The sequence below is a fragment of the Pseudomonas xantholysinigenes genome (assembly GCF_014268885.2).
In the GTDB taxonomy this organism is placed as follows: Bacteria; Pseudomonadota; Gammaproteobacteria; order Pseudomonadales; family Pseudomonadaceae; genus Aquipseudomonas; species Aquipseudomonas xantholysinigenes.
Genome location: NZ_CP077095.1, coordinates 2,049,567 through 2,106,458 on the forward strand (window position 1 = coordinate 2,049,567; position 56,892 = coordinate 2,106,458).

Genomic DNA, 56,892 nt, shown 5'->3' on the forward strand with positions numbered 1-56,892 from the left:
AGAGCATGAACAGGCGTACCACCACGGCGAACACCGCGACCTTGCTGGCGGTGGCCAGGAACGCGGCGACCGGCGCCGGGGCGCCTTCGTACACGTCTGGGGTCCACAGGTGGAACGGCACCAGCGACAGCTTGAAGGCCAGGCCCACCAGCATCATGCCCAGGCCCAGCTGTGCCAGCAGGCTCGGCATGCTGGTGGCAGCCAGGGCCTTGCCCAGTTGGTCGAAGGTCAGGGCACCGGCGTCGGCGTACAGCAGCGCCATGCCGAACAGCAGGAAGGCGGAACCGGCGGCCGACAGCACCATGTACTTGATGCCGGCTTCCAGCGAGCGCTTGTTGAAGAAGGCGTACGCCACCAGGCCGTAGACCGGCACCGACAGCAGCTCCAGGCCGATGAACAGGCCCGCCAGGTGGTTGGCGCTGACCAGCACCAGGCCACCCAGTGCCGACATCAGCAGCAGCAGGTACAGCTCTTCACGGTTGCCCGGGAAACCCTTGGAGCCTTCGCCGAGATAGGCGTGGGCGAGGGTGACGCAGGCCAGGGTGGCCACCAGGATGATCGCCATGTACAGGCAGGCGAACTTGTCGATGGTCACCAACGAGGTCACTGCCAGCGGCGCGACCTTGAGCGCCGGCAGGATCGACAGCAGGGCCAGGTTCAGGCCCACGGTGGACAGCAGGAAGGTCTGCGAGTGGTTGCGCTTCCAGGCGATCGCCAGCATCACCACCACCGTGGTGATGGTGGTGATCAGCATCGGCGCCAATGCGATGAAGTGTTGAGTGGTGAATTCCATAGCGCTCTTACCGGGCCGAAGCGAGTTGAGTGAAAGCGGAACCGAGCCACTGCTGCACACCGCTCATGGTGGCGGCAGAGGTGTCGAGGAACGGCTGCGGATACACGCCCAGCAGGATCAGCAGGCCAGCCAGGCCCAGCACCATGATCAGCTCGCGGCTGTCCATGCCGGCCAGCACGGTGTCGGCCTTGGCCGGACCGAAGTAGGCGCGGTGGATCATGATCAGCGAGTACACCGAACCGAACACCAGGCCGGTGGTGGCGATCACGGTGATCCACGGTACATGGGCGAAGCTGCCGATCAGGATCAGGAACTCGCCGACGAAGTTGCCGGTGCCCGGCAGGCCCAGCGAGGCGGCAGCGAAGAACAGGCTGATGGCGGGTAGGTAAGCGATGCGGTGCCACAGGCCACCCATCTGACGCATGTCACGGGTGTGCAGGCGCTCGTACAACTGGCCGGACAGGATGAACAGCGCGGCGGCCGACAGGCCGTGGGCCAGCATCTGGATCACCGCGCCCTGCAGGGCCTGCTGGCTGCCGGAGTAGATACCGATCAGCACGAAGCCCATGTGCGAAACGCTGGAGAAGGCGATCAGGCGCTTGATGTCGGTCTGCGCGAAGGCCAGGAAGGCACCGTAGAAGATACCGATCAGGCCCAGGGTCATGGCGATCGGCGCGAACTCGGCCGAGGCGTTCGGGAACAGCGGCAGGGCGAAGCGCAGCAGGCCGTAGGCCGCGGTCTTCAGCAGGATACCGGCCAGGTCCACGGAACCTGCGGTCGGTGCCTGGGCGTGGGCGTCAGGCAGCCAGGAGTGGAACGGCACCACCGGCAGCTTCACCGCGAAGGCGATGAAGAAGCCCAGCATCAGGATGTACTCGACGCCGGCCGGCAGCTCGGCCTTGAGCAGGTCGCTGTAGTTGAAGGTGATCACCCCGGTGCTGTTGTAGTTGACCAGCACCAGGCCGAGGATCGCCACCAGCATGATCAGGCCGCTGGCCTGGGTGAAGATGAAGAACTTGGTTGCCGCGTAGATCCGGGTCTTCTTGCCATCGGCCGAGCTGTGACCCCAGAGCGCGATGAGGAAGTACATCGGCACCAGCATCATTTCCCAGAAGAAGAAGAACAGGAACAGGTCCAGGGCCAGGAACACACCGACCACGCCGCCGAGGATCCACATCAGGTTGAGGTGGAAGAAGCCGACGTGGCGCTGGATCTCTTTCCACGAGCACAGCACCGACAGCACGCCGAGCAGGCCGGTGAGCAGGATCATCAGCAGCGACAGGCCATCGAGGGCCAGGTGGATGCTGATGCCGAAGCGCTTGATCCACTCGACCTTGTATTCGAGGGCCCAGGCAGGTTCGGCGCCCGGGGTCGGGGCCAGCGTGTAGTTACCGGTCGCCCACAGCCACAGGCCGATGCCAAGCAGCAGGGACATGGTCAGCAGCGCGATCCAGCGCGGCAGGGTGGCGCCGAAGCGCTCACCCAGCCAGCACAGGAAGCCGCCGATGAAGGGGATCAGGATCAGCCAAGGCAAAATCATGACGGGTTGGTTTCCTTTGGCAAAGTCGCAAGATTCATAGTCATACCGCAGCCACTACCACAGCGCCGAGCACCAGCACGGCACCGACGGCGATAGAGGCGGTGTACCAGCGCAGTTGGCCCGTCTCGGTCTTGCTCATGGCGACATGGCCGCCACGCGCCATCCGAGGAATCAGGCCGATGCCGCGGTCAACCGGGTCCTTGCGCAGGAGGTGGCTGATCAGCAGGTACGGTTTGACGAAAAGCTTGTCGTAGATCCAGTCGAAGCCCCAGGCGGCGAACCACCAGGCCGACAGGACGCGACCGATACCGCTGTTCGCGACCGCAGTGACGAAGCGACGCTTGCCCAGGAACAGCAGGGCCGACAGCAGGATACCGGCGATGGCGATGGCGCCCGAGGCGATTTCCAGCGAGTGCTTGGCTTCGCCACCGGCGTGGCCGGCGCTTTCAGGCAGCACGCCTGCCAGCGGTGGGTGGATCCAGGCGCCGACGAAGGTCGACAGCACGATCAGCACGCCCAGCGGCAGCCAGTGGCTGATGCCGTGGCCGGCGTGGGCTTCGGTCTTGGCTTCGCCGTGGAAGGCGATGAAGATCAGGCGGAAGGTGTACAGCGAGGTCATGAACGCGCCGACCAGGCCGGCGTACAGCAGGCCGCTGTTGCCGCTGGCGAAGGCTTCCCAAAGAATTTCGTCCTTGGAGTAGAAGCCCACGGTCAGGATCGGCAGGGCAGCCAGGGCGGCGCCACCGACCACGAAGCTGGCGTAGGCCAGCGGCAGTTTCTTCCACAGGCCGCCCATCTTGAAGATGTTCTGCTCGTGGTGGCAGGCAACGATCACCGCACCGGAGGCAAGGAACAGCAGGGCCTTGAAGAAGGCGTGGGTCATCAGGTGGAAGATCGCCGCGTCCCAGGCGCCAACACCCAGGGCCAGGAACATGTAGCCGATCTGGCTCATGGTCGAGTAGGCGAGGATACGCTTGATGTCGGTCTGCACCAGGGCGGCGAAGCCGGCCAGGACCAGGGTCACGCCACCGACCACGCCAACCAGGTGGAGGATGTCCGGGGCCAGCAGGAACAGGCCGTTGGTACGGGCGATCAGGTAGACGCCGGCGGTCACCATGGTCGCCGCGTGGATCAGCGCCGAAACCGGAGTCGGGCCGGCCATCGCGTCGGCCAGCCAGGTCTGCAGCGGCAGCTGGGCCGATTTACCGACCGCGCCACCCAGCAGCATCAGGGTCGCCAGGACCATCCAGGTGTCACCCGCCTGGAACTTCTGCGGAGCCAGCACCAGCAGTTCCTGCACGTTCAGCGTGCCCAGCTGGGCAAACAGGATGAACAGGCCGATGGCCATGAACACGTCGCCGATACGGGTGACGATGAAGGCCTTGAGCGCCGCGTTACCGTTGTTGCGGTTGCTGTAGTAGAAACCGATCAACAGGTACGAGCACAGGCCCACGCCTTCCCAACCGAAGTAGATGAACAGCAGGTTATCGCCGAGGATCAGGAACAGCATGCTGGCGATGAACAGGTTGGTGTACGAGAAGAAGCGCGAGTAGCCGGCTTCGCCACGCATGTACCAGGAGGCGAACAGGTGGATCAGGAAGCCGACACCGGTGACCACGCCGAGCATGGTCACCGACAGGCCGTCCAGGTACAGGGTGAAGTTCGGCGCGAAGCCGTCCACCGACATCCACTGCCACAGCAGCTGGCTGTACGCGCCGCCTTCAGGCGGGGCGACATTGAACTGCCAGATCACGTAGGCGGCGGTGGCGGCCGAGAGGCCCACCGAGCCGACGCCGATCAGCGCCGACAGGTTCTCCGAGAACCGTCCGCGGGAGAACGACAGCAGCAGGAAGCCGATCAGGGGGAAGACGAAAGTCAGGAAGAGAAGGTTCATCCGCGCATCTCACTGGCAGCATCGATGTCGAGAGTGTGGAAGCGGCGATACAGCTGCAGCAGGATCGCCAGGCCAATGCTGGCCTCGGCGGCTGCCAGGCTGATCACCAGAATGAACATCACCTGACCGTCGGGCTGGACCCAACGGGCACCGGCGACGATGAACGCCAGGGCGGAGGCGTTCATCATGACTTCCAGGCTCATGAGCACGAAGAGGATGTTGCGGCGGACCATCAGCCCGACCAGACCTAAGCAGAACAGGATGCCGGCGACCGCCAGACCATGTTCGAGAGGGATAGCACCCATGATTTACTCCTTCGCCTCGTTGCGGCCCAGGTGGAAGGCGGTGACGGCGGCCGCGAGCAGCAGCATCGAGGCCAGCTCGACCACCAGCAGGTACGGCCCGAACAGGCTGATGCCGACTTCCTTCGGGGTGATGGTGGTACCGCTGATGGCCGCGCCACTCGGGGTGACGAACAGCACGTACAGCAGCTCCAGCAGCAGCAGGGCGGCGAGGATCACCGGTCCCGCCCAGATGCCTGGCTTGAGCCAGCCACGTTCCTGGGCGACCGAGGCCGGCCCGAGGTTGAGCATCATCACCACGAAGACGAACAGCACCATGATGGCGCCGGCGTAGGCGATCACTTCCAGGGCGCCGGCGAACGGCGCACCGAGGGAGAAGAAGATCATCGCCACGGAAATCAGCGAAATGATCAGGTAGAGCAGGGCGTGCACCGGGTTGGTGCCGGTCACCACGCGCAGCGTGGAGACGACGGCGACACCGGATGCGAAGTAGAAAGCGAATTCCATCTTTCTGTCCTTATGGGAGCAAGCTCTTCACGTTGATCGGCTCGGCTTCGTTCTGCGCGGAGCCTTTCGGCTTGCCAGCGATCGCCATGCCCGCAACACGGTAGAAGTTGTAGTCAGGGTTCTTGCCGGGGCCGGAGATCAGCAGATCTTCTTTCTCGTACACCAGGTCCTGACGCTTGAACTCGGCCATTTCGAAATCCGGAGTGAGCTGGATCGCGGTGGTCGGGCACGCCTCTTCGCACAGGCCGCAGAAAATGCAGCGCGAGAAGTTGATGCGGAAGAACTCGGGGTACCAACGGCCGTCCTCGGTCTCGGCCTTCTGCAGCGAGATGCAGCCGACCGGGCAGGCCACCGCGCAGAGGTTGCACGCCACGCAGCGCTCCTCGCCGTCGGGGTCGCGGGTGAGGACGATGCGGCCGCGGTAGCGCGGCGGCAGGTACACGGGTTCTTCGGGGTACTGCAGGGTGTCGCGCTTGCGGAACCCGTGGGAGAACACCATGGCCAGGCTGCGCAGCTGTGTGCCGGTGCCCTTAACGATGTCGCCGATATACTTGAACATGGGTCAAATCCTCACTGGGCCGCGACGGCTGGCGTGTTGTAGAGCACGATCGCAGCGGTCACCAGCAAATTGATCAGGGTCAGCGGCAGGCAGAACTTCCAGCTGAAGTCCATCACCTGGTCATAGCGTGGGCGCGGGATCGAGGCGCGCAGCAGGATGAACAGCATGATGAAGAAGCCGGTCTTCAGGGCGAACCACAGGAACGACAGTTGCGGCAGGATGCCGAACGGGCCGTGCCAGCCACCGAAGAACAGGGTTACCAGCAGCGCCGAGATGAGGATGATGCCGATGTACTCACCGACGAAGAACATGCCCCACTTCATGCCGGCATATTCGATGTGGTAGCCGTCGGCCAGTTCCTGTTCCGCTTCCGGCTGGTCGAACGGGTGACGGTGAGTCACGGCGACGCCAGCGATGAAGAAGGTGCAGAAGCCGAAGAACTGCGGAATGATGAACCACAGGTTCTGGGCCTGGTACTCAACGATGTCGCGCATGTTGAACGAGCCCACCTGCACCACCACGCCCATCAGCGCCAGACCCAGGAACACTTCGTACGACACGGTCTGCGCCGAGGCCCGCAGGCTGCCGAGCAGGGCGTACTTGTTGTTCGACGACCAGCCGGCGAACAGCACCGCGTAGACCGACAGGCCGGCCATGGCGAAGAAGAACAGCAGGCCGATGTTCAGGTCGGCGACGCCCCACAGCGGGGTGATCGGGATGACCACGAAGGCGATCAGCAGGGCGCTCATGGCCACCACCGGCGCCAGGGTGAAGATCATGCGATCGACGAAGGGCGGGTTCCAGTCTTCCTTGAAGAACATCTTCAGCATGTCGGCGGCGATCTGGAACATGCCGTACGGGCCGACGCGGTTCGGGCCGTAGCGGTCCTGCCACCAGCCCAGCAGGCGACGTTCGACGAAGCTGAGCAGCGCGCCGCAGACCACCACCGCCAGCAGGACCACGATGGCGCGGACCACGGTGAGGATCACATCGATCACTTCGGGGGTGAACCAGCTCATTGTGCTGCCTCCTGCAGACCTTCGACGGATGCACCGAAGATGGCGGGCGGAATGCCGGCCAGGCCTTTGGGCAACGCAACCAGGCCAGCGCCCAGTTCTTCATTGATACGCAGCGGCAGGCGCAGCGAAACACCGCCGACGCTCAGGCTCAGCAGCGCGCCGTCGTTGACGCCCAGGCGGTCGGCCTCGGACTTGGCCAGGCCGACGTAGGCGGCTGGAATGCGCTCTTGCACCGGGGCGGCGCGCGAGGAACTTTCTTCGCTGCCGAACAGGTGGAAGAACGGTACCGCGGTCCAGGTGCCACGGGCCGGGTTGAACGCGCCAGGAATCGCGGTGAACCAGCTCAGGCGGTCACCTTGGGATTCGATCAGGCGCACGCCCGGGTCACCGGCGCGCAGGTGGCCGCCGACTTCGTCCTGGAACTTGTTCCAGGCTTGCGGCGAGTTCCAGCCCGGCGACCAGGCGAACGGCACTTGCTGACGCGGCTCGGCCGAGCCCGAGTAGCCTTCCATGGAGAAGGCGAACGCGGTGTCCTTGTCCTGCGGGGTACGCGGCTCGTGCACGCTGATGTTGGCGCGCATGGCGGTACGGCCGGAGTAGCGCAGCGGCTCACGGGCCAGCTTCATGCCCTTGATGCGGAACGCGGCGCTTGGCGCTGCGTTGACGATGCCGGCCAGTTGCGGGGCGGCTTCGGCGCAGGCGCTGGTGACGTGGTCGAGTTGGGTCCAGTCCACCGGCTTGTTGAGCAGGGTGGCACGCAGGGCGTGCATCCAGCGCCAGCCTTCGTGGATCTGGATGCTGCTGTCCAGGTACTGCGGGTCGAACACCTGGAAGAAGCGCTGGGCACGGCCTTCCTGGCTGACCAGGGTGCCGTCGCCTTCGGCGAAGGAGGCCGCAGGCAGCACCAGGTGGGCACGGTCGACGGTCGGGGTTTTCGAGTGGTCGGCGACGATCACCACTTTGGCCGCGGCCAGGGCAGCGTCGACCTTGGCGGCCGGTACGCGGGCGTACAGGTCGTTTTCCAGGACCACGATGGCATCGGCCTTGCCGCTGATCACCGCGTCCAGCGCGGCGTCGACGGACTCGCCGCCCATCATCGCCATGCCGAGGCTGTTGGCTTCAGGCACGACCAGGCTCAGCGAACCGTTCTTCTCGCGCAGCTTGAGGGCCTTGGCGATGTTGGCGGCGGCTTCGATCAGCGCAGGCTCGGCCAGCGAAGCACCAGCGACGACCAGTGGGCGGTTGGCCGCGACCAGGGCATCGGCGATGCGCTGGGCCAGGGCCTTGGCTTCGCTGTCCAGGCCGTCGACGGCCGGGGCGCTCGGGTCGATGGCGTGGGCCACGGCGAAACCGATGCGGGCGAGGTCCGCCGGAGCGGCGTGCACGCACTCTTCGGCGACGTCGTCGAGCTTGGTTTCAGCCAAGGAGGCGATGAACAGCGGGTACAGCGCGTGCTGGCCGATGTTCTTCACCGCGGCGTCGAGCCACGGCTGCACGCGCATCGCGTCGGCCATGGCCTCGGCCTTGCCCTTGGTGGCCTGGCGCACGGCCAGGGCAACGCGGGCGGCGGTCTGGGTGAGGTCTTCGCCGAGCACGAACACCGCGTCGTGGTCTTCGATGTCGCGCAGGGTCGGTACCGGCAGGGGGCTGTTGTTCAGCACGTTCAGCGCCAGGCGCACGCGGGCCAGCTCGCCTGCTTCCATGCCGGAGTAGAAGTACTCGGCGCCGACCAGCTCACGCAGGCCGTAGTTGCTTTCGAGGCTGGCGCGCGGCGAACCGATGCCGACGATGGTGCGACCGCGCAGCAGGTCGGCGGCCTTGTCCAGGGCAGCGTCCAGCGACAGCTTGGTGCCATCGGCCAGCAGCGGCTGGCGTGGGCGATCCTTGCGGTTGACGTAGCCATAGCCGAAGCGACCACGGTCGCACAGGAAATACTGGTTCACCGAGCCGTTGAAGCGGTTCTCGATGCGGCGCAGTTCGCCGTAGCGCTCGCCCGGGCTGATGTTGCAGCCGCTGGAGCAGCCATGGCAAATGCTCGGGGCGAACTGCATGTCCCACTTGCGGTTGTAGCGCTCGGAGTGGGTCTTGTCGGTGAACACACCGGTCGGGCAGACCTCGGTGAGGTTGCCGGAGAACTCGCTTTCCAGCACGCCGTCTTCAACGCGACCGAAGTACACGTTGTCGTGGGCGCCGTACACGCCCAGGTCGGTGCCGCCGGCGTAGTCCTTGTAGTAGCGCACGCAGCGGTAGCAGGCGATGCAGCGGTTCATCTCGTGGGCGATGAACGGGCCGAGGTCCTGGTTCTGGTGGGTACGCTTGGTGAAACGGTAGCGGCGCTCGTTGTGGCCGGTCATTACCGTCATGTCCTGCAGGTGGCAGTGACCGCCTTCCTCGCACACCGGGCAGTCGTGCGGGTGGTTGGTCATCAGCCATTCGACGACGCTGGCGCGGAACGCCTTGGACTCGTCATCGTCGATGGAGATCCAGGTGCCGTCGGAGGCAGGGGTCATGCAGGACATGACGATACGACCACGGGTGTCGTTCTCGTCGGTGTACTGCTTGACCGCGCACTGCCGGCAGGCGCCGACGCTACCGAGCGCCGGGTGCCAGCAGAAATAGGGGATGTCGAGGCCGAGCGACAGACAGGCCTGTAACAGGTTGTCCGCACCGTTGACTTCGAGCGCTTTGCCGTCTACGTGGATAGTGGCCATTGTTCAAAGTTCTTCGTTGGCCCGCGTGGGCGGGCGTGGCTAATGGAAATCGGTGAGCCTGCGGCCGGCCTCGAATCGTTCGGGCCGGCCTGCGGGCTGGCGGATGGCACGGACCATCCGCTGCTTCATCTTGTTATGCGCCGACCACGATCGGCTTGGCCAGGTTCGGGCGCAGGGTGTCGGCCGCGCTAGCGGGAGCGACACCGGCCTCGAACTCGGACCGGAAGTATTTGATGGCACTGCCCAATGGCTCGACGGCACCCGGTGCGTGAGCACAGAAGGTACGGCCTGGGCCGAGGAAGTTGACCAGACCCAGCAGAGTCTCGATGTCTTCGGCGCGGCCCTGGCCTTTCTCCAGGGCGCGCAGCATCTTCACGCTCCACGGCAGGCCGTCGCGGCACGGGGTGCACCAGCCGCAGGATTCGCGGGCGAAGAACTCTTCCATGTTGCGCAGCAGCGAGACCATGTTGATGCTGTCGTCGACCGCCATGGCCAGGCCAGTACCCATACGGGTGCCGACCTTGGCGATGCCGCCGGCGTACATCTGTGCGTCCAGGTGTTCGGGCAGCAGGAAGCCGGTACCGGCGCCGCCTGGCTGCCAGCACTTGAGCTTGAAGCCGTCGCGCATGCCACCGGCGTAGTCTTCGAACAGCTCGCGGGCAGTGACGCCGAACGGCAGTTCCCACAGGCCAGGGTTTTTCACCTTGCCAGAGAAGCCCATCAGCTTGGTGCCGTGGTCCTCGCTGCCTTCACGGGCCAGCGACTTGTACCAGTCGTTGCCGTTGGCGACGATGGCTGGCACGTTGCACAGGGTCTCGACGTTGTTCACGCAAGTCGGCTTGCCCCATACGCCAACGGCGGCAGGGAAGGGCGGCTTGGAGCGCGGGTTGGCGCGGCGGCCTTCCAGCGAGTTGATCAGCGCGGTTTCTTCACCGCAGATATAGCGGCCGGCACCGGTGTGCACGAACAGCTCGAAGTCGAAACCGGAACCGAGGATGTTCTTGCCCAGCAGGCCTGCGGCCTTGGCTTCGTCGATGGCGCGGTTGAGGTTCTTCGCCGCGGTGGTGTATTCGCCACGCAGGAAGATGTAGCCACGGTAGGCCTTGAGGGCGCGGGCGCTGATCAGCATGCCCTCGACCAGCAGATGGGGCTGTTGCTCCATCAGCATGCGGTCCTTCCAGGTGTTGGGCTCCATTTCATCCGCGTTGCACAGCAGGTAGCGGATGTTCATGGATTCGTCTTTGGGCATCAGGCCCCACTTCACGCCAGTGGGGAAGCCCGCGCCGCCACGGCCCTTGAGGCCAGAGTCCTTGACGCTCTGCACGATGTCGTCGGCGGACATCTCGGCCAGTGCCTTGCGGGCAGCGGCATAGCCGTTCTTCGACTCGTACTCGGTCAGCCAGACCGGCTCGCCGTCGTCGCGCAGGCGCCAGGTCAGCGGGTGGGTTTCGGCGCTCCGCGCGATGCGGTTGGCCGGGCCGAAGGAAGTGATGGTCATACGTAACCCTCCAGCAGCTTGGAGACGCCGGCAGGTTGCACGTCGCCAAAGGTGTCGTCGTCGATCATCAGCGCCGGGGCCTTGTCGCAGTTGCCCAGGCAGCACACCGGCAGCAGGGTGAAACGCCCGTCCGCGGTGGTCTGGCCGAGGCCGATGCCCAGCTCGCTCTGGATCTGGCTGACCACCGATTCGTGGCCGCCGATGTAGCAGACCATGCTGTCGCAAACGCGGATGATGTGGCGGCCGACCGGCTGGCGGAAGATCTGGCTGTAGAAGGTGGCCACGCCCTCGACGTCGCTGGCGGGGATGCCCAGCACTTCGCCGATGGCGTAGATGGCGCCGTCCGGCACCCAGCCACGTTCCTTCTGGACGATCTTCAGGGCTTCGATGGAGGCCGCGCGCGGGTCCTCGTAGTGGTGCATCTCGTGCTCGATGGCCGAGCGCTCGGTTTCGCTCAGGGCGAAACGGTCGGTTTGGATAAGCGTGCTGTTCATGCTTAGCGGTCCACGTCAGCCATAACGAAGTCGATACTGCCCAGGTACGCGATCAGGTCCGCGACCATGCTGCCCTTGATCACCGAAGGGATCTGCTGCAGGTGCGGGTAGCTCGGGGTACGGATCCGGGTGCGGTAGCTCATGGTGCCGCCATCGCTCGTCAGGTAGTAACTGTTGATGCCCTTGGTCGCCTCGATCATCTGGAATGACTCGTTGGCCGGCATGACCGGGCCCCACGAGACTTGCAGGAAGTGGGTGATCAGGGTCTCGATGTGCTGCAGGGTGCGCTCTTTCGGTGGCGGCGTGGTCAGCGGGTGGTCCGCCTTGTACGGGCCTTCCGGCATGTTGCGCAGGCACTGGTCGATGATGCGGATACTCTGACGCATCTCCTCGACACGGACCATGCAGCGATCGTAGGCATCGCCGTTGTGGGCCAGCGGCACTTCGAACTCGAAGTTCTCGTAGCCGGAGTAGGGGCGTGCTTTACGCAGGTCGAAGTCGCAACCGGTGGAACGCAGGCCGGCACCGGTGGTGCCCCATTCCAGCGCCTCTTTGGTGTTGTACGCGGCGACGCCGATGGTACGACCCTTGAGGATGCTGTTCTGCAGGGCGGCCTTGGTGTACTCGTCGAGGCGCTTGGGCAGCCATTCGACGAAGTCCTTGACCAGCTTGTCCCAGCCGCGCGGCAGGTCGTGGGCGACGCCACCGATACGGTACCAGGCCGGGTGCAGGCGGAAACCGGTGATCGCTTCGATCACGGTGTAGGCGCGCTGGCGGTCGGTGAAGGTGAAGAACACCGGGGTCATGGCGCCGACGTCCTGGATGTAGGTACCCAGGAACAGCAGGTGGCTGGTGATGCGGAAGAACTCGGCGAGCATGATGCGAATCACGTCGACTTTCTGCGGCACCTGGATGCCGGCCAGCTTCTCCACTGCCAGTACGTACGGCAGGTTGTTCATCACCCCGCCGAGGTAGTCGATACGGTCGGTGTAGGGGATGAAGCTGTGCCAGGACTGGCGCTCGGCCATTTTCTCGGCGCCACGGTGGTGGTAGCCGATGTCCGGGACGCAGTCGACGATTTCTTCGCCGTCCAGCTGCAGGACGATACGGAAGGCACCGTGGGCGGACGGGTGGTTCGGGCCAAGGTTGAGGAACATGTAGTCCTCGTTGGCGCCTTGGCGTTTCATGCCCCAGGCTTCGGGGTTGAAGCGCGCTGATTCCTCTTCAAGCTGCTGCTTGGCCAGGTTCAGGCTGTAGGGGTCGAACTCGGTGGCGCGCGCCGGGAAGTCCTTGCGCAGCGGGTGGCCTTCCCAGGTCGGCGGCATGAGGATGCGCGACAGGTGCGGGTGGCCGGCGAAGTCGATGCCGAACATGTCCCAGACTTCGCGCTCGTACCAGTTGGCGTTGGGCCAGATGCCGGTGACCGAAGGCAGGTTGAGGTCGCCTTCGCTCAGCGACACCTTGATCATCACATCGCTGTTACGTTCCACCGACAGCAGGTGGTAGAACACGCTGAAGTCGGCGGCCGGCAGGCCGCGGCGCTGGGTGCGCAGGCGCTCGTCGACGCCATGCAGGTCGTACAGCATGCTGTACGGCTTGGCGACGTTGCGCAGGAAAGAGAGCACTTCCTTGAGCTGGGCACGTTTCACCCACAGGACCGGCATGCCAGTGCGGGTTTCCTGGGCGACGAAAGCGTCGGCGCCAAAACGGTTGTGCAGTTCGACGACCACATCCTGGTCGTCAGCCTTGTAAGGCGGAATATAAATAGCGGTGTCCGCTGTCATGGTCTCGGTCGCTTTGAGTCAACGTAGAGAATGAAGCCAGGCCGCCGGCTCCCTCGGGAGCGGGCGGCAGGTCGCTGGATCAGACTTCGTCGGGGCTGCGCAGGTTGGTTACCGCGATACGCTGTTCGCGACGCAGGTCCTTCTGGGCGGGCATCTCGGCACGGTAAATGCCTTGATCACCGACAACCCAGGAGAGCGGGCGTCGCTCCTGGCCGATCGACTCCTGCAACAGCATCAGGCCTTGCAGGAACGCTTCGGGGCGTGGCGGGCAGCCAGGCACGTACACGTCCACGGGGAGGAACTTGTCGACCCCCTGAACGACCGAGTAGATGTCGTACATGCCACCGGAGTTGGCGCACGAACCCATGGAGATGACCCACTTGGGCTCGAGCATCTGCTCGTACAGGCGCTGGATGATCGGCGCCATCTTGATGAAGCAGGTACCGGCGACGACCATGAAGTCGGCCTGACGCGGTGATGCCCGGATGACTTCGGCGCCGAAGCGGGCGATGTCGTGGGGCGCCGTGAAGGCCGTGGTCATTTCCACGTAGCAGCAGGACAGGCCGAAGTTGTACGGCCAGAGGGAGTTCTTGCGACCCCAGTTGACCGCGCCACGCAGCACATCTTCGAGCTTGCCCATGAAGATGTTCTTGTGGACCTGGTCCTCTAGCAGTTGATCGGTGACGGTTTCCCGTTCACCGACCGGGTACTGCTCGTTGGGTGCATCCGGATCGATTCTGGTGAGATTGTATTGCATGCCAAAGCCTCATTGTTTCAGCTTCGCTTGCCGCTTGCGGCGACCTTCGGGAGCCCAATCGAGCGCCCCGACGCGCCATAGGTAGACAAGACCAGCCAACAGAATTGCAATGAAAACGAGTGCTTCGACGAATCCGGTCCAGCCGCTTTCGCGGACGGACACAGACCATGCATACAGGAAGAGGGCTTCGATATCGAAGATCACGAACAGCATCGCGACCAGATAGAATTTGGCGGAGAGGCGCAGGCGGGCGCTGCCCACGGGCAGCATGCCGGATTCGAAGGGTTCGTTCTTGGCGCGACCCCAGGCCTTGCTACCGAGCAGGCTGGACAGGCCGAGCATGAAGGCACACAGGCCGACGACACCCAGGAGGAAGATGGCAAAGCCCCAGTTGTGGGCGATGAGACCTACCGAATCGGACATGCTTGAAATCCTTATACAGAGACCCAGCTCTGCAGTCTGTAAAAAGTAGAGCGGCGACGTGGTGTCGCAGACGCAGTGACCAAATGTCGCAGCTGAATCAATCGCGCTGATTTTATGGGTAAACCCTGTGCAAGTAAAATTTCCGTTGCAAATTTATTCGTAGGTTTAAGAACAAAAATCTTTCGTAACCGGCTGAAAGCCTTGAGTTTCGGGCATTGCGTGCGGTTTTGTTAATTATGTTTCTTGCATGGCGTAATGGCGGCTTAGTTGTGTAATGATAATTAATATCATTTAAGCTGAGCTGCATGGATTGAGTCTTTCTGAGCCTTGCAAAGTTCATTGGCCAAATACGCCCCCTTGCCAAGCGGAAAAACCCTCGTTCTAGCAATTTTCGCTGCCCCGCGCACCGCTCTGGATCAATGCTTTATCGATTGAGCCGCAGGTGACCGACGCGGCAATCAGCCACTGGCCGAGCCAATAGGCGAGGATGATCAGGTACTTGGCGGCGGTGAACGGCGCGACGAAGCGATCGATGCCAATCAGGCTGTCGGAGAACACGAAGGCGCAGGCGCCCAGCGCCGCGAGCCCGCCACAGGCCAGGGCGCGCCAGAGCATGGCGCCGATGGCCAGGGCGTACAGTGCCACTGGAATCAGCAGTGGACCCAGGCCATGGCCGGCGAGCAGGCCGAACAGCGAACCGCCTATCAGCACTGCGAAGGCCAGGGCCGGGTAGGCCGGGCGCCGCGTGAGGGTGCAGTAACCGCGTAGGTAAGCCAGGTGCGCGCAGAGAAATGCCGCCAGGCCGAACACAAAGAGGTCGCGGGGGATGGCCAGGAGGATGTCGCCGAGCACTGAGAAGGCCAGACCGAGGATGATCCAGCGCCGATAGGGCGTGGCGGGCGCAGTGCCCAGCCAGGTAATCAGGGTCAGTACGGGAACGGGTTTGACCAGCAGGCCAAGCAGGGCGTTGTCGCTGGCCAGCGCATAGAGATAGAGGGCGGCAGCTGCGACGGCAATGGTGAGCAGGTGGCCAGGGCGGGGCATGGGCAGTCCTTGCTTTGGGGTAGCCACAAGCTTAGACCTGATCCTGGGTTTTGCGCTGGCCTGTGCCGGCCCTTTCGCGGGTAAACCCGCTCCCACAGGTTTTGCATTGCTGCGCGATCCTGTGGGAGCGGGTTTACCCGCGAAGAGGTCGGTGCAGACAAAAAGAAGCCCAGGCTCCTTGCGGAGCCTGGGCTTTCTGTTCAGTTCACCGCACTCAGTGGAACTGCTCTTCCTCGGTCGAACCGGTCAGGGCGGTCACCGACGAAGCGCCACCCTGGATCACGGTGGTCATGTCGTCGAAGTAGCCGGTACCGACTTCCTGCTGGTGGGCGACGAAGGTGTAGCCCTTGCTGGCGTCGGCGAATTCCTGCTCCTGCAGCTTCACGTAGGCGGTCATGTCGTTGCGGGCGTAGTCGTGCGCCAGGTTGAACATGCCGTGCCACATGTTGTGGATGCCGGCCAGGGTGATGAACTGGTGCTTGTAGCCCATGGCCGACAGTTCGCGCTGGAACTTGGCGATGGTGGCGTCGTCCAGGTTCTTCTTCCAGTTGAACGAAGGCGAGCAGTTGTACGACAGGATCTGGTCCGGGTACTCCTTCTTGATCGCCTCGGCGAAGCGACGGGCTTCTTCCAGGTCCGGCTTGGCGGTTTCACACCAGATCAGGTCGGCGTACGGGGCGTAGGCCAGGCCGCGGGCGATGGCCTGGTCGAGGCCGGCGCGTACCTTGTAGAAGCCTTCACGGGTGCGCTCGCCAATCACGAACGGCTGGTCGTATGGGTCGCAGTCGCTGGTCAGCAGGTCGGCGGCGTTGGCGTCGGTACGAGCCAGGATGATGGTCGGTACGCCCGCCACGTCGGCGGCCAGGCGCGCGGCCACCAGCTTCTGCACGGCTTCCTGGGTCGGGACCAGGACCTTGCCGCCCATGTGGCCGCATTTTTTCACCGAGGCCAGCTGGTCTTCGAAGTGCACGCCGGCGGCGCCCGCTTCGATCATGTTCTTCATCAGCTCGTAGGCGTTGAGCACGCCGCCGAAACCGGCTTCGGCGTCAGCCACGATAGGTGCGAAGTAGTCGATGTAGCCATCGTCGCCCGGGTTCTTGCCGGCTTTCCACTGGATCTGGTCGGCGCGACGGAAGGCATTGTTGATGCGCTTGACCACGGTCGGTACCGAGTCGACCGGGTACAGCGACTGGTCGGGGTACATCGACTCGGCCGAGTTGTTGTCGGCGGCCACTTGCCAGCCGGACAGGTAGATGGCCTGGATGCCGGCTTTTACCTGCTGCACTGCCTGGCCGCCGGTCAGGGCGCCCATGCAGTTGACGAAATCTTTTTCTGGGCGGAAGGACGGGTGGGCACCTTCGGTGACCAGCTTCCACAGTTTATCCGCGCCTTGGCGAGCATAGGTGTGCTCGGGCTGCAGCGAGCCACGCAGGCGAACGACATCAGCGGCGGTGTAGGTACGGGTCACGCCTTTCCAGCGCGGGTTTTCGGCCCAGTCTTTCTCGAGGGCTGCAATTTGCTGTTCGCGTGTCAGTGCCATGGAAATAAACCTCGTCGCATCGATCTTGAGTGTAATTGTGCTGATGCTCGGATACGCGGATCAGAAGCCAGGCGGCTGTCCTGTCCGGGGGAGTGCGGCGGCGAACGCGAAGGCTCGAAGGGGAAGGGTGTGCAGGCCAGGCGAAGGTGTGCCCTGCAGGTCGGCTCGTGGTTGCCTTGCTGCGGTGCGACGCGATTGCCAGAACTGCGGTGATGCGCTTCCGTCCCTCGGGACAACTTCTTCGTTGCAGTCGCAATCCCGTCGAACCGCCTTGTGGGCCGTATGGACACGAGGTGCCTCCACGGTGGGAGGAGCGCACCTCGAAGACCCTTGCCAGGGCCTCTGATTAGCGGGAGCGAGGCCATCATGCCCTTGCCGAAAAGAGCCTGTCAAATGTTTTGTAGTGCTTTTTTTGGCTTACTACATCTTTGGTCTGATGCGACTTGTCGGTCAGTTTCAAGGCCTTCGGTCGAGGCCTTGATTCGCCTGGGTTCAGTCGAGAAGGTCGACTTTGACCCGCAATGTCATGTTTTCCCCGCGCTGGGTGCTGTAACTGAGGCTTGACGCACTGCGTTCGGCTTGGCTCTGCTGGTTGTACCCGGCCAGGGTGATCCACTCGCCGAGCTTGCCGGTGACGGTCGTGTCGGTGCTCTGCACTTTCACTACATCGGCACGTTCCTGGCTCATTCGATCATTATTGCTGCTGATTTGCAGGCGAACCGTGTCGCCGCTCAGGCGCGGGGTGACATAGAAACCCTGGGTGACATTGCGGTATTCGGTGTTGCTCTGGATGCGCCCATAGCCATCGGTAGATGTGCTGGTAACGGGGATGCTCTGGCCCACCTGGATCAGCGCCGGCTGGCCATCGCTGGCCTGCACCTGTTGCAGGCCGCCTTCGCGGTTGGCGGTGCCGTAGCGGATCACACGGGCGTTGCCGTGGTTGTCCTGGAAGTTGCTGTCGTTGTTGTCGACGCTGATCAACAGGCGCTTGGGCGCGGTGTCGAGTTGTTGCAGCAGGGCGCGCAGGTCGTCGATGCGTTGCTGGCTGGCGTTGACGATCAGCTTGTCCTCGAAAGTGCTGACCGTGCCGTCCTTGCCGATGAACGACTGGGCGGCGGGCAGCAGTTCGGCGCTGCTGCGGTGCTGCAGCGGGATGACCTCGGTGGCGGCCTGGGCGCTGAGGCTGGCGGCCAGCAGCAGGGAGGCGAGCAGGGGGCGTAGCGGCATGTCCATGATCTCCGCGGATGGAAGGGACATGATGGCAAATTTGCGTGCAGTTTGCCGTGTGGATTGCCGGTGGTTGCTGCCAGACAAATTCCGTAACATCGCATCCCTCGATTTTCAGTCTCGCTTGCACAGCCAGCCTATACCTTGTGGGAGCGGGCTTGCCCGCGAATACGTCCGGTCAGGCAACAGAGTTGATCCTGCTGACGCTTTCGCGGGCAAGCCCGCTCCCACAAGGAGTTGCGTTGTCTTCGCTTCCTGCACAGGATTCCAATGAAACCCGCCCGACTTCGCGCCGACCTGCTCGCCGGCCTCACCACCTCCTTCGCCCTGGTGCCCGAGTGCATCGCCTTCGCCCTGGTGGCCCACCTCAACCCGCTGATGGGCCTGTACGGCGCCTTCATCATCTGTACGCTCACCGCGTTGTTCGGTGGCCGCCCCGGCATGATCTCCGGCGCCGCTGGTTCCATGGCGGTGGTGATCGTCGCCCTGGTAGTACAGCACGGCGCCCAGTACCTGCTGGCCACGGTGCTGCTCGGCGGGGTGGTGATGATCCTGTTCGGCGCGCTGCGCCTGGGCAAGCTGGTACGCCTGGTGCCGTACCCGGTGATGCTCGGCTTCGTCAATGGCCTGGCCATCGTCATCGCCCTGGCCCAGCTGGAGCATTTCAAGGAAGGTGAACACTGGCTCTCGGGCACGCCCTTGTACCTGATGATCGGGCTGGTGGCCTTGACCATGCTGGTGGTCTACGTCTTGCCGAAGTTGACTCGCGCCGTGCCACCTGCGCTGGTGGCGATCCTCGGTGTCGGCCTGTTGGTGTACCTGCTCGGCTTGCCGACCCGCACCCTGGGTGACATGGCGCATATTGCCGGAGGGCTGCCGCAGCTGGCGCTGCCGCAAGTACCCTGGAATCTGCAAACCCTGACGATCATTGCGCCCTACGCATTTCTGATGGCCATGGTCGGTTTGCTGGAAACCCTGCTGACCCTAAACCTTACCGACGAAATCACCGAGAGCCGTGGTTATCCGGATCGCGAATGCGTGGCACTGGGCGCGGCCAACATGGTCTCGGGCTTGTGCGGCGGCATGGGCGGTTGCGCGATGATCGGCCAGACCGTGATCAACCTCAGCTCCAATGGTCGCGGGCGCCTGTCGGGCGTGGTGGCCGGGGTGATGATCCTGTTGTTCGTGCTGTTCCTGTCGCCGCTGATCGAGCGCATTCCGCTGGCGGCGCTGGTGGGGGTGATGTTCGTGGTTGCCCAGCAGACCTTCGCCTGGGCCTCGCTGCGGGTGCTGCACAAGGTGCCGGCGAGCGATGTCCTGGCGATCGTCGCGGTGACCGTGGTCACGGTGTTCACCGACCTGGCCATGGCGGTGATGTTCGGCATCATCATCGCCGCGATCAACTTTGCCTGGCAGCATGCCCGCGAGTTGTATGCCAACAGCCATGTGGACGACGAGGGCGGCAAGCATTACCAGGTGCACGGCACGCTGTTCTTCGCCTCGACCACGCCGTTTCTCAACCAGTTCGACCCGGCGGGCGATCCGGCCAAGGTCACCCTGGACTGCCAGCACTTGAGCTTTGTCGATTATTCGGCGATCGCCGCGTTGCAGACCTTGCGCGAGCGGTATGCCAAGGCCGGCAAGCAGTTGCGGGTGGTGCATCTGTCGGAGCGCTGCAAGAAGCTGCTGAAGCGGGCGGGCGAGCAGCACTGAAGATCATTGTGGCCTGTACCGGTCCCTTCGCGGGCAAGCCCGCTCCCACAGGGATTGCATACCCCCTGTGGGAGCGGGCTTGCCCGCGAAGGGGCCGGTACAGGCGCTAGGCTTACTCCCCGCGATTCTTCTTGACGATGCCATCGGCAATGCTCGCCGGTGCCTCGGCATAGCGGGTGAACTCCATGGTGTAACTGGCCCGCCCCTGGGTCATCGAACGCATCGAGGTGGCGTAGCCGAACATCTCGCCCAGCGGCACCTCGGCGCGGATCACCTTGCCGGCCGGGGTCTCGTCGCCATCCTGGATCATCCCGCGGCGCCGGCTCAGGTCGCCCATGATGTCGCCCTGGTACTCCTCAGGGGTGACCACTTCGACTTTCATCACTGGCTCCAGCAGCACCGCGCCGCCTTTTTGCGACAGCTGCTTGGTGGCCATGGAGGCGGCGATCTTGTATGCCATCTCGTTGGAGTCGACATCGTGGTACGAGCCGTCGTACACCGCGGCCTTGAGGTTGATCAGTGGGTAGCCGGCCAGCACGCCGTTCTTCATCTGCTCCTCGATGCCTTTCTGGATGGCCGGGATGTACTCGCGCGGCACCACGCCACCGACGATCTCGTTGACGAACTCCAGGCCTTCCTTGCCCTCGTCGCCCGGGGCGAAGCGGATCCAGCAGTGGCCGTACTGGCCGCGCCCGCCGGACTGGCGAACGAAACGGCCCTCGATCTCGCAGGTGTTGCGGATCTTCTCGCGGTAGGCCACCTGCGGCTTGCCGATATTGGCCTCGACGTTGAACTCGCGGCGCATGCGATCGACGATGATGTCCAGGTGCAGTTCGCCCATGCCGGAGATGATGGTCTGGCCGGTCTCTTCGTCGGTCTTGACCCGGAACGATGGGTCTTCCTGGGCCAGCTTGCCCAGGGCGATGCCCATCTTTTCCTGGTCGCCCTTGGTTTTTGGCTCAACAGCCACGGAGATCACCGGGTCGGGGAAGTCCATGCGTTCGAGGATGATCGGTTTGTCGATGTCGCACAGAGTGTCGCCGGTGGTGACGTCTTTCATGCCGATCAGCGCGGCGATGTCGCCGGCGCACACGTCCTTGATCTCGGCGCGCTGGTTGGCGTGCATCTGCACCATGCGGCCGATGCGTTCCTTCTTGCCCTTGACCGAGTTGAGCACCGCGTTGCCGGAGCTGAGCACGCCGGAGTACACCCGGGCGAAGGTCAGGGTGCCGACGAACGGGTCGGTGGCGATCTTGAAGGCCAGGGCCGAGAACGGTTCCTTGTCGTCGGCGTGGCGCTCCAGGTGCTTGTCTTCGTGGTCCGGGTCGGTGCCCTTGATCGCCGGGATCTCGCTGGGGGCGGGCAGGTAGTCGATCACCGCGTCGAGCATCAGCGGCACGCCCTTGTTCTTGAACGACGAACCGAGGATGGTTGGCACGATTTCGTTGGCAATGGTGCGTTGGCGCAGGGCGGCCTTGATTTCATCGACGGTCAGCTCCTCGCCGTCGAGGAACTTCATGGTCAGCTCGTCGTTGGCTTCGGCGGCGGCCTCGATCATGTGCGCACGCCATTCGTCGGCCAGCGCCTTGAGCTCGGTCGGAATCTCTTCTTCGCGGTAGCTGGTGCCCTGGTCGGCGTCGTTCCAGTAGATGGCCTTCATCTTCACCAGGTCGATCTGGCCGATGAAGTTTTCCTCGCTGCCGATGGCCAACTGGATCGGCACCGGATGGTGCCCCAGGCGTTTGTCGATCTGCTTGACCACGCGCAGGAAGTCGGCGCCCTGGCGGTCCATCTTGTTGATGTAGGCCAGGCGCGGCACATGGTACTTGTTGGCCTGGCGCCACACCGTCTCGGATTGCGGCTCGACGCCGTCGGCGCCGCTGAACACCACCACCGCGCCATCGAGCACGCGCAGCGAGCGCTCGACCTCGATGGTGAAGTCGACGTGGCCGGGGGTGTCGATGATGTTGAAGCGGTACTTGTGCGCGAACTGCTGGGTCGAGCCCTGCCAGAACGCCGTGGTGGCCGCCGAGGTGATGGTGATGCCGCGCTCCTGCTCCTGGGCCATCCAGTCCATGGTCGCGGCGCCGTCGTGCACCTCGCCCATCTTGTGGTTGACCCCGGTGTAGAACAGGATCCGTTCGGTGGTGGTGGTCTTGCCGGCATCCACGTGGGCAACGATACCGATGTTGCGGTACAGCTCGATGGGGGTCGTGCGGGCCATGGTCGGGTCACCTGTGGGTGAGGATTCTCCCAAGGTAGCAGAGCGGGAGAATCCTGCCGGGCGACCGTCAGTCGGCGAGCACCTGCAACTGCCACTGGCCTTCGCTTTCCCGAGCCAGGCCGCTGGCCGCCAGCAGGGCCAGCAGGCGTGGGTGCAGCTCGCTGTCGGTAAAGGCCTTGACCGTGTCGAGGTCCAGGGTACCGACGGTGATCAGTTCGTTCTTGGCGTAGGACAGCCAGGCTTTCTTCAGGTACTGCAGCACGTCGCTGGCAGCGGAGTTGGCGAAGCGCCGGTGCAGCGTGCGACCGTCGAGCGCGAAGCTGTGGCGGTGGTTGTAGCCGCTCTCGTCGGCATTGCCCTCGAGGCAGCGGTGGCAGCGGCAGGGGCCGTCGCCGAAGACGTTGCGCAGGTAGGTGTTGAAGTCCACGACGGGCTTGAGGGTCAGGCGTTTGTCGACCTCGAACAGGTCGGCGATCAGGGGTTGTTCGGCGCTCACTCGGTATCCTCGCGTGGTGGGGCGTGCATCGCCGGGCACCCTAACAGATCGGGCCCCTCAGATCATCTTTTGCAGGCCTGGCCTCTTCGCGGGTAAACCCGCTCCCACAGGGATTTTCACATTGCCTGTGGGAGCGGCTTTACCCGCGAAGAGGCCATTAGAGACAACAAGGGCCGCCTGCCGTACTCTACGCGCCAGCAATTCAACCCCTTAAAACCGAGGTAACCCCGCTTGAGCACCAAGTACCCCTACACCGCCACCGTGACTGTCAGCGCCGAAGACCGTGGGGGTGATACCGAGGCCTCGGAAAACCCCAGCATGCGTGTCGGCCTCGAAGCGGTAACCGAAACCCTGAAGAAGGTGCATTTCGTCGGTACGCTCGGGGCTCCGGAAAAAGGTGCCACGCACATCTGCGTCACCTTGGAGAACGGCCTCAGCTATTACGGCCCGATCGTCAACGGCCATGCCGAGCTCGAAGGCGGCTGGATCGCCTTCGAATGCGACATGCCCACCCCCGAAGAGCTGGGCCTGTAAGCTTCAGCCCAGCTCCGCCAGGCATTGCTCGAGGATATCCAGCCCTTCTTCGAGCACCTCGGCCTCGATGGTCAGCGGCGCCAGCAAGCGAATGATGTGGCGCGCCTTGCCGCTGGGCATCAGCAGCAACCCTCTGGCCCGTGCCGCCTCCAGCACCTTGGCCAGTTGCGCCGGCGCCGGGCTGCCATCGGCATTGACCAGTTCCAGCCCGCGCATGGCGCCGACGCCGGTCAGGCGGCCGAGCGCGGCGCACAGGCCGCTGGCCTGCCAGCGCGCGTGGCGCGCGACGATGGCCTGCTCCTGGCGTTCGCCCCAGGTGGCGATGTTTTCATCGGTCATCTGCGCAAGGCTGGCCAGTGCCGCCGCACAGGCGATCGGGTTGCCGGAGTAGGTGCCGCCCAGGCCACCCTTGGGCAGCGAGTCCATGATTTCCCGGCGGCCGACCAACGCGCCCAGCGGCATGCCGCCGGCAATGCTCTTGGCCAGTAACAGCAGGTCCGGCTCGATCCCGAGGCGGGTGAAGGCGAAGCGCTGGCCGGTACGGCCGAAACCGGACTGGATCTCGTCAACGATGATCAGGATCGCGTGCGCGTCACAGAAGCGGCGCAGGGCCTGGGCAAAGGCCGGGTCGAGGGCGAGGAAGCCGCCTTCGCCCTGCACCGGCTCGAAGATGAACGCGGCCACGTCCTCCACCGCCAGTTCGACGCTGAACAACCGCTCCATGGCCTTGAGCGCCTGCTCGCAGGTCACTCCGGTGTCGGCGCTGGGGTAGGGCAGGTGGTACACCGGGCCGGGCAACTCGCCGACCCGCTGCTTGTAGGGCGCGACCTTGCCGTTGAGGTTGAGGGTGGCCAGGGTGCGGCCATGGAAGCCGCCGTCGAAGGCGACGATGGCGCGCTTGCCAGTGGCGCCACGGGCGACCTTCAGCGCGTTCTCCGCCGCTTCCGCGCCACTGTTGGTGAGCATGCCGGCCAAGGGGTAGCTGAGCGGGACGAACTCGCTCAGGCGTGCCATCAGTTCCAGGTACGGGCCATGGGGCGCGGCGTTGAACGCATAGTGGGTCAGGCGCGTGGCCTGCAACTGGATCGCCTCGACCACCGCCGGGTTGCAGTGGCCCAGGTTGAGTACGCCAATGCCGCCGACAAAGTCGATATAGCGTTTGCCGGCGGTGTCCCAGACTTCGGCATTACGGCCATGGGAAAGTGTAATCGGGTGAACGATGGCGATGGACTGGCTGATACTTTCCTGATTCATGTGCACGCGGCCTGTTGTTCGAATTACTGACTATCGAAGCGTGCCGGGGATATATTTCGCAAACGAATTATCGGATTGCGATCATTCCGCGAATTCGTGATCTTGCTGAAAGATTTGTGCTGCTGTTGCCGGCCTTTTCGCGGATAAACCCGCTCCCACAGCGACTCAAGTTCAGTCTGGGAGCAGCTTTGCCCGTGCAGGGGCCATTACAGGCGGCCTCGATCCTCCTCGGCCACCCGCTCGTGAATCCACTGCACGAAGGCCCGCACCTTGGGCACCTCGGCCGCATGCTCGGCATGGGCCATGAAGTGCCGGCCATTGCTGGCCACCGGGTGATCCCAGGCCACCACCAGCTTGCCCTCGCTCAGCTCTTCGGCCACCAGGTAGCGCGGGATCAGGGCAATGCCGCAGCCGGCGATGGCGGCGCGAATGCACAGGTAGAAGGTGTCGAAACGTGGCCCGTGGTAGCTGTTCTGGCTGTGCAGGCCCAGCCCCTGGAACCACTCGTGCCAGGCTTCCGGGCGCGAGGCGCATTGCAGCAGGCGCTGCTCGCTCAGGGCCTGGGCACTGCCCAGGGGCTTGCTGGCCAGCAGCGACGGCGCGCACACCGGCAGCACTTCTTCGCTGAACAGCTCCAGGCAAGTCGCCCCGGGCCAGGTGCCCTGGCCGAAGAAAAAGGCGATATCGGCCTTGGCCTGCACCAGGTCGAAGGGCTCCAGTTCGTTGCGGATGTCCAGGTGGATGCGTGGGTGCCGCTCGCCGAAGCCCTTGAGCCGGGGCACCAGCCAGCGCGCGCCGAAGGTCGGCTGGGTGGCGATGCGCAGCACTTCGGTCTCGTCGCCGTAACTGAGGATGTAGCGGCTGGAAATGTCGATCTGGGTGAGGATCTTGCGGACTTCGGCGAGGTACAGCGCGCCGGCCGGGGTCAGTTGCAGGCGTCGCCGGATGCGCTGGAACAGCGGGTGGGCGAGCATGTCCTCGAGCTGCGCCACCTGCTTGCTGACCGCGCTCTGGGTCAGGTGCAGTTCCTGCGCCGCGCGGGTGAAGCTCAGGTGACGGGCGGCCGCTTCGAAGCATTGCAGGGCGGTGGTCGAAGGCATCAGGCGTTTGGACATGATGAGGGGCTACCCAGCGCAAATGGAAGAAATTCATTCATAAAAGGAATGATGTGGTTCAAAAAGGTCGTTTGTTGAGACGTGCCTATAGATTAATACTGACCGCGATCACGGCTGACAACCGGTTATTTGCACAGGAGGTTTTGCCCACTACCGGCGCTTTACAAGAACAACAACAGGCAACTTCGACTTTGCGAATTCTGCTCCAACCTCAGTCGCCCTTGCTGCGGCAGAGTCATTCGAGGGTTCCCCATGGCATCGCCAGACAACAAGAAACAGCGTTCCCTGCAGCACGGCCTGACTTCGCGCCAGGTCTCGATGATTTCCATCGCCGGCATCATCGGCGCGGGCCTGTTCATCGGTTCCTCCAACGCCATCGCCACCGCTGGCCCGGCTATTCTCATTTCCTACGCCATGACCGGCCTGCTGGTGCTGCTGGTGATGCGCATGCTGGGCGAGATGGCCATTGCCAATCCCAACAGCGGCTCGTTCTCCACCTACGCCAGCGAGGCCATCGGGCCTTGGGCGGGCTTCACCATCGGCTGGCTGTACTGGTGGTTCTGGGTGCTGATCATTCCGGTCGAGGCGATTGCCGGCGCGGACATCCTGCACGCCTACTTCCCAGGCGTGCCGTCCTGGCTGTTCGCCTTCCTGATCATGCTGCTGCTGTCGGGGACCAATCTGGTCAGCGTGAAGAACTTCGGCGCCTTCGAATACTGGTTCGCCCTGGTCAAGGTGGTGGCGATCATTGCTTTCATCGTGGTTTGCAGCCTGGCGGTGTTCGGCGTCTGGCCGCTGGCCGAGGTGTCTGGCGTCAGTCGCCTGTGGGATAACGGTGGCTTCATGCCCAACGGCTTTGGCACCGTGCTCGGCGGCGTGCTGATCACCATCTTCTCGTTCTTTGGCGCCGAGATCGTCACCATCGCCGCCGACGAGACCGCCAACCCCAAGGACAAGATCCGTCGCGCCACCAACCTGGTGGTTTACCGCATCGCCATCTTCTACCTGGCTTCGATCTTCCTGGTGGTCTCGCTGGTGGCTTGGAACGATCCGGGGCTCAAGGCGGTGGGTTCGTTCCAGCGCGTGCTGGAGGTGCTCAACGTGCCCGGGGCCAAGCTGCTGGTCGACCTGGTGGTGCTGGTGGCGGTCACCAGTTGCATGAACTCCGGCCTGTATACCGCGTCGCGCATGCTTTACTCGCTGGGCGCGCGTGGGCAGGCGCTGGGCATGACCAAGCGCATCTCCGGGGCCGGGGTGCCGACCGTGGCGGTGATCCTCTCGACCTTTGCCGGTTTTGCCGGGTGCCTGGTCAACTATGTGTTTCCCGGCAAGGTGTTCGGCTTCCTGCTGTCCACCACGGGCGCCATCGCTCTGCTGGTGTACCTGGTGATTGCCGTGTCGCAGTTGCGCATGCGAGCCCGCGCCGAGCGAGAAGGCCGCGCGCTGGAGCTGAAGATGTGGCTGTTCCCCTGGCTGACCTGGTTGGTGATCGGCACCATCCTGGTGGTGCTGGGCTACATGCTGTTCAGCGATGCCTACCGTTATGAAACGCTGATGACCGCCGGGGTGACGCTATTCATCCTGCTGGTGTCGCTGACCCAGCGGCGCAACCGGGTTGGCGCGTTGCTCAACACCTGAAGGCCAGGCGTGCGCCGCACGCCAGCAAGGCTGTCGCCTTCGGGTAATTGGCGCAGGCGAGGCGGGGCGCTACCATCGGCCTGCGCTGCCTGTCCAATTCCTACAAGCCAAGGACGCCCATGACCGATTCACTGCAACACCTCGCTGCTCCCGAAGGCATCTGCTACGGCTGCGGCTGTGCCCACCCCAATGGCCTGCATGTGCAGAGCCACTGGGACGCCGACGGTATCCACCTGCTCAGCCGACATACCCCGGACCCTGGCTTCACCGGTTGGCCCGGGCTGGTCTACGGCGGCCTGCTGGCGATGCTGGTGGACTGCCATTCCAACTGGACCGCCATGGCCTACCACTACCGCGCCGAAGGCCGCGAACCGGGTAGCCTGCCACGCATCGATTGCGTCACCGGCCAACTCGGGCTGACCTATCTCAAGCCCACGCCCATGGGCGTCGAGCTGTTGCTCAAGGCCTGGGTCGAGGGCGAGGTCGGGCGCAAGAGCCGGGTGATCTGCGAGGTTTGGGCCGGCGAGGTGCTGACCGTGCGGGCCGATTCGGTATTCGTGCGGGTCGATACCGAACAGCTCAAGCGCCAGGCCCAGCAACAGGGACAGCGCTGATCGCAGAGTCGTCTTTTCATTTGCAGCGCCCGGGCGGGGCTGGCATTGTCGCAGACGATCCGGCTGCCCGACAGGATGTTGCCATGCCCTACCAGATCCGCCCGGCCCGCAGCGATGACTGCGTTGCCCTGAGCCAGGTCGGCCAGGCTACCTTCGCCCTGGCCAGCCCGCCCGACAGTGCGCCTGCGGCGCAGCGGCACTACATTGCGCACAATCTGCAACCCGAGCATTTCCGGGCACACCTGCGCGACCGCCACAAGCGCCTGCTGGTGGTCGAACAGATGGGCCAGGTGCTGGGCTACAGCATGCTCGACCTGGCGCCCGGTGCGCTGGGTATCCCCGACGCTGATCCTCTGGTCGAGATCTCCCGCTGTTATGTACTGCCCTGCGCCCACGGGCTGGGCGCGGCGCAACGGCTGCTCGAGGCGACCCTGGCCCAGGCGCCCGGCGCGATACGCCTGACCGTCAATGAACGCAACGCCCGGGCGATCCGCTTCTACCAGCGCAACGGTTTTCGCAAGGTGGGGGAGGCAATCTTCCCCTGCGGCGATGAACGGCACCGTGACTGGGTGATGGTCAGGACGGCCGTGGCGCTCTAGATTGATCACTTCCTACCTGCAAGGCGCAACCATGACCGACCTCAGTGCTTTCCCCATCACCCGCAAGTGGCCAGCGCGGCACCCTGAACGCCTGCAACTGTATTCGCTGGCCACGCCCAACGGCGTCAAGGTGTCGATCATGCTCGAAGAGATCGGCCTGCCCTACGAGGTGCACAAGATCAGCTTCGACACCGAGGAGCAGCTGAGCCCGGCGTTCATCTCCCTGAGCGCCAACAACAAGATCCCGGCGATCCTCGACCCCGACGGGCCTGGCGGCCAGCCGTTGCCATTGTTCGAGTCGGGCGCGATCTTGCAGTACCTGGCGGAGAAAAGCGGCCAGTTGCTGAGCCACGACCCGGCCCAGCGCTACCTGACCTTGCAGTGGCTGATGTTCCAGATGGGCGGCATCGGGCCGATGTTCGGCCAGGTCGGGTTCTTCCACTTTTTCGCCGGCAAGGCCTACGAGGACAAGCGCCCGCGCGATCGCTACGTCAACGAGTCGAAGCGTTTGCTGGGTGTGCTGGACCGGCACCTGCAAGGCCGCGAATGGATGGTCGACGAATACAGCATCGCTGACATCGCCATCTTCCCTTGGGTGCGCAACCTGGTGGATCGCTACAACGCCCGTGACCTGGTGGGCTTCGATGAGTTCGCGCAGGTGCAGCGGGTGCTGGCCAGATTCCTCGAGCGGCCTGCCGTTCAGCGTGGGCTGAAAATACCCGGTTGATTGCGCATCTCTGAGCCTGTGGGAGCGGGTTTACCCGCGAAGGCTGTGGCGGGTTCGCCATCGCATTCGCGGGTAAACCCGCTCCCACAGGCTCTTTACTCTAGAGAATCTGATTCAGAAGCCAGTACAGACTTCCCGCCAGCACCATCGCCGCCGGCAGCGTCAGCACCCAGGCCATCAGCAGGTTGACCAGGGTGCGCTTCTGGATCCCCGAACCATTGGCCACCATGCTCCCGGCTACCCCCGAGCTCAGCACATGAGTGGTAGACACCGGCAGCCCGAACATGTCCGCGGCGCCGATGGTGCACATCGCCACCACCTCCGCCGAGGCGCCCTGGGCATAGCTCAGGTGGGTCTTGCCGATCTTTTCGCCCACCGTCACCACGATGCGCCGCCAGCCAACCATGGTGCCCAGGCCCAGGGCGATGGCCACCGCCACCTTGACCCACAGCGGAATGTAGCGGGTGGCGTCGTCGAGCTGGCGCTTGAACAGTTGCACGTGGCGGTTGGTGTCGGCATCGAAGACCACCAACTGGCGCTTGTCGAGCAGGCGGATCGCTTCGCTGGTCAGGTACATGTCGTTGCGCACGTTGGCCATGGCCTCGGCCGGGACGCGATTCAACGAGCCATAGCCCTTGACCTCTTCGCCGATCATGCCGGTCAGCGCGGCCAGCGCCGGGACCAGCTCGGCGCTGGCCCGGGGCTCGCCGATGAACGCGGTCAGCACCTGGCGCGGATCCGCCGGGGCCGGCCCCGGTGCCGAACGCACCAGGGCCTGGCGGGTCACTTCGGCGACCGCCGAGAACTGCAGGGCCTGTTCGCTGGGCATGGTCTTGTTCAGGGCATAGGCCATGGGCAGGGTGCCGACCAGGATCAGCATGATCAGGCCCATGCCTTTCTGTCCGTCGTTGGAGCCATGGGCGAACGACACCCCGGTGCAGGTGAGGATCAGCACGCCGCGGATCCACCACGGCGGCGGCGTCTGGCCTGCGGGCGCCTGGTACAGCTCGCGACGCTTGACCAGCGCACGCAGGGCCAGCAACAGCAGGGCGGCGCAGGCGAAGCCGATCAGCGGCGAGAACAGCAGGGCATAGCCGACCTTGCTGGCCTGGGTCCAGTCCACGCCGCTGGTGCCATCACGCCCGTGCATCAGCGCGTTGGCCACGCCCACGCCGATGATCGAGCCGATCAGGGTGTGCGAGGAGGAGGCCGGCAGCCCCAGCCACCAGGTGCCGAGGTTCCAGATGATCGCCGCGAGCAGTAAGGCGAAGACCATGGCGAAGCCGGCCGACGAGCCTACTTGCAGGATCAGCTCCACCGGTAGCAGGGCGATGATGCCGAACGCCACCGCGCCGCTGGAGAGCAACACGCCGAGGAAGTTGCACAGGCCCGACCAGACCACCGCCACCGGCGCCGGCAGTGAGTGGGTGTAGATCACCGTGGCCACGGCGTTGGCGGTGTCGTGGAAACCGTTGACGAACTCGAAGCCCAGGGCGATCAGCAGGGCCAGGCCGAGCAGCAGGAAGGGCGTAAGAGTGGTGACGGTGGTGCCGCTGGCGCTGACGTCCTGCTTGAGGCTCCAGAAGGTGTAGGCCAGGCCGGCCAGCAGCAGGCCGAAGAACAGTACCAGGGTGGCGCGGCCAGGTTTATGGGTAAGTTGCGGGCGCGGGTTGCGCTGGGCCAGGCCAGCCGAGCTGGCCAGGGAGGGGGTAGCCATGGGGGCTCCGGTGGGCGTCGGGCGTTGATGCCTAAGTCATGAAGGATAAAAACAATTCGTTACCGGGGCGTGACCTCGATCAATGATCGCCTTAGGCTGGTGGGTAAACGATGTCGCAGGTGGCAACCATGATTCGCTGCAAACGGGTGTACGAACCGATCGAGCAAGGCGACGGCCAGCGGGTTCTGGTGGACCGTCTGTGGCCGCGCAACACGCGCAAGGACGCCCTGCATGGCCGGTGGCTGCGCGAAGTGGCGCCGTCCGACACGCTGCGCAAGGCGTTTCATGCCGGTGAGCTGGACTTTGCCGGCTTCACCCGGCGTTACCAGCAGGAACTGGCCGCCCATCCCGAGCACTGGTACCCCTTGTTGGACCTGGCCGGCAAAGGCGACCTGACCTTGCTCTATGCCGGCAAGGACACCACCCACAACAATGCCCAGGTACTGGCCGACTGGCTGGAGACGGAACTGGACCGGCGCGGGCCGGGCAGCTCCCCGGTGTGCTACGCCGATGGCTTGTAGGCGAGTGACGTCCATGCCTTTGCAGCTAGTGCCCGCCACCGACCAGCAGCGCACCTTCGCCCGTGACCTGACCCGTCGCGCGATGCTGCCGTACTACCAGCAATTCGACCTGCTGTGGATCGAGCAAGCCTTCGATGAGGCCTGGGGCTGGCGCGAGCAGTGGTTGGTGGTCGATGGCGATGCGCTGCTGGGCTTTTGCAGCCTCAGCCAGGACCGTCAGGCGCTGTACATCCGCGAGCTGCACCTGCTGCCCGAGCATCGCGGGCGGGGCGTGGGCAGTTGGGTGCTGGAAGTGCTCGCCGATTGGGCGGCGCAGCGTCGCTTGCCGCTGCTGCGGCTGATGGTGTTCAGCAGCAACCCGGCGCGACAGCTGTACCTGCGCCGGGGGTTCACGGAGGTGGGCACGGACGAGTGCTTCATCCGCATGCAGCGCTGCGTGGCCGGCCCCGGCGATTAGCGGATCGCGCCAGGCCGGTGTCTCAGGGTTGGCGCACCCGCGCCATCCGTCCCTGCGCCACCGTCGCCTCCAGCACTTGTCCCTGCACCGACAGCAGATCGCCGATCAGCAAGTTCTGCAGCAGCGCCTTGCCATCGAAGGTATTGCCGCCGAGCCACACCTCGTCCACCCCCTCGACCCGCACCAGCGCCTTGCCGACCTGGCCCAGGCGATTGCCGCTGACCAGCAGCGGCCCCGGCTGGCGCGCACTGTTGCGCAGGCTCAGGGCGTACTCCGGGGTATTGCCGATCCGGTTATCCACCAGGGCCAGCCCGGTCACCTCGGCGGCATCCACCGCGCTGCCTTGGCTGCTGGCAAGCAGGTTGCCGTCGATCAGCAGGGGGGCCGCCGTGCCGGGGGCCAGGTTGCGCAGCTGGATGCCGTTGCCACGGCTGTCGCCGATACGGTTGCCGGCCAGCAACACCGCGCCGCGCTGGTCGCTGATCTCGATGGCGGCCTTGGCCGCGGCGAGGATCAGGTTGCCCTCGAGCAACGCGCGGGTTTGGCCGCGCAAGCGCACGCCGCTGTTGTTGTCGATGCCCCGCAACTGGTTGTCGCGCAGGCTCAGCTGGCTGTCACGGACGTCGATGGCGTACTGCTGGGACTGCTCGAAACGGCTGCGGGTGATAACGGCCTGGCTGTGCTGCAACTCGACACCGCTGGACAGTTCGCTGAACTGACTGGCGTCGACCAGCAGCGTGGCCGGGCGCGTGGTGGCGGGTTGCTGGGCGCTGAGCGCGGTGCTCAGGCCGCGGGACAGGTTGGCGTTGTAGCCCAGGCGCCGCAGGCGCGAGTCGATCACCTCGGTGTGGCTGCCGGCCCAGGCCACCACGAAGGGTCGCCAGGCACGGTCGGTGGCACTGGGCTGGTCGCCGCTCACGCTTTCCAGGGTCGAGCGGCGCAGCCCCAGCCAGCCCTGGTTGATCAGCGCGGTGCCGGAAAAACTGTAGAGGTACAGGTGGCTATCCTCCAGCAACAGCCCGGCGTCGGCGCCGATCATCAACGGGTAGCTGAGCAGGTAGCCATCCTTGTGGCGCTTGAGGATACGCGGGTCGTGCAGGGTGTCATGCAACTGCGCCAGGGTGATGCTGCCGCCGCGCAGCACCACGGCTTGCGGATGGTGCGCTTGGTAGCCGGCGATGGCACGGAACAGGCCGTTGTTGACGAAGGGCTCGAAGGGCCAGCTGCCGGCCTGGGCCGAGAACATCGGTTGCAGGCTGACGCTGGCGCGCCCGGTCGGTGGCGTGCGCTGGGCGGGCGCCAGGGCCACGGCCGCGCGGACTTGCTGGCGCAGTTGGGCCAGGCTTTGCTGGTGCTGCGCAGGGTCGAGGCTGTCGACGCTGGGCGTGGCTTGCGCCGTGCCGGTCAGTAGCAGGGCGGCCAGGCAGGAGAGGGCGAAGCGACTGAGCGGTGCCATGGGAGCGTCCTTGTTCAAGGCAGGTTGGGGTAGGCCGGTTTCAGCGGGCCGCCGACCTGGCTGTAGTTGTCGACCTCGCCCTGTTCGCTGTCGTACAGCTGGCGGGCCAGGCGGTGCTGGGGCTGGCGGGCGAGGAACGGAATCAGCCAGGCCAGTTTGTAGGGGGCGACGTCGGCCTGGTCACGGCCCTGCAGCTCGGCCAGGGTGTCGGGGGCGAGCACGCTGCGGGCGGCGAAGCTGACCAGCTGGTCGAGGGTGTGCTGGTCGGCCTCGGTCCAGGCCAGGCCGTTGGCCCGGGCCGATTCGCTGAGCAGCACCAGCGGCACCAGGGCGTACTGGCTGTAGTTGGCGGCCAGCTTGCCGCGCGCCACTTCCAGCGGCAGGTAGGCGTAATCGTCGTGGCGCACGGCTTGGGCCAGGCCGCGGCGCAGGTTGCCGTCGGCCCATTGGATGAAATCGTCGCGGCCCACCAGCATGCCGGCGGCGGCCACGGCCCAGGCGGCCCAGTAGTCGTGGTTGTTGAAGTAGACCGTGGTGGCGTGCCGGCGCGGGTCGTATTCGTCGATCACCTGTTCACCGAGGCGGGTGAACCAGCGCTGCTGCGCCGGGCTGAGCGGGCGCTTGCCGTCCGCCGCGGCCTGGGTCAGCAGCACCGCGCCGGCCATGGCCGCCAGCGCCCATTTGCGCGCGGCCATGCCGCTGGCCGAGGCGTCCGGGTCGAGCAGGGCATCGGCTTGCGCCCAGCGCTCCAGCCACTGGTCCTGGCAGGCCAGGGCCAGGTTGGCCTCCTGCGGTTTCTTCGCCCGCTGGAAACGCTTGCCGGCGTAGATCAGGCCACCAATGAACTGCTTGACCTGCTTGCCGATGCGCTCACTGTCGGCGTCGGGGCTGGCGCGCAGAGTCGACTTGCTGGCGTCGCGCTGGTCGTACTTGCTTTGCAGGCGCAGGCTGCCCGTGTAGGGCGCGGGCGGTTGCTGGTTGCAGGTGAGGCTGTGGTAGTCGTCGATCATGGCCGCTTGCGCGGTGGCACGGGGCGGCCAGATCGATTGGGCGGCGTGGGCCTGAGGCAACAGCAAGGCCATCACCAACAGGCCGGCGCAGCCGCCGTGGCAGCGGGCGTGCCCCACTATGGCGCTCACAGGCATAGCCGCGTCTCCACTTCGGTGGCCGCGCTGCCGGCCTTGGTCGGTTCGAGGAATACCGACAGCAGGTTGGCTCCGGCGAACTCGGGCGCCTTGCTCAGCTCCAGGTAATACTGGCCACCGCTCACCGCCGCCTCGCGGCGGAACCACACCTTGTCGCGGGCGCCATTGTCGTAATAGACGATGATGTAGAAGTCGCGCAGGTTCTTGTCGCTCAGGCGGATATCGAGAAAGCCCTTGTTCAGCGACTGCCGGGCGCTGCCGGCATTGCTCAGCAGTTCGATGCGCTCGCCCACCTGTAGCGCCGGGCGTTGCAACCTGGACTTCAGCACCTCGTCGGTGGCCTTGCAGCCACCCCGGATTGCCGGCACCAGCTGCCGGTACATCAGCGGCGAATCGAGCCGATAGTTGGCCGGCAACTCCCAGATCACCAGCTTGGGCGGCGCCTCGGGCTTGTAGTCGGCCGACAGCAGGTATTCCAGCAGCGAGCCATCCTCGCCGACCCCGGGCAAGGCATAGTTGAGGATGTCCACGCCCAGGTATTGCTTGAGGTAGCCGTCGAAGTTGAACTGCTTGCTTTCGTCTTCGCGGGCGGCGGCGTTACTGTCGCCGACCAGGATCACCTCGGGGTCCGGTGCCTCGTCGAACAGCGCGTCGCTGCTGTCGGCCACGGGGATGGTCTGGTAACCGCGCACGTACTGGAAACCGTAGTTGTTGCCGCAGATGTAGCTCAGCGCCAGGTTGAGGGTGCCGTCCTTGGGCACCATGACCCCGGGCTCGGTGCGGTACTGCTTCTTGGTCAGCCCGGCGTAGAACGGCTGGCGGCGGATTTCCTCGGCCAGCAGCTGCGCCGTGGCCTCGGCGCCGGTGGGGGTCCAGTGGTGGTCGCGGCGGAAGAAATACTCGCCCTTGGGCGGCGTGCGCACCAGTTGCATCATCGGCGCGACCACCGCGCCGCCCTGGCGCAACTGGCCCAGGTAGGCGTCGAGGTTGCGGCTGGCGCTGGCGTAGTCGAAACCATGCAGCTGGTCGGGGTAGAGCTTGTCGCGATGCATCAGCCCGCGGGTCGGCTGGATGGCCATGGCCACCTGGATGCCCTGGCGGTGGAAGGCGTCCATCAGGCGGGCGAACTCCGGGCGCATGGGCGCGGGAATGCCGAAGTCGTTGGTCAGGTCGACCATCGAACGGAACAGCCAGCGCTCCTTGCCGGGGACGATCTGGCGCATCAGCTTCATGCGTCCCTCGGCATAGCGCTGCGGCTCGGCGAGCGCCGGGCAGACCATGCATTGCAGGTTGTCGCAGGCGCTGTCGGCGGGCGGCTGCGCGGCCTGCGCCGGCAGGCTCAGCAGCGCCAGGGTGGTCGCCAGGCCGAAGGGGAGGAGGTGGCTCATGGCGCGCTTCACTCGGTCGGATCGATGCTGTTGGCCAGGCTCAGGCTGCGGTTGCCCGGCAGCAGCACGTAGCTGTAGGAACGCCCTTTCTTGAGGAACAGCTCGTCAAAGCTGGCCACTTCCTGGTTGCCGACATAGGCGGCGAAGTCGATCTTGATCTCGTTGACCATGCGCGCGCCGGTCTGGCCGTTGGCCAAGGCCTTGACCACCTCGTGCTTGCCATCGGCAGTGCGCAGCATGGCTTGCGCCGGGGTGAGGTTGTAGAAGGCTACCTGGGCCTTTTTCGGTTCGTTGACGTACTGGTCGGCGATCAGCTTCAGTTGCTGGCCGTCGTAGACCACCGTGCTGGCGGCGTTGGCCGCCAGGGTCGGTTCGATGGCCTTGGCGCCGATGCCGATACGGTGCGCGCCGGCGGGCACGAAGCGATAGCCGCTGAGCTGGCCGGGGGCGACCTTCTGTGGGTTGACCTTGCCGCTGAGGGTGACATCGACGCTGGCCTCGGACAGGTTGAGCACGCGCACGAAAGCCGAGTCGGCGGGGGCCACGGCATCGTACAGGTCGGCATTGCCTTCGGCGGCCAGGGCCAGGTGGCTGGCGCTGGCCAGGGCCAGGGCGGTGAACAGGGACGGGACTTTCATCGGGTTTCTCCTTGAAACGTCAGAAATGCGCGGGCTGGGTATTGCCCACGAGGGTGCCGGGACGATGGGCAAGCAAGGTGCGCAGGGGGAATTCCCAGACCACGGTGTCGATCTGCGGGTTGTGCAGTTGATCGCTGGCGAGGAACTGGTTCATCGCCTCGAACGGGCCACGGGCCTCCACGGCGATGCTCAACAAGTCGCGGTTGAGGGCCTCCTTGAGGAAGCCGACGAAGTTCCAGTCGTCGATCTTGCTGTAGCTGGTGCCCACCAGCAGCAGGCTCTGGCGCTGCTCGGCGAACAGGTCGTCGCTGCTCTGCTCGGCCTTGAGGGTTTCGTACAGCTCGATGGTGCTGGCGCCGAATTGCGGGGCGAGGCGGGCATGGTCGAACTGCAGGTAGTTCATCAGGTCGCCCTTGACCTGCTTGTCGCCGGCCCGGCGCGACTCATACACCTGATCGCCCAGCAACTGCGGGCGCTGGCGTGCCAGCTCGTAGGCCGACAGGCGCGCGCCGTCCGGGCTCCAGTGGGTATCGGTCTTGAGGAACAGCCGCGGGCCGCCGAGGTTGCGCAGGTAGGCTTCGCGCAGTGGCACCACATCCAGTTGGCGTGCCTGCAGGTCGGCGACGAAGCGCTCGTAGAGGCTCGCCACTCGTGGGTCGAAGGTGCGCGCGGCATGGCTGGCGTAGATATCCAGCTTCATCGGCAGCGGCAGCAGCACCAGGTGCTTGCCTCGCGCGGCCAGTTGCCGCTCGATGTCGGCGATCCGCGCCAGCTGGCTGTCCAGGTTGGCGTCCAGGTCGTTGGGCACGCGGTATTCCTGGTTGGTGTAGAGCCAGCCGTCGTTGCCCAGCACCACGCCCTTGGTGCCCTCGCCGAACAGCTGGAACTGGGCATCGGCCCACAGCGTGACCGAGGGCTCGCGCAGGAAGAAACGTTTGTCGTAGGCCTGCTCGAACTTGCGCAGCAGCTTGCCATCGACGAACAGGGGCCAGGCGTCGCTCTGGGTGCGGGCGAAGCTCAGCACCGGGGGCAGCGAGTAGACGAACATCGCCGCCAGCACCAGGGCGAAGATCACACCATTGGCCTTGCTGGCCGAATTCATCACCGGATACACGGTGTTCTCCTAGAACTGGAAATACAGGAACGGCGAGAACGAATTGGCCGCCAGGCTGCTCAGCGCCAGCAGGAAGCCTCCCCACAGCAGCAGGCTGTGCAGCACGCCGACGTGGCGCATGAAGTAGCCGGTCTTGTTGCCGGCGTAGAAGCGCACGTTGTTGATCCCGGCGAGGATCAGCCAGGCCAGCGCCACCAGGGCGAAGGCCATGGCCATCTTCGAGGCGCCGAGCACATAGAGCTCCAGCGAGCCGAGGCCGTTGAAGCCCAGCAGCGCCTGGTAGATCGCCAGGCTGTGGCGCAGGTCCATGGTGAAGAACAGCGGCATGCTGAGGATGATCAGCAGCGCGGTGCGCAGGTTGCGGCCCAGGTGGTAGGGGGTGTTGACCTTGGTGGCCAGGCCGAACGTGCGTTCGAGCACCATGCCCAGGCCGAAGAACAGCCCCCAGCAGATGAAGGCGAAGCTCGCCCCGTGCCACAGGCCTGATAGCAGCATGGTCCAGACCAGCGCCGGCAGCGCGCCGGCCACGCGCTTGCGCACCAGCGGCATGTACACGTAGTCGCGCAGGAAATGCGCCAGGGTCATGTGCCAGCGCGACCAGAACTCGGTGATGCTCTGCGACACATAGGGCTGGTTGAAGTTTTCCGGGAACCGAAAGCCCATCATCAAGGCCAGGCCCAGCGCCATGTGGCTGTAGCCGGCGAAGTCGAAGTACAGCTGCAGGGTCGAGACCACCAGGCCGAACCAGGCGTCGCTGAATTGCAGCGTGCCTTCGCCGACGAACAGCAGGTTGATCGGCGCCAGGCGGTCGGCGATCAGCACCTTCATGATGAAGCCGAGCATGAAGCGGCATACGCCCAGGGAGAACAGCTCCAGCGAGTGGCTGCGCTGGCGCAGCTGCGGCGCCAGTTGGCTGTAGCGCAGGATCGGCCCCGCCACCAGGTGCGGGAACAGCGCGACGAAGGCGGCGAAGTCGATGAAGCTGCGGGTGGGCGTGGCGTCCTTGCGATAGATGTCGACGATGTAGCTCAGCGCGTGGAACACGTAGAACGAGATGCCCAGCGGCAGGAAAATGTGCTCCAGGGTCCAGGTGTTGATGCCCAGCGGCACCAGCAGCAGGGCCAGCACCTCGGCGCCGAAGTTGGCGTACTTGAAGTAGCCGAGGGTGGCCAGGTTGCCGGCCACGCCGAGCCACAGCAGGCGCAGGGCGACGCGCTTGGCGCCAGCGTCCAGGCGCGCCTTGATGGCCAGGCCGAAGCCGTAGTTCCAGGCGGTGATGGCGACGAACAGCAGCAGGAAGTCTGGGCGCCACCAGGCATAGAAGATGTAGCTGGCGGCGACGATCACCAGCGAGCGCCACTGCGGCCGGGCCAGGTAGTAGATGGCCAGGAACAGTGGCAGGTAGAGGAACAGGAACACGTTGGAGGCGAAGATCATGCTGGGCTGCCCTCAATAACTGATCACGATGCCGACGCTCAGCTGGTAGTCGTCACCGGTGTTCAGTGCGCTGCCGGCGTTGAGGTAGCTGGCGCTGACCAGGGTGTTGACGTCCAGGCGCTTGCCGTCGAGGGCCACCGGGAACATTTTCCAGTAGTAGTTGAGGTCGATCATCTGGCCGACGTTGTCGCCCTTGCCCTGGCCGGTTGCCAGCGCGTCCTGGCGGCGGGCGCGGTAGTCGGCGCCCATGCGGATCGGCAGGGTGCCCTGGTCGTCGCGCAGGTTGAGCTGGGTGAGCCGCAGGTCCAGCGCGCTGCGTGGCGTCGGGCGGGTCTGCAGGGCCAGGCCGTAGTAGCTCAGGTTGCGCAGGTCGAGGGCCACGAACGAACTGGTCAGGCGCGTGCTGTACGAGCCCTGGCGAGTGATGCGGTCGGACTGGATCGGGTTGAGGCGAAAGCCATCGTTGTCGTCGCTCGGCTTGTCGGTTAGGCCGCCACGCAGGGCAAGGCGTGGCGTCCAGGGCAGGTGGTCGAAGCGCTTGCCGATTTCGCCCAGGGCAGCCCAGCCACGGCTGGCATGACCGGTGCTGGTGACGCCGTTGCCGGCGGTGTTGTCCATCGTACCGTCGAGGGCCGCCAGTTCCAGGTGATAGTCGCTGTCCAGCGGCAGGTGCTCGCCCTTGAAGAACAGGCCGTAGCGCCAGCCCTTGAAATCGTAGCGGTCGTCGATGTCGTGGTCGCTGCGGTCGTTCTCGTGCATCAGGCGCAGGCCGACCTGGTGGTTGCTGCTCCAGCGGTAGGCGTACTGGCCCATCACGTAGAGGGTGCGCTCTTCGCTGGCGGGCAGCGAATTGACGTCGGTGTTGTAGTTGTGGAATTTCTGGCCGACGGCGATGAAGCCGTCGGAGAAGCTGTCCTGGTAGTTGAAGCGCAGCGATTCCAGGCTGTCGTCCCACCAGATGCCGTAGTCGTCGTTGAAGCGCTGGCGGCCGAACGACAGCGAGAAACGCGGGTCGTCGCCGATCAGGTTGCGCTTGACGTACAGTTCGCGCAGCTCGGCGTACCAGCCCTCGGCTTGCTCGCGGGCGTTGTTGTTGGTCGACTCGTTCGCCAGGTTGCTCGACTGGCTGGAGTCGTAGTTGAGCCACAGGCGTCCATAGACCATCCACTTGGCCCAGCGTTTTTCCGGCGAGTACCAGGCGAACGATGGCTCATAGCGCAGGCTGTAGAAGCTTTCGCGGTTACGGCCGACCTGGGAGTCTTCGGGGCCATAGCCGGTCTGCACGGTGAGCTTGTTGAAGAACTCCGAGGTGATCACCGGCTCGCCGCCGTCGGCGGCCAGGCGCACCGACGCTTGGCTGTCGGCCTCGGGGCCGGTGATTTCCTCCGCCGCCAGTGCCGCCGGCAGTGGCGCCAGGGCGAGCAGGGCGCCGAGCAGGGGGGGATGCGCTTTCACAGGGAGGCCTCCTTCAACAGATCGCCGCGCGCGGCCAGGGCGCGGGCGATGTCATCCTTGGGCAAGGTCTTGTCCAGCCGCCTGAGCAGGCCGCGGGCGCGGGTCTCGCCCAGGTCCAGGGCGATGCGGGCATAGGTATAGGCCTTGACCGGGTCGTGGCAGATCGCCCGGCCACGCAGTTGCACGGTGGCCATGCGGTACCAGGCCGCGGTCGAGCCTTGTTCGGCCTGCTGGCGCCAGATGCGCAGGGCGTGTTCCTGGTCGGGTTGGTCCAGGCCGCCCTTGCTGTACAGGTCGCCCAGCAGCAGCTGGGCCTCGGGGTAGCGGGCGGCGATCAGTTCGTCGATCAGCCGCTGGGATTTTTCCGGGTCCAGGGTCAGCCAGTTGTTGACCATGTAGAACGACGCCTCCAGGGCCTTGGCCCGGGTCGGCGCCTTGGCCCGTACCTGGGCGATCAGCGCCTGGGTTTCCTCGGCGTTGTGCTCGGTGGGGTTGGAAATCATGAAGTTGGCCTTGGACACCAGCGCCGGCAGGTAACCGCGGGCGACGGCGTTGTCCAGCCAGCGCTGGGCCTCGGCGATGCCGTCGGCGCGCAGCTTGTCGTTGGCCTGGTCGCGGGCCAGTTGCGCGGGGGTTGGCGCGATCTTCGGGCCCATGGCCTGGCCCAGGCGCTGCTCGCGCTCGGCATCCAGTTCAGCGCGGGTGACGCTGTGGATGTTGTCCACCAGCGCACCGATGCGTTGCACGATTTCCACCGCCAGGCTGGCCATTTGCGGCTCCAACTGGCGGGCAAAGGCGAGGAACGCGCTGTCCTGCTGCGCGCCGAGGAAGCGGTAGTAGCGGTCGACGGCGCGTGGGTCGATGCGCGCGGCCTGCTGATACCAGCGTTCGGCCTCGGCGCGCTCGCCCTGGCGTTCGGCGACCACGGCGTGGTACAGCTCAGGGCGGCAGTTGAGCAGGCAGCTACGTTCGTACAGTGCTAGCAGTTCGGCGGCACGCTCACCGGGGAACAGCTGCGGGTAGACCAGGAACACTTCCAGGCTGGTGCTGGTGCTGCTTGGGTCGAGGTCGTTGGGGTAACGACTCAACGCTTGGCGCATCCAGGCTTCATGGCGGCGTTGCAGGTTCGGCGTGCGATCGAGCAGGCGTGCCAGCGACGCCAGCGCCGGGACCTGCCCTTGGCCGTCGGCGAAAGCCTCCTGGTACAGGCGGATGATGTCCTCCCGGCTGGCGCCGTCACTGCCGGCCAGCACGTCGCCGAGCAGCTGCTTGGCGGCCAGGTCGCCACGCTCGGCGAGCGTGCGCAGGTCGGCGCTGACATCGGCATTCGGGTCCTTGTACAGCGCGTAGCGCACCTGCTCCAGGCTCTGGCCGGCGCAGGCGCTGCCGGCCCAGGCCAGGCCCAGGCCGGCCAGCAGCAGGCGCGGGGCGTTCTTGGCGTTCATGGCCGGCCCTCAGTTGCCGCTGCCGAACGGCAGGCCCAGGTACAGGTCGACGGCCACGGCTTTCTGGTAGGCCGCCGCGGGCAAGGGCTGGTCCGGTTGGATGGTCAGGGCCAGGTTGCGGTTGACCTCGTCGGAGCGGGCGTCCACCACCTTGCCGGAGTAGTGCTGGTCCAGGCCGAACACCTGCAGGTCCACCGAGCGCACGCGGCTGACATCGGCAAGCTTGTCGAACGGCACGTTGGCGCGCACGAACAGGCCCTGGTCCTTGGGCAGCAGGTGCATCATCGGCGCGGCCTTGTAGCCGAAGCCGTCGAGGGGCGGCGAGGGGTAGTAGACCTGGCAGTCGCACGGGCTGTTGATCACCGTCTCGAACGTGGCGCGCCCCAGCAGCGCCTGCATGTCGGCAGGGGCGAGATCGGCCAGGGCCTTGATGTCCGCCGGTGTGTTGAGTTGGGTGGCCAGTTGCGTGGAGATGCTCGCCAGCGGCTGGCCGGCCTGGACCTCGGTGGCGCCGGCAGGCAGCAGGTATTTCACATAGCCGTTGTCCGGCATGCTGATCACCTGGGCGTTGGTCGCCACGGTGGCCTGCAGCGCCGGGATACGGAAGAACAGCAGGTAGCCCTTGTAGCCGACGAAGCCCAGCGCGGCCAGGCCCGCGGCCGTATACAGCGCGGTGCCGGCCAGGGCCTTGAGGCGCTCGCCCGGGGTGCGCGCATGGGCCTGCTTGTGCTTGCGCTCCTTGATGTAGTTCTCGCGCTGCATCACGTTGAACAGGCCGTTGATGTCGGCGATTTCGCCAGACAGGTAGGCGCTGATCAGGTAGCGCAGGATGTCGCGTTTCTGCGCGTCGAGGTCGACGAACTGGGCGCCGACCTCCTGGCCACGCTGGGAGACGATGCGCACCTTGCCGTCGATCGACAGGTCGACCTGGTTCAGGCGCAGCTGGATCGAGGCGTCGTACAGCGCGCCGATGGTCAGCGGCGCCGTGTGCAAGAGGCCGATGCCACCCAGCGAGATGTCCTGCAGGTCGGCCTCGAAGGGCTCGCGGCCGCTGCCGGACAGGCGCACCCGGGCGTTCATCCGGGTGCGCACGTACTGACGCTCGTCGATGGCTTCGTGGACGATGTTGGCCGCCGTCTTGCCCGGGGCCGATGGGGTATTCGAAGTACTCATGGCAGGCGCCTTTCCTTAACGTTGCGTGAGTTCGAGCAAAACGGTGATGACCCCGAAGAAGATCGCGATGGACGCGCACAGCATTGCCTTCGAGGACCAGCGGTTCAGGCGCGCGTCGAAGTCGACGCTGCCATTGGCCAGGGTGGTCTGCTGCCGGGTCCAGCGCTGCTGGTCCATGTGGAACATCGCGTAGACCTTCATCAGCGAGCCGACGATCTGGTTGTAATAGAGAACGAACGGGTACATCGGGCTGACCGGGTGCCCGGCGAAGACGAACAGCACCGTCACCAGGCTGCGCGAGACCAGCACCCAGAACAGGTACACCAGCAGGTACTGGATGCCGAACACCAGGCCGGCCACCAGTGAGGCGGTCAGGCCCATCAGGCAGGTCCACATCGACACCCGCTGGTCGAGCAGCACGTACAGGGTGAACAGGCCCAGGCGGGCGCGGCCGAGCAGGGCGGTGGCGCGGAAGTTCTGCCGCAGCGAGTTGCCGTACCAACGGAACATCAGCTGGCGGGTGGCGACCCAGAAGCTGTCGCTGGGCGGATGCTCCACGGTCAGGGTGTGGCTGTCGGGCACGTAGAAAGTGTCCCAGCCGGCGCGCATCAGACTCAGCCAGCTAGACTTGTCATCGCCGGTGAGGAACTGGAAGCGACCCAGGCGCCAGTGCTCGAGGAAGTCCGCCTCGACATCGCGGATGAACGCCGGGTCGGTCATCACCCCGGCACGGAAGAACGACAGCCGCCCGGTAAGGGTTAGCACCCGGCGCGACAGGGCCATCGAGCACATGTTGATGTGCCGCTGGACGAAGCGCATCGCGTGCCACTGGCGCATCCAGCGGCTGCCCTCGACCTCGCAGAACTCGTTGGTGGTCAGGCCGCCGACCGTGGGCAGCAGGGCAAACAGCGAGACCGCGCGCTCGACGCAGCCAGGCAGCATCATGGTGTCGCCGTCGACCACGCCGACCACCGCGTCATCCAGCGGCATCTGCCGCGACAGCGCGCGGAAGGCGTGGGCCAGGCCGTCACGCTTGCCGGTGCCGCGGGCGCGGACGATCACCAGGTTGATATCGTCGCGCCCGCGTACTTCGTTGCGCATGATGTCCTTGATGAACTGCTCGTCGCCCTTTTCGACGATCGAGGCGATCACCGTGCAGGGCACCGCCAGCCGTTGCACTTCCTGGAACACCGACTGGTACACCTTGAAGGTGGTATGGGTGGGGATGCGAAAGCTGGTCACCACCATGAACAGGTGCGAGGGCAGCGCCGCGTCGCCCAGGCGCTCGACCTGGCGACGCAGGCGCGGGAAGCGCCAGTGCAGGAAATACATGCCGCGCAGGTAGTGGACGATGGCGTTGCCGTAGCGCCACAGGCCCAGGGTGCCGATGATGAAGATGAACAAGTGGTGGTTGGGGTCCAGGTACTGCGGCGCGACCATCTGCGAGGCCAGCGCGATCAGCCCGGCGAGCAGCGCCCAGGCGCAGAAGCGGGCGGCCGCGCGCAAGTGGGCCGGGGCCGCGAAGGGCCGCTGTTGCTGTCGTTCCATGGCGCTGTAGCTCCTGTTGTCGAGTGCCCGCCAGGGTATTGGCGGGGTTCGGCGTGGTTTACCAGCAGATGCCCTGGTGCTGGCTGTCGCTGGTGCCGTTCATGAACCCGACCAGGTCGACCACCTGCTTGCCGGCGCCGGCATCCAGGGCACGGGCGAAGCGCTCGTCGTTGTTGCCCAGCACGATCACCTCGGCTTCGTCGATCACTTGTTGCAGGTCGCTGCGCAGCAGGGCGCTGACATGGGGGATCTGCTGCTCGATGTACTGGCGGTTGGCGCCATGGCGACGGGCGTGCTCGACGTTGGCGTCGTAGATGCTCAGCTCATAGCCCTTGCCGATCAGTTGCTCGGCCAGGGTCAGCAGCGGGCTCTCGCGCAGGTCGTCGCTGCCGGCCTTGAAGGCCAGGCCGAGCAGGGCGATGCGTCGCTTGCCGGGGCGGGTCACCAGCTCGAAGGCCTGGCGCACCTGGTGGCGGTTGCTGTCCATGATCGAGGCCAGCAGCGGGTGGGCGACGTCCAGCTGGCTGGCGCGATAGGTGAGGGCGCGCACGTCCTTGGGCAGGCACGAGCCGCCGAAGGCGAAGCCCGGGCGCAGGTAGTAGCGTGAGAGGTTGAGCTTGTAGTCCTGGCAGACCACGTCCATCACTTCGCGCCCATCCACGCCCGAGGCCTTGGCGATGTTGCCGATCTCGTTGGCGAAGCTGACCTTGGTGGCGTGCCAGACGTTGCAGGTGTATTTGATCAGTTCGGCGACCTCGACCGACTTGCGGATCACCGGGGCATCCAGGCCCTGGTACAGCGTCTCGAGGAGGTCGCCGGAGGCTTTGTCCAGTTCGCCGATCACGGTCATGGCGGGGAAGTCGTAGTCCTGGATCGCCGTGCTTTCGCGCAGGAATTCCGGGTTGACCGCGACGCCGAAGTCGATGCCGGCCTTCTTGCCCGAAGCCTGTTCCAGGGTCGGGATCACCACGTTGTTCACCGTGCCCGGCAGTACCGTGCTGCGCACCACCACGGTATGGCGGCTGGCCTTGTCGCGCAGGGCGGCGCCGATTTCGCGGCATACGGCTTCCATGTACACAAGGTCGAGGTCGCCGTTGTGCTTGCTGGGCGTGCCCACGCACAGCAGCGACAGCTCGCTGGCCAGGATCGCCGCCTGCACATCGGTGGTGCCGCGCAGGCGGCCCTGGCGCACGCCGTCGAGCAGCAGTTGCTCCAGGCCCGGCTCGACGATGGGGGAGCGGCCCTGGTTGATCATGTCGATCTTCGCCTGGTCGACGTCCACGCCCAGCACCTGGTGCCCACGTGCCGACAAGCACCCGGCGCAAACCGCGCCTACATAACCGAGTCCGAAGATACTGATGTTCATAGATCCCTCTCCCCAGGCGCGGCAAACCGCCGGCCGAGATACACCGTTGTTGAAAGTTGATAAGGCAGACGCGCAGGATCAAGCCGCGCTCGAATAGGGCGAAGCTGGCTGGTTCTTGGTGGTCTTTTTACATCCTAAGGAGGTTTTCGTTAGTTGGGCAAGTGTTGTTGGTTGGTTATTTTTGAAAAACACTAAATTCTTTGGTTTTAGTTTAAAAGTCTAACAAAAACATGTAGTTAAAGTTTGTCGTAAGTTGATCGTCAAAAAATTGATTTCCACTTTTTGACGATAAAATGGCGTCAAAATCGTTGTTTTTCCTGCGCTGTCGCGGCGTGCTACTGGCCTTTTGATGTTCTTTTTCTTGTGATTTAGTGCGAGCTTTGATGTTTGTGCCGCCGGCAATAAAGTTGAGCGGTGCTGGTCGTGTTCGGTGCTTGTCGGGGCGAAAACAGACTGCTGTCAGGTGTGCAGTGGGTGACTACTGTCGTTGGGCGTGCCGCACCTGGGCAGGTCCATGGCGCAATGATGGCTTGCAAGGATTGGATCCAAAAGGCATAGTGCCGAGCGATCCAGAAGATATTCACACGGGTGCCGGATGCGCCCGTTTTCCACTCATGCAAAGGAGGCAATGCAGATGAACGGATTCGGTCCGCGGCTCAGAGAAGAGCGCGAGCGGTTGGGGCTGACCCAGCGTATCTTCGGCGACATCGGGGGCGTCGAACCCAACGCCCAGGGCAAGTACGAAAGCGGCGAGCGCACGCCGCGCATGGATTACCTGGCGGCCGTGGCCAGCCGCGGCGTCGATGCCCTGTATGTATTGAGCGGCGTGCATACCCCGGCCCCCCTGGACAGCCTGACCGCCGACGAAGACCGTCTGCTCGGCGCCTTCCGCCGTTTGCCCGAGGCCGACCAGGCCGCGGTCTGGCACCTGCTCAACCGCCTGGCCGGTGAAACCGGTGGCCAGGATGTACTGCGGATCCGCCGTCCCGACCGTCAGGCATATTTCCATGACGCTTTGCGCTAGGTTGGCCGTGAAAAATTTTGTTAAGGTGGCGGGATCCAATCGCCCCACTGACGAGGTGTCTGCTTGATTAGGGTCCTGGTGGTCGATGACCACGATCTGGTACGTACAGGCATCACCCGCATGCTCGCCGATATCGATGGCCTGCAAGTGGTGGGCGAGGCGGACTCGGGTGAGGCCGCCCTCAAGCTTGCCCGCGAGCTCAAGCCGGATGTGGTCCTGATGGACGTGAAGATGCCGGGGATCGGTGGCCTGGAGGCGACGCGCAAATTGCTGCGCAGCCACCCGGACACCAAAGTGGTCGCGGTGACCGTCTGCGAGGAAGACCCGTTCCCGACCCGGCTGCTGCAGGCCGGTGCGGCGGGTTACCTGACCAAGGGCGCGGGGCTTGACGAAATGGTCCAGGCCATTCGCCTGGCGTTCGCCGGCCAGCGCTACATCAGCCCGCAGATCGCCCAGCAGCTGGCGCTCAAGTCGTTCCAGCCGCAGGGGTCGCCGTTCGATGCGCTGTCCGAGCGGGAAATCCAGATCGCGTTGATGATCGTCGGCTGCCAGAAGGTGCAGATCATCTCTGACAAGTTGTGTCTGTCGCCCAAGACCGTCAATACTTACCGGTATCGAATCTTCGAGAAACTCTCGGTCACCAGCGACGTCGAACTGACCTTGCTGGCTGTCCGTCACGGTATGGTCGACGCCAGTCTGTAAGCACACCTCATGTCTCAAACCTTTGACGCAAGCGCGTTCCTGGCGACCTGCAGCGGTCGCCCGGGCGTGTACCGGATGTTCGACGGCGAAGCCCGCCTGCTGTACGTGGGCAAGGCCAAGAACCTCAAGAAACGCCTGGCCAGTTACTTTCGCAAGACTGGCCTGGCGCCGAAGACGGCTGCCCTGGTAGCGCGCATTGCCCAGGTCGAGACCACCATCACCGCCAATGAAACCGAGGCGCTGCTGCTCGAGCAGACGCTGATCAAGGAATGGCGGCCGCCCTACAACATCCTGCTGCGTGACGATAAGTCCTACCCGTACGTATTCCTCTCTGACGGCGAATTCCCGCGCCTGGGCATCCACCGTGGCGCCAAGAAGGCCAAGGGCCGCTATTTTGGCCCGTACCCCAGCGCCGGGGCTATCCGCGAGAGCCTGAGCCTGTTGCAGAAGGCCTTTTCGGTGCGCCAGTGCGAGGATAGCTACTACGCCAACCGCACCCGTCCATGCCTGCAGTACCAGATCAAGCGCTGCAAGGGCCCGTGCGTCGGCCTGGTGGAACCTGCGGAGTACGCCGAGGATGTGCGCCATTCGGTGATGTTCCTCGAAGGCCGCAGCCAGCAACTGGGCAACGAGCTCAACGCCGAGATGGAAGCGGCGGCCATGACCCTGAATTTCGAGAGAGCCGCCGAGCTGCGCGACCAGGTTGCCTTGCTGCGCCGGGTCCAGGACCAGCAGTACATGGAGGGCGGCTCGGGCGATGTCGATGTGGTGGCCGCCTTCGTCAACCCGGGTGGTGCATGCGTGCACCTGATCAGCGTGCGCGGCGGGCGGGTGCTGGGTAGCAAGCATTTCTTCCCCCAGGTGGGCATCGAGGAAGAGGTGGCCGAAGTCATGGCGGCATTCCTCTCCCAGTACTACCTGGGCAACGCCGAGCGCGAGCTGCCGGGCGAGCTGATCGTCAACGTGCAGCATGAAGACTTCGCCGCCATCACCGAGGCCGTGCAGACCTTGCGCGGCCGCGAGCTGGCCATCAGCCACCGGGTGCGCGGCACCCGGGCGCGCTGGCAGCAGTTGGCGGTGACCAACGCCGAGCAGGCCCTCAACGCCCGCCTGGCCAACCGCCAGCACATGGCCGCGCGTTTCGAGGCGCTGGCCCAGGTGCTGGGCCTTGACGAAGTGCCACAGCGCCTGGAGTGCTACGACATCAGTCACTCCAGCGGCGAGGCCACGGTGGCCAGTTGCGTGGTGTTCGGCCCCGAGGGCCCGCTTAAATCCGACTACCGCCGTTTCAATATCGAAGGCGTTACCGCCGGCGACGACTACGCGGCCATGCACCAGGCGCTGATGCGCCGCTACGGGCGCATCAAGGACGGCGAGGGCAAGCTGCCCGACGTGCTGCTGGTGGACGGTGGCAAGGGCCAGCTGAACATGGCCCGGGACGTGATGCAGGAACTCGGCCTGAGCGACCTCACCTTGCTCGGCGTGGCCAAGGGCGTGACCCGCAAGGCCGGATTCGAAACCCTGTACCTCAACGACGTGGCCCATGAATTCACCCTCAAGGGCGACTCCCCGGCGCTGCACCTGATCCAGCAGATCCGCGACGAGGCCCACCGTTTTGCCATCACCGGCCACCGCGCCCGGCGCGGCAAGGCCCGGCGCACCTCGAGCCTGGAGGATGTGGCCGGGGTAGGGCCCAAGCGTCGTCGCGACCTGCTGAAACATTTCGGCGGCCTGCAGGAGCTCAACCGCGCCAGCATCGATGAGATCGCCAAGGCCCCCGGCATCAGTAAAAAGCTTGCCGAGTCGATTTATGCCAGCCTGCATAGCGAGTAGAATGCCGGGTTCAACTCGCAGCCAGTCGTACCGATGAATATTCCAAACCTGCTCACCGTTCTACGCGTCCTGCTCATTCCGATCTTCATCCTGCTGTTCTATGTGCCCTATCACTGGAGCTACATGGCTGCCAGCACGGTGTTCGCCATCGCCGCCGCCACCGACTGGCTGGACGGCTACCTGGCCCGTCGCCTGCAGCAGAGCACGCCGTTCGGCGCCTTCCTCGACCCGGTGGCCGACAAGCTGATGGTGGCCGTGGCCCTGGTGTTGCTGGTGCAGGTGCACGCCAACTTCTGGCTGACCCTGCCGGCGGCGGTGATCATCGGCCGCGAGATCGTGGTCTCGGCGCTGCGCGAGTGGATGGCCGAGCTGGGGGCGCGCGCCCATGTGGCGGTGTCGAACCTGGGCAAGTGGAAAACCGCCGCGCAGATGCTGGCGCTGGTGATCCTGCTGGCCAACCCACCAGTGCTGACCTTCTGGGTGGTGCTGGGCTATGGCCTGCTGCTGGTGGCGGCGGGGCTGACCCTGGTGTCGATGGCGCACTACCTGCTGGCCGCCTGGCCGCACCTGCGCGAAGGTTCGGAGCAGAAGTAAAAGTTTTTTTGAATCAAGGGGTTGACGCCATTCTGCAAATCGCTAGAATGGCACCCATCACGACGCGGGAATAGCTCAGTTGGTAGAGCACGACCTTGCCAAGGTCGGGGTCGCGAGTTCGAGTCTCGTTTCCCGCTCCAAATTAGATCTCCGGTGCGTCGCCGGGATCAAAAAAAGAGGCCGAAAGGCCTCTTTTTTTATGCCTGAGATTTCTTGCGCACGCAGGGTACCCCGTTGGGGAAACAACCCAGGCGGCACGTGCCAAGGGCTTCAGCCCTGCCAGGTCGCCTCCTTCTCTGATGCCTGCAAATGTGCCCCGCATGAGGCAACATCGCCATCGCGGGCTGGTGTCTTGCCATTGCCTTTAATGCCGTTCCCTTGAGCCCGAATGGTCACAGTGCCATGAAGGGGGCACAAAAGCATGTCGCCGTGTCCGGCTAAGCGCGTGTCACGCGCGGCCCCTTGCCGGTTTGTCCGATCCTACCCCCCTCGCTGTCCGCCATTGCCCTGAGCCGCCTGTCTGTCCCGCTTTATTGTTGCCCCTTGCCCACCACAAGAAAACGCCGTGCCCAATCACGGTGAGAAGAGGGGAACACCATGCCGCGCCTTCCAACACTGCTGCCCGCAGCCGCGCTGACCACCCTTGTTCTGTTGCTCGGCGGTTGCCGCGACGACAGCGAGCCCGCCGCCACCCTGGCCGCCCCCACCGACCCGGCGCTGGCCGCGTTGTATGCCAGCACCTGCCAGACCTGCCACGCCAACCCCGCTTCCGGCGCGCCGCTGGCAGGCGACACGGCGGCCTGGGCACCGCGCCTGGCCCAGGGTGCAGAACGTCTGTTGGAGCACAGTATCAACGGCTATCAAGGCATGCCGCCCATGGGCCTGTGCATGCAGTGCAGCGAGGCGCAGTTCCTCGCACTGATTGGCTACATGTCCGGCCAGCCCCTCCACTGAGCGCAAGGTACCCACATGGCGATTCATCTTTCCCGTCGTCGCTGGCTGCAACACACCGGCGCGGCCTGCACGTTGCTCGCGCTGTCCTCCCATCCGGCACTGGCGCAACTGCTGCGCGCGCCACGGCTGATTCCCTGGCGCAACTGGTCCGGCGCGCAGAGCTGCCTGCCCGAGGCGCGGCTGGCACCGCAGAGCCTCGACGAGCTGGCCCAGGCCATCCGTCTGGCCCCCGGCAAAGTGCGCCCGGTTGGTTCAGGGCACTCCTTCAGTGCCTTGGTGCCCACCGACGGCACCCTGGTGTCGCTGGGCAACTTCAACGGTCTGCTCGACCACGACTCCGCCACCCTGCAGGCCGAATTCGCCGCCGGCACGCCGATGTCGGCGATGGGCGCGGCGCTCAAGGCGGTTGGCCAGGCGCTGCCGAACATGGCCGATATCGCCTACCAGACCCTGGCCGGCGCGATCGCCACCTCGACCCATGGCACCGGTGTCGGTTTTGGCTCGTATTCCTCGCAGGTCAGCGGCCTGCAGTTGGTCACGGCCAGCGGCGAAGTGCTCGACTGCGACAGCCGCCGGCACCCCGAGGTGTTCGCCGCGGCGCGGGTCTCCCTCGGCGCGCTGGGCGTGGCCACCCGCATTCGCCTGCAGAACCGCGAGGCCTTCCGCCTGCGCGAGCGGCTATGGATCGCCCGTACCGATGAGTTGCTGGAGGATGTGCAAAAGAACACCCGGGAAAACCAGCACTGGGAAATGCTGGTGATCACCCATTCCGACTACGCCTTGTCCATCGCCCTCAACGAAACCAAGGACGCTGTCACCCCGGCCGAGGAAACGGCTGGCGGCAGTGGCAACCAATTCGTCGGCCTGATCGAGAAACTCGACAAATACGGCAGTGACTTTCCCGCCGCGCGGCGGACCTTGCTCAACAACCTGCGGCATATCGCCAGCTTCGACGAGCGGGTCAACGATTCGTACGCGATCTTCTCCAATGTGCGCAACGTGCGCTTCCACGAGATGGAGTACTCGGTACCTGCCGAACAGGGGCCTGCCTGCTTGCGCGAGATCCTCGCGCTGATCCGCGAGCGTGACTTGCCGACCTGGTTCCCCATCGAGTACCGCTACGTCAAGGCCGACGATATCCCGCTGAGCATGTTCGAGGGGCGTGACAGCTGCTCGATCTCGGTGCACCAGCACTACAGCATGGACTACCACAACTTCTTCGCCGCCATCGAGCCGATCTTCTGGAAATACGCCGGGCGCCCGCACTGGGGCAAGTTGCACAGCCTCAATGCGCGCACCCTGCAGCCGTTGTATCCGCGCTGGAAGGATTTCACCGAGGTGCGCCAGGCACTGGACCCGACGGGCAAGTTCCTCAATGCCCACCTGGCCTCGATCTTCGGCGTGGCCTGAGCACAAGGAGGGCAGATGAACAGACGTAATTTCCTGATCGGCACGGCCGGCGCCGGCTTGCTGCTGGCGGCTGCCGGGGCCTGGCTGCGCCCCGGCGCCGAGGGCGCGCCGCATGACCACTACTTCGCCAGGCTGCAGCGCGAGCTGCGCGAGCACGGGCCGATGCGCCCGGTGCTGCTGATCGACCTCGACCGCCTGGACCACAACATCGACGTGGTGACCCAGTCGGTACGCCGCGCCGGCAAGCAGCTGCGGCTGGTGGAGAAGTCGCTGCCGGCGCCGCAGCTGCTCGACTACATTGCCCGGCGCGCCGACACCCACCGCCTCATGTCGTTTCACCAGCCGTTCCTCAATCACGACGCGGTGCGTTTCCCCGAGGCCGACATTCTGCTCGGCAAGCCGTTGCCGGCGCGCTCGGCGCAGCTGTTCTACGAAGCGCACCGCGGCCCTTTCGACCCGGCCAGGCAATTGCAGTGGTTGCTGGACACCCCCGAGCGGCTGGGGCAGTACCTGGCGTTGGCCCAGGGGCTGGGTACCCGGCTGCGGATCAATATCGAGCTGGATGTCGGCCTGCACCGGGGCGGGGTGAAGGAGGCTGCGGACCTTGAGCGGATGCTGGCCATCATCGCCGCCAATCCTCGGCACCTGGCCTTCGCGGGCTTCATGGGCTACGACCCCTTCGTCGGCATGGGGGTGCCGGGCATCCTCGGTTCGCCAGAGGCGCTGTTCGCCAAGGTCATGGCTTTGTACGATGGCTTCGTCGACCACGCTCGCAGCCGCTATCCAGGGTTGTGGCGCTCGGACCTGACCCTCAATACCGCCGGCAGCCCGAGCTACCGCATGCACGAGCACGAGCGTACCAGCAGCGAGGTGTCGGTGGGCTCGGCCTTGCTCAAGCCCAGCCACTATGACCTGCCGTCGTTGCAGGACCATCAGCCGGCAGCCTATATCGCCACGCCGGTGATCAAGCGCACGGGGGCGGTGCAGATTCCGGCGCTGGACGACAAGTCGGCGGTGTTCGCCTGGTGGGACCCGAACCTGCGCGAAACCTTCTTCATCTATGGCGGCAACTGGCTGGCCGAGCCGGAGTCGCCCAGGGGGCTGCGGCTCAACGGCCTGTACGGGCGCAGCTCCAACCAGGAGATGCTCAACGGCTCGGCGGCGGTGGGCTTGCAGGTTGACGACCAGGTGTTCCTGCGGCCCACCCAGTCCGAGGCGATCCTGCTGCAGTTCGGCGACTTGCTGGCGGTGCGCGATGGGCGGATCGTCGAGCGCTGGCCGGTGTATGCGTAGCGGGTTGCCGCGCGGTTCATGAATTCATGCATTCCCTTGAATGCGCCATCTCTTTCAAGTTCAAGACTGCCGGGGTCGCTTTGCGACCCTTTCGCGGCACAAGGCCGCTCCTTGTATCTCGACTTTCGCCTCCCTAGAGGCGAAAGTTCTCGACTGATCATCGAGGGAAGGCCTTGAAGCAGAGCCGCTCCAAGGGCATCAAGCCCGCACTGTAGATAACGCTCTGGTCTTCCAACCCCACTCGACGAGTTCGAACGGTATCTAGTGCCCGCCCCCGGCGTGAGCACGCATTAACAAGGTTGAACTGAGTGTAGGGTGATCGACTTTCGTAGTTTGAAGGAGGAGATCATGTCCGTCTTTGTTGGCGTTGATGTCGCCAAAAAATCTTTCGACATTGCCATCCCGCTCCCCAATGGCAAGATGCGCACCAAAGCCAAGCTGTCCAATGATCCTGGAGGGTTCAGGCAGTTTAGCGACTGGCTTGAGCGCCATGCTGAACCAGGCGCCTGGATTGTTATGGAGGCTACAGGCATCTATCACGAAGCGCTGGCCGAGCACTGTCACAACCAAGGTTATCGGGTGTGCATTCTGAACCCGGCGGTGATTGCGAAATTCGCTGACGTGGAGCTTCGGCGCGTCAAAACAGATAAGGCTGACGCCAAAGTCATTGCTGCCTATGGCCAACAAAAGGCTGTCTCGCTTCGCCAGTGGGAGCCTGAGCCCCCTGCGCAGCGCCGCTTGCGTGCTCTGGTGCGGCGACTGGACGACCTCAAGGAAATGCGCCAGATGGAGCAGAATCGTTTGGATGTCGCACTAGATGCGGTACAGCAGTCGATTCAAGACGTAATCGGGCACATCAACGAAGAGCTGGAAAAGACCAGGAAGGCCATCGAGCAGACGATCGATGATGATCCAGACCTGCGCAAGCGACGTGAGCTGATTACCTCGATTGATGGTTTGGGTGACACCACTGCTACGTTGCTGCTCGCCGAACTGGGCGATCCACTGAAATACCAAAGCCCTTCTGCGATTGTCGCGTTTTCAGGCTTAAACCCAGTGGTGCAGCAATCGGGAGAGTTCATAGGTAAGAGCACTATTTCGCGTACAGGCGCCTCAAGGCTGCGTGCAGGCTTGTGGATGTCAGGCACTGTCTCAATCAGACATAACCCTGTTGTGAAGGAACTGGCAGAGCGGTTGAGCAGCCGGCACAAAGCTTACAAACAGATCGTCTGCGCGGCGATGCGCAAGCTGCTGCACCTGGTTTACGGGGTGGTGAAGTCGGGGATACCGTTTGACCCCAAAATCCCTCTTGCGGGGTGAGGGTCAAGACGGTATCTACAGGTGACCGCACTCTCTGTAGGAGCAGCCCTGGCGATCAAGGCATGCACATGCGCTTGAGATAGCTACGAATCGAGCATCACAGACTGAACGGCAAGTTCAGCTTGATCCACAGCATCTCGCCCTCCGGCCTGTTGCGCACCGCGAACTCCTTGGCCCAGCGTGCCTCGATGCTGGCGTACTCGAGGAAGGTGTAATGCAGCGCCGGGCCGATGGCGAACACCTGCCCGCGCACCCCATCGTCGACATCCTCGCCCATGAAGGCAACGGTCCGGCCGAACTGCTTATCATCGGTGGTCTGTTTCAGGTAATAACCATTGCCCCCCAGGCGCAGGTTGTCGGTTACCCGGTAGCTGGCCGAATAATCGAAGTGGAACAGTTGGCCCGAGCGGTAGTCGGTGTCGTGGTTCTCTTCGTTGAAGCTGTAGGTGGCCTTGACCGACAGCTCGCTGCGTTCGCTGGGCAACCAGGTCATCGAGACCAGCGGCTTGTAGGTGTAGAAGTTGTTGCTGGTGTTGGCCATGCGCGTGGCTTCGTAGTCGCCGGTGGGCAGGGTGATTTCCAGTGCCGCGCCCAGGGTCAGGTCCGGGCCCATGTCCCAGAGGATGATCGGCGCGAGGGTGACGTCGCCCTGGCTCTCGCGTTGGCTGTGCTGGCCGAACATCGCCACCTGTTGGCGCATGTAGGGCTGCGCCACGTAGCCGCCCAGCCGTCCGCCGAACAGGCGCAGCGGGCTGAGGTAGTCCAGCCGTGGGATGATCGCGTCGGAGGTGATCTTCACCTGTGGGACCTTGCCGCCGAGCGAGCTGATATCCAGTTTTCGCGTCTGGTAGTGGTTGTAGTAGAGGTTGAAGGCGAACATGTGCGCCGGCAGTTGGTCGACGTTCAAGGGCAGGACGAAGAAACCGTCGGTGCCGGGGCCGATGTTGTCCACGCCATTCTCGGTGGCCTGGGCCGGGAGTGCGAGACTGGCGCAGAGCATGCAGGCGGCTGCGCGGCGCAGCCAGGGGAGGCGGATCGGGTTCATGGTCGGACTCGTTCTTATTGTTGTGGGCGAGCGGTTTTTTGTCGCCCTATACAAATAAGCGCTGGCCGCCAGGGCGCGCAGGGCCTTGCCGGACAGGCAGGGGGGCTTTGCCGGACACTTTGCAATATTTTGTTACTCTCGCCGTCGAGGCCTGCCGCCGCGCGATATGATGACGGCGCCGAGCGCTGCGCCCCCAACCAACAAGAACTTCAGGCGCCTCGGCTCGGGAGCCGCCTTTCATGCCCAAGACCCCCCTCGACCCGCAACTCGACCTGGCGCTGGCGTCGCCGTTCATGTTGCAGACCCTGCTCCAGCATGCCAGCGACCTTGGCCTGGACGGCGAGCGCCTGTGCCGTGGCCTGGGCTTCACCCCGACCGAGCTGCAGGACCCGGCCCAGCGCATCGCCTGCCGCCAGGCGGTGACCTTGATCCAGCGCGCGCTGCAGGGCTTGCCCGGGCAAGGCCTGGGGCTGTGGGTCGGGCATCGCAATGTGTTGGGTACCTTGGGCTTGCTCGGTCACGTGCTGTCGCTGTGCAGGACCTTGCGCGATGCCTTCGAGGTGGGCGCGCGCTACCAGCACGTCAGTGGCGGCATCGCCGCCTACAGCCTGGACGAAGGCGAGCGGGAGACGCATATCGAGGTGGACTGCCGGCTGCCTTACGCCGACATCCAGGTATTCGCCGTGGAGGAGTTCTTCGCCAGCCTGATGGTCTACAGCCGGGCGCTGATCGGCAGCGAATTCCAACCGCTGCGCTTCGAGTTTACCCATGCCGCGCCGGCCTACCTGGACACCTACCTGCGCCTGCTGGGGCCGGCTGTGATGTTCGGCTGCCTGCATAACCGCATGGTG

50 protein-coding genes and 1 tRNA gene (2 of these 51 running past the window's edge) are annotated in these 56,892 nt (G+C 64.7%); 18 read left to right on the forward strand and 33 right to left on the reverse strand.

Translation table 11 applies throughout. The annotated features are described in order from the left end of the window. The 16 genes from nuoN to HU772_RS09310 all read right to left on the reverse strand — a co-directional run. Nucleotides 1-793 carry the 5' portion of an NADH-quinone oxidoreductase subunit NuoN gene (gene nuoN / locus HU772_RS09235; protein ID WP_102685131.1) on the reverse strand. 677 nt of this gene lie to the left of the window's left edge, so only the first 793 of its 1,470 coding nucleotides appear in the window; the start codon lies at nt 791-793; the stop codon falls past the left edge of the window. Between the two features lie 7 nt (nt 794-800). Continuing rightward, complete coding sequence (gene nuoM, locus HU772_RS09240; RefSeq protein WP_186661854.1) at nt 801-2,333, reverse strand: NADH-quinone oxidoreductase subunit M; 1,533 nt, start codon at nt 2,331-2,333, stop codon at nt 801-803. Nucleotides 2,334-2,373: 40 nt separating this feature from the next. Further along, entirely contained in the window at nt 2,374-4,227 is a 1,854-nt protein-coding gene (gene nuoL / locus HU772_RS09245) for an NADH-quinone oxidoreductase subunit L (protein ID WP_186661852.1), read from the reverse strand. Further along, nucleotides 4,224-4,532, reverse strand: a complete 309-nt coding sequence (gene nuoK / locus HU772_RS09250) for an NADH-quinone oxidoreductase subunit NuoK (RefSeq protein WP_008096201.1) — start codon at nt 4,530-4,532, stop codon at nt 4,224-4,226. The genes nuoL and nuoK overlap by 4 nt, the downstream gene beginning before the upstream one ends. A 3-nt stretch (nt 4,533-4,535) precedes the next feature. Next, nucleotides 4,536-5,036: an NADH-quinone oxidoreductase subunit J gene (gene nuoJ, locus HU772_RS09255; protein ID WP_186661850.1), complete on the reverse strand. Its 501-nt coding sequence runs from the start codon at nt 5,034-5,036 to the stop codon at nt 4,536-4,538. 10 nt (nt 5,037-5,046) lie between these two features. Next, nucleotides 5,047-5,595 carry an NADH-quinone oxidoreductase subunit NuoI gene (gene nuoI / locus HU772_RS09260; RefSeq protein ID WP_003251442.1) on the reverse strand — a complete coding sequence of 183 codons (549 nt, stop codon included), beginning with the start codon at nt 5,593-5,595 and terminating at the stop codon, nt 5,047-5,049. 11 nt (nt 5,596-5,606) lie between these two features. Beyond that, nucleotides 5,607-6,614, reverse strand: coding sequence for an NADH-quinone oxidoreductase subunit NuoH (gene nuoH / locus HU772_RS09265; protein ID WP_186661848.1), 1,008 nt, complete (start codon nt 6,612-6,614; stop codon nt 5,607-5,609). Continuing rightward, nucleotides 6,611-9,325: an NADH-quinone oxidoreductase subunit NuoG gene (nuoG, locus tag HU772_RS09270; protein WP_186661846.1), complete on the reverse strand. Its 2,715-nt coding sequence runs from the start codon at nt 9,323-9,325 to the stop codon at nt 6,611-6,613. The genes nuoH and nuoG overlap by 4 nt, the downstream gene beginning before the upstream one ends. A 133-nt stretch (nt 9,326-9,458) precedes the next feature. After that, complete coding sequence (nuoF, locus tag HU772_RS09275; protein WP_050706492.1) at nt 9,459-10,823, reverse strand: NADH-quinone oxidoreductase subunit NuoF; 1,365 nt, start codon at nt 10,821-10,823, stop codon at nt 9,459-9,461. Beyond that, nucleotides 10,820-11,317, reverse strand: a complete 498-nt coding sequence (gene nuoE / locus HU772_RS09280) for an NADH-quinone oxidoreductase subunit NuoE (protein ID WP_012313767.1) — start codon at nt 11,315-11,317, stop codon at nt 10,820-10,822. The genes nuoF and nuoE overlap by 4 nt, the downstream gene beginning before the upstream one ends. Before the next feature lie 2 nt (nt 11,318-11,319). Continuing rightward, nucleotides 11,320-13,101 carry an NADH-quinone oxidoreductase subunit C/D gene (gene nuoC / locus HU772_RS09285; protein ID WP_186661845.1) on the reverse strand — a complete coding sequence of 594 codons (1,782 nt, stop codon included), beginning with the start codon at nt 13,099-13,101 and terminating at the stop codon, nt 11,320-11,322. Between the two features lie 79 nt (nt 13,102-13,180). After that, nucleotides 13,181-13,858 carry a NuoB/complex I 20 kDa subunit family protein gene (locus HU772_RS09290; RefSeq protein ID WP_023381221.1) on the reverse strand — a complete coding sequence of 226 codons (678 nt, stop codon included), beginning with the start codon at nt 13,856-13,858 and terminating at the stop codon, nt 13,181-13,183. A gap of 9 nt (nt 13,859-13,867) precedes the next feature. Then, complete coding sequence (locus HU772_RS09295; protein ID WP_043209159.1) at nt 13,868-14,281, reverse strand: NADH-quinone oxidoreductase subunit A; 414 nt, start codon at nt 14,279-14,281, stop codon at nt 13,868-13,870. A 381-nt stretch (nt 14,282-14,662) separates the two neighbouring features. Continuing rightward, entirely contained in the window at nt 14,663-15,325 is a 663-nt protein-coding gene (locus HU772_RS09300; protein ID WP_186661844.1) for a lysoplasmalogenase, read from the reverse strand. Between the two features lie 214 nt (nt 15,326-15,539). After that, nucleotides 15,540-16,865, reverse strand: coding sequence for an isocitrate lyase (gene aceA / locus HU772_RS09305; protein ID WP_186661843.1), 1,326 nt, complete (start codon nt 16,863-16,865; stop codon nt 15,540-15,542). 492 nt (nt 16,866-17,357) lie between these two features. Then, nucleotides 17,358-18,122 carry a secretin GspD/PilQ domain-containing protein gene (locus tag HU772_RS09310; RefSeq protein WP_225923118.1) on the reverse strand — a complete coding sequence of 255 codons (765 nt, stop codon included), beginning with the start codon at nt 18,120-18,122 and terminating at the stop codon, nt 17,358-17,360. 240 nt (nt 18,123-18,362) lie between these two features. Here HU772_RS09310 and HU772_RS09315 point away from each other — a divergent pair, with 240 nt between their 5' ends. Then, nucleotides 18,363-19,805 carry a SulP family inorganic anion transporter gene (locus HU772_RS09315; protein WP_186661842.1) on the forward strand — a complete coding sequence of 481 codons (1,443 nt, stop codon included), beginning with the start codon at nt 18,363-18,365 and terminating at the stop codon, nt 19,803-19,805. Nucleotides 19,806-19,917: 112 nt separating this feature from the next. Here HU772_RS09315 and fusA read toward each other — a convergent pair whose 3' ends face one another. Both fusA and HU772_RS09325 read right to left on the reverse strand, forming a co-directional pair. Beyond that, nucleotides 19,918-22,029, reverse strand: coding sequence for an elongation factor G (fusA, locus tag HU772_RS09320; protein ID WP_186661841.1), 2,112 nt, complete (start codon nt 22,027-22,029; stop codon nt 19,918-19,920). A gap of 67 nt (nt 22,030-22,096) precedes the next feature. Next, a complete protein-coding gene (locus tag HU772_RS09325) occupies nt 22,097-22,525 on the reverse strand; it encodes a hypothetical protein (protein WP_186661840.1) in 429 nt (142 codons plus the stop codon). A 231-nt stretch (nt 22,526-22,756) separates the two neighbouring features. Here HU772_RS09325 and HU772_RS09330 point away from each other — a divergent pair, with 231 nt between their 5' ends. Then, the gene (locus HU772_RS09330; protein WP_186661839.1) at nt 22,757-23,059 is read left to right on the forward strand and encodes a hypothetical protein; all 303 of its coding nucleotides are present in this window, start codon (nt 22,757-22,759) and stop codon (nt 23,057-23,059) included. A 3-nt stretch (nt 23,060-23,062) separates the two neighbouring features. Here the strand turns inward: HU772_RS09330 and HU772_RS09335 are convergent, their stop codons facing one another. After that, nucleotides 23,063-24,313: a 2-aminoadipate transaminase gene (locus HU772_RS09335; protein ID WP_186661838.1), complete on the reverse strand. Its 1,251-nt coding sequence runs from the start codon at nt 24,311-24,313 to the stop codon at nt 23,063-23,065. Between the two features lie 206 nt (nt 24,314-24,519). Further along, the gene (gene gcvA / locus HU772_RS09340; RefSeq protein WP_186661836.1) at nt 24,520-25,428 is read right to left on the reverse strand and encodes a transcriptional regulator GcvA; all 909 of its coding nucleotides are present in this window, start codon (nt 25,426-25,428) and stop codon (nt 24,520-24,522) included. Between the two features lie 252 nt (nt 25,429-25,680). On the opposite strand from gcvA, the gene HU772_RS09345 reads away from it, so the two are divergent. From HU772_RS09345 to HU772_RS09360, 4 genes are all read left to right on the forward strand, one after another. Then, on the forward strand, nt 25,681-27,066 hold the full coding sequence (locus tag HU772_RS09345; RefSeq protein ID WP_186661834.1) for an amino acid permease: 1,386 nt from the start codon (nt 25,681-25,683) through the stop codon (nt 27,064-27,066). 119 nt (nt 27,067-27,185) lie between these two features. Then, nucleotides 27,186-27,680 (forward strand): PaaI family thioesterase, encoded by a 495-nt coding sequence (locus HU772_RS09350; RefSeq protein WP_186661833.1) that lies wholly within the window; start codon nt 27,186-27,188, stop codon nt 27,678-27,680. Between the two features lie 83 nt (nt 27,681-27,763). Continuing rightward, nucleotides 27,764-28,279 (forward strand): GNAT family N-acetyltransferase, encoded by a 516-nt coding sequence (locus tag HU772_RS09355; RefSeq protein WP_186661832.1) that lies wholly within the window; start codon nt 27,764-27,766, stop codon nt 28,277-28,279. A gap of 31 nt (nt 28,280-28,310) precedes the next feature. Beyond that, complete coding sequence (locus tag HU772_RS09360) at nt 28,311-29,006, forward strand: glutathione S-transferase N-terminal domain-containing protein (protein WP_186661831.1); 696 nt, start codon at nt 28,311-28,313, stop codon at nt 29,004-29,006. Nucleotides 29,007-29,106: 100 nt separating this feature from the next. Here the strand turns inward: HU772_RS09360 and HU772_RS09365 are convergent, their stop codons facing one another. Beyond that, nucleotides 29,107-30,723: an inorganic phosphate transporter gene (locus HU772_RS09365; protein WP_186661830.1), complete on the reverse strand. Its 1,617-nt coding sequence runs from the start codon at nt 30,721-30,723 to the stop codon at nt 29,107-29,109. Between the two features lie 128 nt (nt 30,724-30,851). Here HU772_RS09365 and HU772_RS09370 point away from each other — a divergent pair, with 128 nt between their 5' ends. Together HU772_RS09370 and HU772_RS09375 are read left to right on the forward strand one after the other, a co-directional pair. After that, the gene (locus HU772_RS09370; RefSeq protein WP_186661829.1) at nt 30,852-31,244 is read left to right on the forward strand and encodes a DUF488 domain-containing protein; all 393 of its coding nucleotides are present in this window, start codon (nt 30,852-30,854) and stop codon (nt 31,242-31,244) included. Between the two features lie 13 nt (nt 31,245-31,257). Then, entirely contained in the window at nt 31,258-31,701 is a 444-nt protein-coding gene (locus HU772_RS09375; RefSeq protein WP_186661827.1) for a GNAT family N-acetyltransferase, read from the forward strand. A gap of 22 nt (nt 31,702-31,723) precedes the next feature. Here HU772_RS09375 and HU772_RS09380 read toward each other — a convergent pair whose 3' ends face one another. Genes HU772_RS09380 through HU772_RS09430 form a run of 11 tightly spaced genes read right to left on the reverse strand, consistent with a single transcriptional unit; the run spans nt 31,724 to nt 45,866 of the window. Continuing rightward, the gene (locus HU772_RS09380; protein ID WP_186661826.1) at nt 31,724-33,157 is read right to left on the reverse strand and encodes a right-handed parallel beta-helix repeat-containing protein; all 1,434 of its coding nucleotides are present in this window, start codon (nt 33,155-33,157) and stop codon (nt 31,724-31,726) included. Between the two features lie 14 nt (nt 33,158-33,171). Beyond that, nucleotides 33,172-34,302, reverse strand: coding sequence for a polysaccharide lyase (locus HU772_RS09385; protein ID WP_186661825.1), 1,131 nt, complete (start codon nt 34,300-34,302; stop codon nt 33,172-33,174). Continuing rightward, entirely contained in the window at nt 34,293-35,690 is a 1,398-nt protein-coding gene (locus HU772_RS09390) for an alginate O-acetyltransferase AlgX-related protein (RefSeq protein ID WP_186661824.1), read from the reverse strand. The genes HU772_RS09385 and HU772_RS09390 overlap by 10 nt, the downstream gene beginning before the upstream one ends. Nucleotides 35,691-35,698: 8 nt before the next feature. Next, nucleotides 35,699-36,328: an alginate O-acetyltransferase AlgF gene (locus HU772_RS09395; protein ID WP_186661823.1), complete on the reverse strand. Its 630-nt coding sequence runs from the start codon at nt 36,326-36,328 to the stop codon at nt 35,699-35,701. Between the two features lie 19 nt (nt 36,329-36,347). Further along, complete coding sequence (locus tag HU772_RS09400) at nt 36,348-37,442, reverse strand: alginate O-acetyltransferase (protein ID WP_186661822.1); 1,095 nt, start codon at nt 37,440-37,442, stop codon at nt 36,348-36,350. A 9-nt stretch (nt 37,443-37,451) separates the two neighbouring features. Continuing rightward, on the reverse strand, nt 37,452-38,879 hold the full coding sequence (locus HU772_RS09405; protein ID WP_186661821.1) for an MBOAT family O-acyltransferase: 1,428 nt from the start codon (nt 38,877-38,879) through the stop codon (nt 37,452-37,454). A gap of 12 nt (nt 38,880-38,891) precedes the next feature. Then, nucleotides 38,892-40,334 carry an alginate export family protein gene (locus tag HU772_RS09410; RefSeq protein WP_186661820.1) on the reverse strand — a complete coding sequence of 481 codons (1,443 nt, stop codon included), beginning with the start codon at nt 40,332-40,334 and terminating at the stop codon, nt 38,892-38,894. After that, nucleotides 40,331-41,779, reverse strand: coding sequence for an SEL1-like repeat protein (locus tag HU772_RS09415; protein WP_186661819.1), 1,449 nt, complete (start codon nt 41,777-41,779; stop codon nt 40,331-40,333). The genes HU772_RS09410 and HU772_RS09415 overlap by 4 nt, the downstream gene beginning before the upstream one ends. Before the next feature lie 9 nt (nt 41,780-41,788). Further along, a complete protein-coding gene (locus HU772_RS09420) occupies nt 41,789-42,952 on the reverse strand; it encodes a PilZ domain-containing protein (RefSeq protein ID WP_186661818.1) in 1,164 nt (387 codons plus the stop codon). Nucleotides 42,953-42,967: 15 nt separating this feature from the next. Continuing rightward, complete coding sequence (locus HU772_RS09425; RefSeq protein ID WP_186661817.1) at nt 42,968-44,500, reverse strand: glycosyltransferase; 1,533 nt, start codon at nt 44,498-44,500, stop codon at nt 42,968-42,970. Nucleotides 44,501-44,558: 58 nt separating this feature from the next. Beyond that, entirely contained in the window at nt 44,559-45,866 is a 1,308-nt protein-coding gene (locus HU772_RS09430; RefSeq protein ID WP_186661815.1) for a nucleotide sugar dehydrogenase, read from the reverse strand. Nucleotides 45,867-46,500: 634 nt separating this feature from the next. Between HU772_RS09430 and HU772_RS09435 the strand changes: the two genes are divergently transcribed. From HU772_RS09435 to HU772_RS09475, 9 genes are all read left to right on the forward strand, one after another. Beyond that, nucleotides 46,501-46,890, forward strand: a complete 390-nt coding sequence (locus tag HU772_RS09435) for a helix-turn-helix domain-containing protein (RefSeq protein ID WP_186661814.1) — start codon at nt 46,501-46,503, stop codon at nt 46,888-46,890. A gap of 63 nt (nt 46,891-46,953) precedes the next feature. Then, nucleotides 46,954-47,592 (forward strand): response regulator transcription factor GacA, encoded by a 639-nt coding sequence (gene gacA / locus HU772_RS09440; protein WP_054892718.1) that lies wholly within the window; start codon nt 46,954-46,956, stop codon nt 47,590-47,592. A gap of 9 nt (nt 47,593-47,601) precedes the next feature. After that, entirely contained in the window at nt 47,602-49,425 is a 1,824-nt protein-coding gene (gene uvrC / locus HU772_RS09445) for an excinuclease ABC subunit UvrC (RefSeq protein ID WP_186661812.1), read from the forward strand. A gap of 33 nt (nt 49,426-49,458) precedes the next feature. After that, the gene (pgsA, locus tag HU772_RS09450) at nt 49,459-50,019 is read left to right on the forward strand and encodes a CDP-diacylglycerol--glycerol-3-phosphate 3-phosphatidyltransferase (protein WP_186661811.1); all 561 of its coding nucleotides are present in this window, start codon (nt 49,459-49,461) and stop codon (nt 50,017-50,019) included. A gap of 64 nt (nt 50,020-50,083) precedes the next feature. After that, nucleotides 50,084-50,159, forward strand: a tRNA-Gly gene (locus tag HU772_RS09455). Between the two features lie 457 nt (nt 50,160-50,616). Further along, entirely contained in the window at nt 50,617-50,973 is a 357-nt protein-coding gene (locus HU772_RS09460) for a c-type cytochrome (protein ID WP_186661810.1), read from the forward strand. A gap of 81 nt (nt 50,974-51,054) precedes the next feature. Next, nucleotides 51,055-52,383 (forward strand): D-arabinono-1,4-lactone oxidase, encoded by a 1,329-nt coding sequence (locus HU772_RS09465; RefSeq protein WP_186661860.1) that lies wholly within the window; start codon nt 51,055-51,057, stop codon nt 52,381-52,383. A gap of 15 nt (nt 52,384-52,398) precedes the next feature. Next, nucleotides 52,399-53,676, forward strand: a complete 1,278-nt coding sequence (locus HU772_RS09470; protein WP_437182420.1) for a DSD1 family PLP-dependent enzyme — start codon at nt 52,399-52,401, stop codon at nt 53,674-53,676. Between the two features lie 348 nt (nt 53,677-54,024). After that, on the forward strand, nt 54,025-54,996 hold the full coding sequence (locus tag HU772_RS09475) for an IS110 family RNA-guided transposase (protein ID WP_217858722.1): 972 nt from the start codon (nt 54,025-54,027) through the stop codon (nt 54,994-54,996). 97 nt (nt 54,997-55,093) lie between these two features. Here HU772_RS09475 and HU772_RS09480 read toward each other — a convergent pair whose 3' ends face one another. Beyond that, nucleotides 55,094-56,041: a SphA family protein gene (locus HU772_RS09480; protein WP_186661029.1), complete on the reverse strand. Its 948-nt coding sequence runs from the start codon at nt 56,039-56,041 to the stop codon at nt 55,094-55,096. Nucleotides 56,042-56,280: 239 nt separating this feature from the next. Here HU772_RS09480 and HU772_RS09485 point away from each other — a divergent pair, with 239 nt between their 5' ends. Next, nucleotides 56,281-56,892 carry the 5' portion of an AraC family transcriptional regulator gene (locus tag HU772_RS09485; protein WP_186661027.1) on the forward strand. Its footprint extends 423 nt past the window's final position, so 612 of the gene's 1,035 nt are visible here — the first part of the coding sequence; its start codon is at nt 56,281-56,283; its stop codon lies beyond the right edge, outside the window.

Bases quoted from the DNA above. Each gene is read 5' to 3' on its own strand.
- nuoM (WP_186661854.1), bottom strand. From the start codon at position 2,333: ATGATTTTGCCTTGGCTGATCCTGATCCCCTTCATCGGCGGCTTCCTG.
- nuoL (WP_186661852.1), bottom strand. From the start codon at position 4,227: ATGAACCTTCTCTTCCTGACTTTCGTCTTCCCCCTGATCGGCTTCCTG.
- nuoK (WP_008096201.1), bottom strand. From the start codon at position 4,532: ATGGGTGCTATCCCTCTCGAACATGGTCTGGCGGTCGCCGGCATCCTG.
- nuoJ (WP_186661850.1), bottom strand. From the start codon at position 5,036: ATGGAATTCGCTTTCTACTTCGCATCCGGTGTCGCCGTCGTCTCCACG.
- nuoI (WP_003251442.1), bottom strand. From the start codon at position 5,595: ATGTTCAAGTATATCGGCGACATCGTTAAGGGCACCGGCACACAGCTG.
- nuoH (WP_186661848.1), bottom strand. From the start codon at position 6,614: ATGAGCTGGTTCACCCCCGAAGTGATCGATGTGATCCTCACCGTGGTC.
- nuoG (WP_186661846.1), bottom strand. From the start codon at position 9,325: ATGGCCACTATCCACGTAGACGGCAAAGCGCTCGAAGTCAACGGTGCG.
- nuoF (WP_050706492.1), bottom strand. From the start codon at position 10,823: ATGACCATCACTTCCTTCGGCCCGGCCAACCGCATCGCGCGGAGCGCC.
- nuoE (WP_012313767.1), bottom strand. From the start codon at position 11,317: ATGAACAGCACGCTTATCCAAACCGACCGTTTCGCCCTGAGCGAAACC.
- nuoC (WP_186661845.1), bottom strand. From the start codon at position 13,101: ATGACAGCGGACACCGCTATTTATATTCCGCCTTACAAGGCTGACGAC.
- HU772_RS09290 (WP_023381221.1), bottom strand. From the start codon at position 13,858: ATGCAATACAATCTCACCAGAATCGATCCGGATGCACCCAACGAGCAG.
- HU772_RS09295 (WP_043209159.1), bottom strand. From the start codon at position 14,281: ATGTCCGATTCGGTAGGTCTCATCGCCCACAACTGGGGCTTTGCCATC.
- HU772_RS09300 (WP_186661844.1), bottom strand. From the start codon at position 15,325: ATGCCCCGCCCTGGCCACCTGCTCACCATTGCCGTCGCAGCTGCCGCC.
- aceA (WP_186661843.1), bottom strand. From the start codon at position 16,865: ATGGCACTGACACGCGAACAGCAAATTGCAGCCCTCGAGAAAGACTGG.
- HU772_RS09310 (WP_225923118.1), bottom strand. From the start codon at position 18,122: ATGTCCCTTCCATCCGCGGAGATCATGGACATGCCGCTACGCCCCCTG.
- HU772_RS09315 (WP_186661842.1), top strand. From the start codon at position 18,363: ATGAAACCCGCCCGACTTCGCGCCGACCTGCTCGCCGGCCTCACCACC.
- fusA (WP_186661841.1), bottom strand. From the start codon at position 22,029: ATGGCCCGCACGACCCCCATCGAGCTGTACCGCAACATCGGTATCGTT.
- HU772_RS09335 (WP_186661838.1), bottom strand. From the start codon at position 24,313: ATGAATCAGGAAAGTATCAGCCAGTCCATCGCCATCGTTCACCCGATT.
- gcvA (WP_186661836.1), bottom strand. From the start codon at position 25,428: ATGTCCAAACGCCTGATGCCTTCGACCACCGCCCTGCAATGCTTCGAA.
- HU772_RS09345 (WP_186661834.1), top strand. From the start codon at position 25,681: ATGGCATCGCCAGACAACAAGAAACAGCGTTCCCTGCAGCACGGCCTG.
- HU772_RS09350 (WP_186661833.1), top strand. From the start codon at position 27,186: ATGACCGATTCACTGCAACACCTCGCTGCTCCCGAAGGCATCTGCTAC.
- HU772_RS09355 (WP_186661832.1), top strand. From the start codon at position 27,764: ATGCCCTACCAGATCCGCCCGGCCCGCAGCGATGACTGCGTTGCCCTG.
- HU772_RS09360 (WP_186661831.1), top strand. From the start codon at position 28,311: ATGACCGACCTCAGTGCTTTCCCCATCACCCGCAAGTGGCCAGCGCGG.
- HU772_RS09365 (WP_186661830.1), bottom strand. From the start codon at position 30,723: ATGGCTACCCCCTCCCTGGCCAGCTCGGCTGGCCTGGCCCAGCGCAAC.
- HU772_RS09370 (WP_186661829.1), top strand. From the start codon at position 30,852: ATGATTCGCTGCAAACGGGTGTACGAACCGATCGAGCAAGGCGACGGC.
- HU772_RS09375 (WP_186661827.1), top strand. From the start codon at position 31,258: ATGCCTTTGCAGCTAGTGCCCGCCACCGACCAGCAGCGCACCTTCGCC.
- HU772_RS09380 (WP_186661826.1), bottom strand. From the start codon at position 33,157: ATGGCACCGCTCAGTCGCTTCGCCCTCTCCTGCCTGGCCGCCCTGCTA.
- HU772_RS09385 (WP_186661825.1), bottom strand. From the start codon at position 34,302: ATGCCTGTGAGCGCCATAGTGGGGCACGCCCGCTGCCACGGCGGCTGC.
- HU772_RS09390 (WP_186661824.1), bottom strand. From the start codon at position 35,690: ATGAGCCACCTCCTCCCCTTCGGCCTGGCGACCACCCTGGCGCTGCTG.
- HU772_RS09395 (WP_186661823.1), bottom strand. From the start codon at position 36,328: ATGAAAGTCCCGTCCCTGTTCACCGCCCTGGCCCTGGCCAGCGCCAGC.
- HU772_RS09405 (WP_186661821.1), bottom strand. From the start codon at position 38,879: ATGATCTTCGCCTCCAACGTGTTCCTGTTCCTCTACCTGCCACTGTTC.
- HU772_RS09415 (WP_186661819.1), bottom strand. From the start codon at position 41,779: ATGAACGCCAAGAACGCCCCGCGCCTGCTGCTGGCCGGCCTGGGCCTG.
- HU772_RS09420 (WP_186661818.1), bottom strand. From the start codon at position 42,952: ATGAGTACTTCGAATACCCCATCGGCCCCGGGCAAGACGGCGGCCAAC.
- HU772_RS09425 (WP_186661817.1), bottom strand. From the start codon at position 44,500: ATGGAACGACAGCAACAGCGGCCCTTCGCGGCCCCGGCCCACTTGCGC.
- HU772_RS09430 (WP_186661815.1), bottom strand. From the start codon at position 45,866: ATGAACATCAGTATCTTCGGACTCGGTTATGTAGGCGCGGTTTGCGCC.
- HU772_RS09435 (WP_186661814.1), top strand. From the start codon at position 46,501: ATGAACGGATTCGGTCCGCGGCTCAGAGAAGAGCGCGAGCGGTTGGGG.
- uvrC (WP_186661812.1), top strand. From the start codon at position 47,602: ATGTCTCAAACCTTTGACGCAAGCGCGTTCCTGGCGACCTGCAGCGGT.
- pgsA (WP_186661811.1), top strand. From the start codon at position 49,459: ATGAATATTCCAAACCTGCTCACCGTTCTACGCGTCCTGCTCATTCCG.
- HU772_RS09460 (WP_186661810.1), top strand. From the start codon at position 50,617: ATGCCGCGCCTTCCAACACTGCTGCCCGCAGCCGCGCTGACCACCCTT.
- HU772_RS09470 (WP_437182420.1), top strand. From the start codon at position 52,399: ATGAACAGACGTAATTTCCTGATCGGCACGGCCGGCGCCGGCTTGCTG.
- HU772_RS09475 (WP_217858722.1), top strand. From the start codon at position 54,025: ATGTCCGTCTTTGTTGGCGTTGATGTCGCCAAAAAATCTTTCGACATT.
- HU772_RS09480 (WP_186661029.1), bottom strand. From the start codon at position 56,041: ATGAACCCGATCCGCCTCCCCTGGCTGCGCCGCGCAGCCGCCTGCATG.